Annotated in this window: 50 protein-coding genes and 3 pseudogenes (1 of these 53 running past the window's edge); 29 read left to right on the top strand and 24 right to left on the bottom strand. The window is 61.6% G+C overall.

Features of this window, described 5'->3' with window-relative positions:
- From ABRP87_RS06500 to purT, 3 genes and pseudogenes are all read left to right on the top strand, one after another.
- A pseudogene (locus tag ABRP87_RS06500) lies at positions 1-567 on the top strand (VaFE repeat-containing surface-anchored protein); the annotation flags it as partial.
- 136 nt (positions 568-703) lie between these two features.
- Positions 704-1,441: a class F sortase gene (locus ABRP87_RS06505; RefSeq protein WP_349868115.1), complete on the top strand. Its 738-nt coding sequence runs from the start codon at positions 704-706 to the stop codon at positions 1,439-1,441.
- A 157-nt stretch (positions 1,442-1,598) separates the two neighbouring features.
- A complete protein-coding gene (purT, locus tag ABRP87_RS06510; protein ID WP_349868116.1) occupies positions 1,599-2,951 on the top strand; it encodes a formate-dependent phosphoribosylglycinamide formyltransferase in 1,353 nt (450 codons plus the stop codon).
- On the opposite strand, the gene ABRP87_RS06515 is transcribed toward purT, so the two are convergent.
- Positions 2,948-4,309: an FAD-dependent oxidoreductase gene (locus tag ABRP87_RS06515; protein WP_349868117.1), complete on the bottom strand. Its 1,362-nt coding sequence runs from the start codon at positions 4,307-4,309 to the stop codon at positions 2,948-2,950. The genes purT and ABRP87_RS06515 overlap by 4 nt on opposite strands.
- 234 nt (positions 4,310-4,543) lie before the next feature.
- On the opposite strand from ABRP87_RS06515, the gene pta reads away from it, so the two are divergent.
- Together pta and ABRP87_RS06525 are read left to right on the top strand one after the other, a co-directional pair.
- Positions 4,544-5,911 carry a phosphate acetyltransferase gene (gene pta / locus ABRP87_RS06520; RefSeq protein ID WP_349868118.1) on the top strand — a complete coding sequence of 456 codons (1,368 nt, stop codon included), beginning with the start codon at positions 4,544-4,546 and terminating at the stop codon, positions 5,909-5,911.
- Entirely contained in the window at positions 5,912-7,135 is a 1,224-nt protein-coding gene (locus ABRP87_RS06525) for an acetate kinase (RefSeq protein ID WP_349868119.1), read from the top strand. It begins immediately after the preceding gene.
- A gap of 137 nt (positions 7,136-7,272) precedes the next feature.
- Here ABRP87_RS06525 and ABRP87_RS06530 read toward each other — a convergent pair whose 3' ends face one another.
- Genes ABRP87_RS06530 through ABRP87_RS06540 form a run of 3 tightly spaced genes read right to left on the bottom strand, consistent with a single transcriptional unit; the run spans position 7,273 to position 12,649 of the window.
- Positions 7,273-10,188, bottom strand: a complete 2,916-nt coding sequence (locus ABRP87_RS06530) for a serine/threonine protein kinase (protein ID WP_349868120.1) — start codon at positions 10,186-10,188, stop codon at positions 7,273-7,275.
- The gene (locus ABRP87_RS06535) at positions 10,185-11,204 is read right to left on the bottom strand and encodes a glutamate ABC transporter substrate-binding protein (protein ID WP_349868121.1); all 1,020 of its coding nucleotides are present in this window, start codon (positions 11,202-11,204) and stop codon (positions 10,185-10,187) included. Before ABRP87_RS06535 ends, ABRP87_RS06530 begins: the two co-directional genes overlap by 4 nt.
- Positions 11,204-12,649, bottom strand: a complete 1,446-nt coding sequence (locus tag ABRP87_RS06540) for a GlnX family signal transduction membrane protein (RefSeq protein WP_023024033.1) — start codon at positions 12,647-12,649, stop codon at positions 11,204-11,206. The genes ABRP87_RS06535 and ABRP87_RS06540 overlap by 1 nt, the downstream gene beginning before the upstream one ends.
- 70 nt (positions 12,650-12,719) lie before the next feature.
- Between ABRP87_RS06540 and ABRP87_RS06545 the strand changes: the two genes are divergently transcribed.
- From ABRP87_RS06545 to ABRP87_RS06560, 4 genes are all read left to right on the top strand, one after another.
- A complete protein-coding gene (locus ABRP87_RS06545) occupies positions 12,720-13,214 on the top strand; it encodes an NUDIX domain-containing protein (RefSeq protein WP_349868122.1) in 495 nt (164 codons plus the stop codon).
- Positions 13,215-13,244: 30 nt separating this feature from the next.
- Positions 13,245-14,246: an ABC transporter ATP-binding protein gene (locus ABRP87_RS06550; RefSeq protein ID WP_349868123.1), complete on the top strand. Its 1,002-nt coding sequence runs from the start codon at positions 13,245-13,247 to the stop codon at positions 14,244-14,246.
- A 6-nt stretch (positions 14,247-14,252) separates the two neighbouring features.
- Positions 14,253-15,029 carry an ABC-2 transporter permease family protein gene (locus tag ABRP87_RS06555; RefSeq protein WP_349868124.1) on the top strand — a complete coding sequence of 259 codons (777 nt, stop codon included), beginning with the start codon at positions 14,253-14,255 and terminating at the stop codon, positions 15,027-15,029.
- A gap of 317 nt (positions 15,030-15,346) precedes the next feature.
- Positions 15,347-15,874, top strand: coding sequence for a CAP domain-containing protein (locus ABRP87_RS06560; protein WP_349868125.1), 528 nt, complete (start codon positions 15,347-15,349; stop codon positions 15,872-15,874).
- 346 nt (positions 15,875-16,220) lie between these two features.
- Here the strand turns inward: ABRP87_RS06560 and ABRP87_RS06565 are convergent, their stop codons facing one another.
- The 4 genes from ABRP87_RS06565 to ABRP87_RS06580 form a co-directional block, all read right to left on the bottom strand.
- Positions 16,221-17,684, bottom strand: coding sequence for a phospholipase D-like domain-containing protein (locus tag ABRP87_RS06565; RefSeq protein ID WP_349868126.1), 1,464 nt, complete (start codon positions 17,682-17,684; stop codon positions 16,221-16,223).
- Entirely contained in the window at positions 17,685-18,494 is an 810-nt protein-coding gene (locus tag ABRP87_RS06570) for an exodeoxyribonuclease III (protein WP_349868127.1), read from the bottom strand.
- Between the two features lie 83 nt (positions 18,495-18,577).
- Entirely contained in the window at positions 18,578-19,579 is a 1,002-nt protein-coding gene (locus ABRP87_RS06575; RefSeq protein ID WP_349868128.1) for an N-acetylglutamate synthase, CG3035 family, read from the bottom strand.
- A 2-nt stretch (positions 19,580-19,581) separates the two neighbouring features.
- Positions 19,582-20,205: a peptide deformylase gene (locus ABRP87_RS06580; protein ID WP_349868129.1), complete on the bottom strand. Its 624-nt coding sequence runs from the start codon at positions 20,203-20,205 to the stop codon at positions 19,582-19,584.
- Between ABRP87_RS06580 and ABRP87_RS06585 the strand changes: the two genes are divergently transcribed.
- From ABRP87_RS06585 to ABRP87_RS06595, 3 genes are read left to right on the top strand one after another with little or no spacing between them, the layout of a single operon-like run.
- On the top strand, positions 20,204-20,479 hold the full coding sequence (locus tag ABRP87_RS06585; protein WP_084529689.1) for a DUF3263 domain-containing protein: 276 nt from the start codon (positions 20,204-20,206) through the stop codon (positions 20,477-20,479). The genes ABRP87_RS06580 and ABRP87_RS06585 overlap by 2 nt on opposite strands.
- A 23-nt stretch (positions 20,480-20,502) precedes the next feature.
- Entirely contained in the window at positions 20,503-21,447 is a 945-nt protein-coding gene (locus ABRP87_RS06590; RefSeq protein WP_349868130.1) for a LytR C-terminal domain-containing protein, read from the top strand.
- A gap of 44 nt (positions 21,448-21,491) precedes the next feature.
- Positions 21,492-22,631 (top strand): glutamate--cysteine ligase, encoded by a 1,140-nt coding sequence (locus tag ABRP87_RS06595; protein ID WP_284869428.1) that lies wholly within the window; start codon positions 21,492-21,494, stop codon positions 22,629-22,631.
- A 126-nt stretch (positions 22,632-22,757) separates the two neighbouring features.
- Here ABRP87_RS06595 and ABRP87_RS06600 read toward each other — a convergent pair whose 3' ends face one another.
- The 9 genes from ABRP87_RS06600 to ABRP87_RS06640 all read right to left on the bottom strand — a co-directional run bounded on the left by ABRP87_RS06600 (position 22,758) and on the right by ABRP87_RS06640 (position 32,777).
- On the bottom strand, positions 22,758-24,263 hold the full coding sequence (locus tag ABRP87_RS06600; RefSeq protein WP_349868131.1) for a glycosyltransferase 87 family protein: 1,506 nt from the start codon (positions 24,261-24,263) through the stop codon (positions 22,758-22,760).
- 15 nt (positions 24,264-24,278) lie between these two features.
- On the bottom strand, positions 24,279-24,659 hold the full coding sequence (locus ABRP87_RS06605) for a monovalent cation/H(+) antiporter subunit G (protein ID WP_005279458.1): 381 nt from the start codon (positions 24,657-24,659) through the stop codon (positions 24,279-24,281).
- Positions 24,656-24,931, bottom strand: coding sequence for a monovalent cation/H+ antiporter complex subunit F (locus ABRP87_RS06610; RefSeq protein ID WP_023018012.1), 276 nt, complete (start codon positions 24,929-24,931; stop codon positions 24,656-24,658). The genes ABRP87_RS06605 and ABRP87_RS06610 overlap by 4 nt, the downstream gene beginning before the upstream one ends.
- Positions 24,931-25,458 carry a Na+/H+ antiporter subunit E gene (locus ABRP87_RS06615; protein ID WP_239268492.1) on the bottom strand — a complete coding sequence of 176 codons (528 nt, stop codon included), beginning with the start codon at positions 25,456-25,458 and terminating at the stop codon, positions 24,931-24,933. The genes ABRP87_RS06610 and ABRP87_RS06615 overlap by 1 nt, the downstream gene beginning before the upstream one ends.
- Positions 25,451-27,286: a Na+/H+ antiporter subunit D gene (locus ABRP87_RS06620; protein ID WP_349868132.1), complete on the bottom strand. Its 1,836-nt coding sequence runs from the start codon at positions 27,284-27,286 to the stop codon at positions 25,451-25,453. The genes ABRP87_RS06615 and ABRP87_RS06620 overlap by 8 nt, the downstream gene beginning before the upstream one ends.
- The gene (locus ABRP87_RS06625) at positions 27,279-27,779 is read right to left on the bottom strand and encodes a Na(+)/H(+) antiporter subunit C (RefSeq protein ID WP_023024001.1); all 501 of its coding nucleotides are present in this window, start codon (positions 27,777-27,779) and stop codon (positions 27,279-27,281) included. Before ABRP87_RS06625 ends, ABRP87_RS06620 begins: the two co-directional genes overlap by 8 nt.
- Positions 27,780-30,788, bottom strand: a complete 3,009-nt coding sequence (locus ABRP87_RS06630) for a Na+/H+ antiporter subunit A (RefSeq protein WP_349868133.1) — start codon at positions 30,786-30,788, stop codon at positions 27,780-27,782.
- Between the two features lie 247 nt (positions 30,789-31,035).
- Complete coding sequence (locus ABRP87_RS06635) at positions 31,036-32,403, bottom strand: dipeptidase (RefSeq protein WP_349868134.1); 1,368 nt, start codon at positions 32,401-32,403, stop codon at positions 31,036-31,038.
- Positions 32,404-32,633: 230 nt separating this feature from the next.
- The gene (locus ABRP87_RS06640; protein ID WP_349868135.1) at positions 32,634-32,777 is read right to left on the bottom strand and encodes a hypothetical protein; all 144 of its coding nucleotides are present in this window, start codon (positions 32,775-32,777) and stop codon (positions 32,634-32,636) included.
- Between the two features lies 1 nt (position 32,778).
- On the opposite strand from ABRP87_RS06640, the gene groL reads away from it, so the two are divergent.
- The 6 genes from groL to ABRP87_RS06670 all read left to right on the top strand — a co-directional run bounded on the left by groL (position 32,779) and on the right by ABRP87_RS06670 (position 39,630).
- A complete protein-coding gene (groL, locus tag ABRP87_RS06645) occupies positions 32,779-34,422 on the top strand; it encodes a chaperonin GroEL (protein ID WP_023023995.1) in 1,644 nt (547 codons plus the stop codon).
- 631 nt (positions 34,423-35,053) lie between these two features.
- Entirely contained in the window at positions 35,054-35,233 is a 180-nt protein-coding gene (locus ABRP87_RS06650) for a hypothetical protein (protein ID WP_023023993.1), read from the top strand.
- Between the two features lie 45 nt (positions 35,234-35,278).
- Complete coding sequence (locus tag ABRP87_RS06655; RefSeq protein ID WP_023023991.1) at positions 35,279-35,410, top strand: hypothetical protein; 132 nt, start codon at positions 35,279-35,281, stop codon at positions 35,408-35,410.
- Positions 35,411-35,560: 150 nt separating this feature from the next.
- Positions 35,561-36,460, top strand: a complete 900-nt coding sequence (gene ppk2 / locus ABRP87_RS06660; protein ID WP_023023989.1) for a polyphosphate kinase 2 — start codon at positions 35,561-35,563, stop codon at positions 36,458-36,460.
- A gap of 253 nt (positions 36,461-36,713) precedes the next feature.
- Complete coding sequence (locus tag ABRP87_RS06665) at positions 36,714-37,862, top strand: alpha/beta hydrolase (protein WP_349868136.1); 1,149 nt, start codon at positions 36,714-36,716, stop codon at positions 37,860-37,862.
- Between the two features lie 247 nt (positions 37,863-38,109).
- Positions 38,110-39,630 carry a metallophosphoesterase family protein gene (locus ABRP87_RS06670; protein ID WP_349868137.1) on the top strand — a complete coding sequence of 507 codons (1,521 nt, stop codon included), beginning with the start codon at positions 38,110-38,112 and terminating at the stop codon, positions 39,628-39,630.
- A gap of 1 nt (position 39,631) precedes the next feature.
- Here ABRP87_RS06670 and ABRP87_RS06675 read toward each other — a convergent pair whose 3' ends face one another.
- The 5 genes and pseudogenes from ABRP87_RS06675 to ABRP87_RS06695 all read right to left on the bottom strand — a co-directional run bounded on the left by ABRP87_RS06675 (position 39,632) and on the right by ABRP87_RS06695 (position 45,838).
- A complete protein-coding gene (locus tag ABRP87_RS06675; protein WP_349868138.1) occupies positions 39,632-43,555 on the bottom strand; it encodes a Pls/PosA family non-ribosomal peptide synthetase in 3,924 nt (1,307 codons plus the stop codon).
- A gap of 2 nt (positions 43,556-43,557) precedes the next feature.
- On the bottom strand, positions 43,558-44,016 hold the full coding sequence (locus ABRP87_RS06680; protein WP_284869436.1) for a MarR family winged helix-turn-helix transcriptional regulator: 459 nt from the start codon (positions 44,014-44,016) through the stop codon (positions 43,558-43,560).
- A 37-nt stretch (positions 44,017-44,053) separates the two neighbouring features.
- The gene (locus ABRP87_RS06685) at positions 44,054-44,350 is read right to left on the bottom strand and encodes a rhodanese-like domain-containing protein (RefSeq protein WP_349868139.1); all 297 of its coding nucleotides are present in this window, start codon (positions 44,348-44,350) and stop codon (positions 44,054-44,056) included.
- 24 nt (positions 44,351-44,374) lie between these two features.
- Positions 44,375-45,043, bottom strand: coding sequence for a response regulator transcription factor (locus ABRP87_RS06690; RefSeq protein ID WP_349868140.1), 669 nt, complete (start codon positions 45,041-45,043; stop codon positions 44,375-44,377).
- Positions 45,040-45,838: pseudogene (locus ABRP87_RS06695) on the bottom strand (sensor histidine kinase). Before ABRP87_RS06695 ends, ABRP87_RS06690 begins: the two are co-directional and overlap by 4 nt.
- On the opposite strand from ABRP87_RS06695, the gene ABRP87_RS06700 reads away from it, so the two are divergent.
- Both ABRP87_RS06700 and ABRP87_RS06705 read left to right on the top strand, forming a co-directional pair.
- Positions 45,837-46,523 (top strand): ABC transporter ATP-binding protein, encoded by a 687-nt coding sequence (locus tag ABRP87_RS06700; protein WP_349837727.1) that lies wholly within the window; start codon positions 45,837-45,839, stop codon positions 46,521-46,523. The pseudogene ABRP87_RS06695 and the gene ABRP87_RS06700 sit on opposite strands and share 2 nt — an antisense overlap.
- Positions 46,520-47,920: an FtsX-like permease family protein gene (locus tag ABRP87_RS06705; protein ID WP_349868141.1), complete on the top strand. Its 1,401-nt coding sequence runs from the start codon at positions 46,520-46,522 to the stop codon at positions 47,918-47,920. The genes ABRP87_RS06700 and ABRP87_RS06705 overlap by 4 nt, the downstream gene beginning before the upstream one ends.
- A gap of 177 nt (positions 47,921-48,097) precedes the next feature.
- Here ABRP87_RS06705 and ABRP87_RS06710 read toward each other — a convergent pair whose 3' ends face one another.
- Together ABRP87_RS06710 and ABRP87_RS06715 are read right to left on the bottom strand one after the other, a co-directional pair.
- On the bottom strand, positions 48,098-48,928 hold the full coding sequence (locus ABRP87_RS06710) for an endonuclease domain-containing protein (RefSeq protein WP_284869441.1): 831 nt from the start codon (positions 48,926-48,928) through the stop codon (positions 48,098-48,100).
- Positions 48,929-49,196: 268 nt separating this feature from the next.
- Complete coding sequence (locus ABRP87_RS06715; RefSeq protein WP_035108560.1) at positions 49,197-49,670, bottom strand: inorganic diphosphatase; 474 nt, start codon at positions 49,668-49,670, stop codon at positions 49,197-49,199.
- 82 nt (positions 49,671-49,752) lie between these two features.
- On the opposite strand from ABRP87_RS06715, the gene dacB reads away from it, so the two are divergent.
- The 9 genes and pseudogenes from dacB to ABRP87_RS06760 all read left to right on the top strand — a co-directional run.
- Positions 49,753-51,039: a D-alanyl-D-alanine carboxypeptidase/D-alanyl-D-alanine endopeptidase gene (gene dacB, locus ABRP87_RS06720; protein ID WP_349868142.1), complete on the top strand. Its 1,287-nt coding sequence runs from the start codon at positions 49,753-49,755 to the stop codon at positions 51,037-51,039.
- Positions 51,040-52,020 carry a tRNA lysidine(34) synthetase TilS gene (gene tilS, locus ABRP87_RS06725; protein WP_349868143.1) on the top strand — a complete coding sequence of 327 codons (981 nt, stop codon included), beginning with the start codon at positions 51,040-51,042 and terminating at the stop codon, positions 52,018-52,020.
- A gap of 12 nt (positions 52,021-52,032) precedes the next feature.
- On the top strand, positions 52,033-52,620 hold the full coding sequence (gene hpt / locus ABRP87_RS06730; RefSeq protein ID WP_349868144.1) for a hypoxanthine phosphoribosyltransferase: 588 nt from the start codon (positions 52,033-52,035) through the stop codon (positions 52,618-52,620).
- Between the two features lie 12 nt (positions 52,621-52,632).
- Complete coding sequence (gene ftsH / locus ABRP87_RS06735; RefSeq protein WP_349868145.1) at positions 52,633-55,002, top strand: ATP-dependent zinc metalloprotease FtsH; 2,370 nt, start codon at positions 52,633-52,635, stop codon at positions 55,000-55,002.
- An 11-nt stretch (positions 55,003-55,013) separates the two neighbouring features.
- Positions 55,014-55,622 carry a GTP cyclohydrolase I FolE gene (gene folE, locus ABRP87_RS06740; protein WP_349868146.1) on the top strand — a complete coding sequence of 203 codons (609 nt, stop codon included), beginning with the start codon at positions 55,014-55,016 and terminating at the stop codon, positions 55,620-55,622.
- 95 nt (positions 55,623-55,717) lie between these two features.
- The gene (gene folP / locus ABRP87_RS06745; protein WP_051138413.1) at positions 55,718-56,623 is read left to right on the top strand and encodes a dihydropteroate synthase; all 906 of its coding nucleotides are present in this window, start codon (positions 55,718-55,720) and stop codon (positions 56,621-56,623) included.
- 2 nt (positions 56,624-56,625) lie between these two features.
- A pseudogene (gene folB, locus ABRP87_RS06750) lies at positions 56,626-57,000 on the top strand (dihydroneopterin aldolase); the annotation flags it as partial.
- A 95-nt stretch (positions 57,001-57,095) separates the two neighbouring features.
- Entirely contained in the window at positions 57,096-57,581 is a 486-nt protein-coding gene (gene folK, locus ABRP87_RS06755) for a 2-amino-4-hydroxy-6-hydroxymethyldihydropteridine diphosphokinase (protein ID WP_349868147.1), read from the top strand.
- Positions 57,578-57,671, top strand: the 5' portion of a protein-coding gene (locus tag ABRP87_RS06760) for a DUF3180 domain-containing protein (RefSeq protein WP_023023950.1). Its footprint extends 380 nt past the window's final position; 94 of the gene's 474 nt are visible here — the first part of the coding sequence; its start codon is at positions 57,578-57,580; its stop codon lies beyond the right edge, outside the window. The genes folK and ABRP87_RS06760 overlap by 4 nt, the downstream gene beginning before the upstream one ends.

Below are 57,671 nucleotides of genomic sequence, written 5' to 3' on the forward strand. Positions count from 1 at the left end.
TCTACTGAGGTTGACGCTGAGGGTGAGGACACTCCGGATGCTGAGAAGCCGAATGAGGTTGCTGAGCACAAGGACATTGATGATAAGGATCAGACCGTAACCTCTGATGACTCCGATGCCCCAGGCAAGCCGTCCAAGGGCAAGATTCCTAAGTGGGCCATCCTGATTCCGGGCATTGGCTTGGGTATCGGCTTGGGCAAGATTATCTTCGGCCACCACGATCACGACCACGGTCACCATAATCACGACAATCCACAGGATCGTCCTGAGAAGGAGACCGAGGGCCACGGTGAGCACCCAAGCACCGAGGTGAAGGGTCAGGATACGCCGGATAAGGTTGACCAGAACTCCAGCGAAGAGCCTCGCCCCACCGAGGTGAAGGGCCAGGATACGCCAGATAAGGTTGACCAGGGCACTGACAAGGATGACCGTCCTGTCGAGGTTATGGGCCAAGAGCCTGGAAAGACTGGTAAACCGCTACCGTCCGACGCAGGGCGTACGAAGATCAAGTCCGTACCGTCCGGTGCTACCGAGCTTGACCCAGGTATGCAGGACTACATTCAGTAGTGTGAGCGTACTGGTCAGGTAACAGGCCATAGCGCCTGGGCACAACATGTCCCCCCTTCAGGGTGTCACCGCACACGCTGGAGGGGGCAACCCATCTGATGAACCATCGAGAAGACCACAATGAGGAGATTGGGCAATGTCTGAGGAGACAGGCCGCGAGGAACCCGTAAGCCGGGGTAAGAAGATCGGCTTTATCGTGCTGGTAGTGGCCGTAATTCTGATGTTGATCCAGCTGGCTCTCTACCTCACCACCGGTGGGGAGGATGATGAGGCTAGTGAGGGGGCATCGGAAAGCGTCTCGGCCGTTGGCACCCCGGACGATAAGGGCGATGCCTACGTCGATGATTCCGGCGCACAGGAGCACGAATTCGAGCCGGCCCCGGGCCAATTCCAGGGCTTTGACGGCATGTCCGTGGGCATCGACGGTGAGTACGCCGCCGTGGACCCGGTGCAGGTAACTGACCAGGGCGTGCTGCTGCCGCCACACGATGTCTCCCGCCTGGGCTGGTACTCCGCCTCGGCCGTGCCTGGCGATGCCGGCAATGTCGGCTCCAGTGTCATCACCGGCCACGTGAATTACCAGGGCCAGGGCACCGGTTACGCCGAGAAATTCACTCGGTTGCAGGAAAACCAGGAATTCACCGTGGTCATCGATGGTGAGGAGCGCACCTTCCGCGTGACGGAAAAGCCGTACCGCCTGCCCAAGGGCGGGGATTTCCCGGACGTGGTTAATGACACGGACGGTACCAACCGCCTGGTCCTTATCACCTGCGGCGGCAAGTTCGTCGGCGGTGCGCTGGGGTATGAGGACAACATCATTACCGTGGCAGAGCCAGTCGATGCCCCGGTTCCACCAGAGGCACCCCAGGCCTAGCATAAGAACCCGCAAGCGCCCGGTCCGAGGAAGAAGATCCTTGGCCGGGCGCTCGCGTTTGTGCACTTCACGCATGTGTGTCCGGGATGCGGCGAGCATCTATGAAATAATTTGGGGAAGTATCTGCTGCTCGGAGCGGAATCAAAGGAGCAAAGTCATGGATATTCCAGGCAAAATCGCCGGTCATATCGGCACGCCGCTGACGGGCAATGCCACGAAGGTATTGCTGCTCGGCGCGGGCGAGTTGGGAAAGCAGCTGGCTATTTCCTTCCAGTCCCTGGGCCTTGAGGTGCACGCGGTGGATAAGTACCAGGGGGCGCCGGCGCACCAAGTGGCGCACTATAGCTATATCGCGGATATTACTGACTCCGCGCAGGTATCAGAATTGGTGCAGCAGATTCAGCCGCACTACGTGGTGCCGGAGGTGGAAACCGTCGCGGTAGCGGCCCTCGAGCAGGTTGAGCAGTCCACCGATGCCGTCGTCGTGCCCACGGCGCGCGCCTGCGCGCTCACCCAGGACCGCGAGCGGGTGCGCGCGGTGGCAGAAGATATTGGGCTGCCGACCTCCGCCTACCGCTTTGCTTCCTCTGTGGAAGAACTGGAGGAAGCGGCGACGGAGCTGGGATTTCCGTGCATCGTGAAGCCGGACGTGTCCACCTCGGGCAAGGGCCACATGCTGGCGGGGGATGTGGAAGACGTGCGCGAGGCGTGGGAGACGGTGCGCCGCGTGTCCTCGGATTCGCAGCGCGTGGTGGCGGAGCGCTTCGTGGATTTCGACCTGGAGGTAACGCTCTTGGCCATCCGGTCCATCGATCCGGCCACGGGCAAGCTGGCCACCTGGTTTAGCGAGCCCATTGGTCACCGCCACGAAAAGGGCGATTTGGTTGAGGAGTGGCAGCCTACCGGCATGAGCGAGATTGCGCTGGAGAACGCGCGGTCGGTTGCGGCGCGCATTTCCAATGAGCTGGGCGGGCGCGGCGTGTATGGCGTAGAGCTTTTCGTCGCCGGCGATGATGTTTACTTTTCTTCGGTTTCCCCGCGGCCTTCGGATACGGCGATGCTTACCACCTATACGCAGCGCTTTTCCCAGTTCGATCTGCACGCCCGCGCCATTTTGGGCTACCCCATCGACGCCACGTTGATAACCCCGGGCGCCAGCGTTTTCTTACACGCGCCAGAGCCGCTTGCCGATGTCGCCTTTACCGGCATCGCCTCCGCTCTCCACTATGCCGAGACGGACGTCAAGCTCTTTGGCAAGCCCGATGCCTATAAGGGCCGGCGCATGGGGCTTGTGACCACGACGGCGGAAACGGTGGAAGAGGCCCGCGACCGCGCCGCGTTGGCGGCGCATAAGGTGAGCGTGACCTCTACGCCTGGCCTGCTCGCGCAGGGCGGTGCGCGCGGCATCGACCCGCAGTCAGAAAACGTGCCTGATATCGAGGTCGTTGAATACGAGGGTGGGGTCGAACTCGACCCCAAGCTGACCTCAGGGGTGGACGATACCGACTAGTCCTGCGGGCCGGCGTGCTTGACCATCTCGTCCCACTCGACGATCTTGATGCGCTCGCGGCCGTGCGGCTCGCCGGCGGCTTGCTCGGCGGCGTTGAGGCGGTGCCAGCCGTCCCAGGTGGTGACGGCGATATCGCGGCTGCTGAGCAGGTCGAGGATATCCTGCGGATCCCGCTTGGTGGCGGAGTCGAGCTTGTCCGCCTTGTAATCCTCAAGCAGCATGCCGGTGGTGTCCTTGGCATCGGATTTAGTATTGCCAATCAAGCCCACCGGGCCGCGCTTGATCCAGCCGGTGGTGTAGAGGCCGGGAAGCTTTTCGCCGTCCACATCGGTCAGGACGTGGCCGCCGTCGTTGGGCATGGTGGCCGTGTCGTCGTTGAAGGGAATTCCCTCGACGGACTGTGGGTGGTAGCCCACCGCGCGGTAGACGGACTGGACCGGCCACTCGGTGAACTTGCCGGTGCCGCTCACGGAGCCATCGCCGTTGAGCTGGGTGCGCTCGGTTTTGATGGCGGTGACGTGGCCGGCATCGCCAAGCACCTCTACTGGGGACTCGAAGAAGTGGATGTAGAGCTTGTGCGGGGCATCGCCAGGCTCGCGCATGGCGTAGGACTCTAGGGTCTGGCAGACCAAGTCGGTGGACTTGGCGGAGCGGCGGGCTTCCTCGGAAGCCTCGTCGTACTCGATGTCCTCTGGGTTGACGATGACCTCGATGGTGGGTGACTCATCGAGCTCCTTCAGCTCTTTCGGCGTGTACTTTGCCTGCGCCGGGCCGCGGCGGCCAAAGACGTGGACCTCCTTGGCGCGGTTTTCCTTCAGGGAAGTGTAGACGTTATCCGGGATCTCGGTGACCAGCAGCTCATCTGCGGTCTTGGCCAAGATGCGGGACACGTCGAGCGAGACATTGCCCACGCCTACGACGGCGACGGACTCAGCGGATAGGTCCCAGTCGCGCTCGAAGTTGGGGTTGCCGTCATAAAAGCCCACGAATTCGCCGGCGCCGTAGTTGCCCTCGAGGTCCTCGCCGGGGATGCCCATTTCCTTATCGGCGGTGGCGCCGGTGGCGAAGATGATGGCGTCGTAGTACTCGCGCATCTCTTCGACGGTGATGTCCTTGCCCACTTCGATATTGCCCAGGAAGCGGATGTCTTCCTTCTCCATGATGTTGTGCAGCGACTGCACGATGCCCTTAATGCGCGGGTGATCCGGGGCGACGCCGTAGCGAATCAAGCCAAAGGGCGCAGGCATCTTTTCAAAGAGATCGATCTGCACGTCCACATCGGACTTTACGAGGAGGTCAGAGGCGTAAATGCCGGCCGGTCCGGAGCCGACCACGGCGACACGCATGGGGCTAGTCATCTGTTTAGGGTGTCCTTTCTTTAGGTTTTTCTCACATTCTACGCGGTGGCAGTGCGATAAATGCCACACTGCTCTGAGCTATCTACCCCCAGTTTAGGAGGTTGCGGAAGGGCGGGGGAGGGGGTGATTCACGTACAGTGGAGTCGTCACCACGTGCTAGTAACTGTGATGTACGGCATAATGTTACGGCGCGTGTTCCCAGTGTTCCCGTGACGGCAAAGGAAGGTAATCCGCATGTCTGCATCCCAGTCCACAGTGTTAAGCTCCATCGGCCGCGGCTTCGATGGCCTCGATATTCCCGCCTTGGCGGAAAGTCTTGGCGCTGAACTGCTCCGCTTAGAAGATTTCGACCCCACCGTGGCGGATGTCTTGGCCAACGCGCCCACCGCTACTGCCGGTGCCCTCTTGGTCCAAGGCACCGGCGAGATCTCCTTCGATGCGGAGGTCGCCGCCGCGCTGGGCCTGCCGCTGGTCATTATCTCCGGCGCCCCAGAGCGCGCCGCGGAGCTGGCACGGCGCAAGGCAGAGTCCCTCGGCGCCACCGTGGCAGGCGTCTTCACTGACCTGGAGGCCGTGCCCGGTGCGTTAAGCGCGGCAGAGGAAACCGCGCCCGTCATGTCCGCAGACCTCTTCCAGAAGCAGCTCATTGACCAAGCCAAGACGACTGGATCCCACATCGTCCTGCCAGAGGGCGATGATGACCGCATCCTTGAAGCCGCCGATGCCCTGCTGCGCGATGAGGTCGCCCGGCTGACCATCCTGGGCAAAGAAGCCGATGTTCAGGCCCGCGCCAAGGAGTTGGGGCTGGATATTTCGGGCGCTGAAATCATCGACCACCTGGAATCGCCGCTTGCAGAGGAGTTCGCTGCCGATTTCGCGGAACTGCGCAAGAAGAAGGGCCTGACTCTGGAACAGGCCCGCGAGGCCATGCAGGACATCTCCTACTTTGGCACCATGATGGTGCACAAGGGGCTTGCTGATGGCATGGTGTCCGGCGCCGCCCACACCACCGCGCACACTATTAAGCCGTCCTTCCAGATCATCAAGACCAAGCCGAATGCCTCGGTGGTCTCTTCCATCTTCCTGATGATCATGCGCGGGCGCCTGTGGGCCTTCGGCGACTGTGCCGTAAACCCGAACCCCACCGCGGAACAGCTGGGCGAAATCGCCGTGGTGTCCGCGCAGACCGCGTCCCAGTTTGGTATCGACCCGCGCGTAGCCATGCTGTCCTACTCCACCGGCGCTTCCGGCACCGGCCCGGATGTCGAGCGCGCGATCGCGGCCGTCGAGGCCGCCAAGAAGCTGGACTCTTCGGTGAAAGTGGATGGCCCGCTGCAGTTCGACGCCGCCTGCGATCCCGGCGTTGCCGCAAAGAAGATGCCGGATTCCGATGTCGCGGGTAAGGCCAATGTCTTCGTCTTCCCCGATCTGGATGCCGGCAATATCGGCTATAAGACCGCGCAGCGCACCGGCGGCGCCTTGGCCGTGGGCCCCATCCTGCAGGGACTGAACAAGCCGGTCAACGATCTATCCCGCGGCGCTACCGTTCCGGACATCATCAATACCGTTGCCATTACCGCTATCCAGGCTGGAGAGAAATAAATGTCATACGTACTGGTCCTCAACTCGGGTTCCTCATCCATCAAGTTTCAGCTAGTGGACCCAACCGCTAGTGCCACGGATGATCCACTCGTATCTGGCCTGGTGGAACAGGTTGGTGAGCCAAGCGGCGCCATTACCCTCAAGGTCGGTGGGGAAAAGTTCACCGAAAAATTAGAAGTTCCCGATCACTCCTTTGGCCTGCAGCGCGCCTTTGAATTGATGGATGATCATCAGGTGGGCACAAAGGATGTCGATATCATCGCCGTGGGGCACCGCGTGGTGCACGGCGGCCGTCTCTTTTCGCAGCCGCAGCTCATCGAGGATCAAATTGAATCGATGATCGAGGACCTCATCCCGTTGGCCCCGCTGCACAACCCGGCCAACCTGGACGGCATCCGCGTGGCGCGCAAGATCTTGCCGGATATTCCGCACGTGGCGGTCTTCGATACCGCGTTCTTTAATACCTTGCCGCCGGCAGCAGCGCTCTATGCCATCAATAGTGAGGTCGCCTCCAAATACGATATCCGCCGCTACGGTTTCCACGGCACCTCCCACGAGTTCGTCTCCCAGCAGGTACCGAAGATCTTGGACCGCGATCCGGAGCATACCCACCAGATCACGCTGCACCTGGGCAATGGCGCCTCCGCGGCCGCCATCCGCAATGGCCGTGCCATCGATACCTCGATGGGCCTTACCCCGCTGGCCGGCCTCGCCATGGGCACGCGTACCGGTGATATCGATCCAGGTATCATCTTCCACTTGGTGCGCCAGGCGGGCATGAGCATCGACGAGATCGATAAGCTGCTCAATAAGCAATCCGGTGTCAAGGGCATCGCGGGCGTTAATGACTTCCGTACGCTGCGCGAGCACATCGATAATGGCGATGAAGACGCATGGTTGGCGTATAACATTTACATCCACCAGCTGCGTCGCTTCATCGGCTCCTACATGATTGCCCTGGGCCGCGTGGACGCCATCACCTTCACCGCCGGTGTGGGCGAAAACGACACCGAGGTGCGCCAAGATGCCCTGTACAACTTGGATATGTACGGCATCGACTTTGATAAAGAACGCAACCTCGTCCGCTCCGATGAACCGCGGGTCATCTCCACCGATGATTCCCCGGTCAAGGTCTTGGTGGTTCCCACCAATGAGGAATTGGCAATTGCGCAGAAGTCTGCGGAGGTCGCCGCCCAGGCGCGCGAGGAAGGGCTATTTAAGTAAGCCTTTACCAGGTGGCTTGGTCCTAGGGCACGTGCTGCGGGAGAAACCTCGCGGTACGTGCTCTTTTTTCTGCGCCCACTTGCGCTGCGCCGGGGCCGAAGCCTTTAGCTTGCGCTGATGGTGCAGCGGCTGGGGCGTTAGAAAGTGGTGATGGGGCGGACCTGGTTGGCCAAGTCCACCAGTGCATAGCGGTGGCGGCTAAACGGGGCTTGGCGGGCGAGTGCCCGTAGGGTCTCAGCAAGGCCGGTGCGCAGGCCGCGCTGGGTAAAGGCATACTCGAAGAGATCATTCGGCGAGGATGCCCGCGCGAGATCGGCGTTGCGCAGGAAGTTAAGGCCCGCGGAGATGACGGCGATCTTGATTTGGAGGAAGCGCGGCTCGTTGGTGGGGACTTCTTCGAGGCGTCGGGCAGCGCGGCGAATGCGCGACTCCGATAAGTCGTGCACGATGAGCTGCAGCACGGTGGTCAGAAGCGCCATGCGGAAGTGCCGCGAGGCATTGGGCACCTTATCCAAGGTGGCTACGGACAGCTCCACCTGCCCTTCCGCGCGCAATTGGCGGGCAAGCCCAAAGGCGGAGGACACCGTCGTGGGGTTGGTGGCCCAAACGATGCCGTATAGGCGCATGGAATTAAACCGCAGCGCGCCCGGGTCTTGGGTGACGTGCGACCAAATCTCCGGCTGGCCCTCAAAGGCGGAAGAGGGAAGATCCGCCAGGGTGGTGTAGAGGTTGGAGCAGGCGCGGGCTACGGTGGCATCGATAAGCGATGTTTCACTGTAATCAATCTGTTGCAGGATGAGCTCATTGATGGCCGCGATGGCGAGCTTGGGGGCGGCCTCACCGGGCAATAAATCGAGGACTGTGGCGAAGTACTCCTGCGCATCGATGTAATCATCGTGCAAGAGCTCGGTGATGCCGGCGTACCACTGGTAGCGCCAGTCTTGGCCCAGCCGGTCCTCGATGGAGCCTAACCACTGGCGGGCCTCGTCGGTATAGCCCAAATCAATCATGGAGCGCACCACGCCGAGGGGAATCTCGGCGGAATGCTCGTATTCCGGGGTGCGCATGGCCTGACGCAGGGTCTCGAGGGCTTCCTGCGGCTCGGCGTACGAGGTACCTTGCAGCAGGCTGGCGCCGACGTCATCGCGGTCTACCAGGGGCGTCGGCAAGGCGGAGACGACCTCGGGGGCGGTGATTTGGATGGTGCGGTCGATGCCATCGATAAGCTGATCCGTGCGGAAGACCAGGTGCTTGGTTCCAAACGTGGTACGTTGCGGCGAGAAGAGCGAGTGCTGGGAGGGGTACTGGCGGCCGTCGCGGATGGCAAGCACCTCGCGCAGCACGCCGTAGAGCTGGGTGCGCAGCTCCTTGATGGAGCTAAACCGGCGCTGGGGATCGCGGTGAGTAGCGCGCAACAGCAGGCGGTAGAGGGAGAGGAAGCGGCGCAGCTCCGGTTCCTTGGAGGGGTTGGGGATACCGGGGAGAAAGACGCCATCCTCGCTAGGCAGCTTGAGGCATAGCGCGGCCAGGGTGCGGCCGATGGTGTAGATATCGCTGGCGATGGACGGCCCCTTGGAGGCGACTTCCGGGGCCTGAAATCCCTGGGTACCGTAGATAAACCCGAATGCCCCGATGCCGGAAACCGCGCCCAAGTCGATGAGCTTGACTTGGTCCTCGGTGACGATGATGTTATCCGGCTTCAGGTCGTTATAGACCACGCCGCGCGAGTGCAGATACTCCAGCGCCGGCAGGATTTCCAGGATATAGCCAATGGCGATATCGACGGGCAGAAGCTCGTTGGGCTGCTTATTGCGCCTGCTTCTTAATGATGGCCCGCCCACGTACTCCATGACTATGAAGCCACCTGGCACGCGGTCATCGTCGATGAAGTTAAAAATCTTGACGATGCCCGGGTGGGTAATGTCTGCCAGAAACTCCCGCTCGGCCTCGGCAGCGGCCGTCTCATCGGCGGACTTTTGGGCCTGCATACCCTTGAGCACCACCACGCGCCCGGAGACATAGTGGTCATTGGCCAGGTAAATCCAGCCCATGCCGCCGTGGGCGATGACGCCGAGGATTTCGTATTGCTCCGCGACCATATCGCCCGGTTCTAGCTGCGGTGGCGGGACCTTTTTGCCCTTGATCTTCTCTTTCGGATCGATGAGGGCGGCGGTGGGATCGGCCGGGGTAATAAACGGCAGGCGCACCATGCCATCAGCAACCGGCCGCTCGGTGCGCTGCGTGCCGCGGCGCTCGCGGAAGGTATCGATCGCCTGCTGGCGCGAACGTTCCGAGGACTTTTCCTGCGCCGTTTTCTCATCGCGTTCGCTCTCGCGCTGAGCACGGATATTCTCTAAGTCCGCGAGCAGGCTGGAGAGGTGATCCGGGTCGATGGAACCGTCGTCGTCTTCATCGTCATCGGCAAACGGATCGAAGGCCACCGCAGAGGTTCCCGGATCCTCGCGGTGCTCGATGGGTTCGCTGGCGAACGGATCATACGCCACGGCTGCCGTGCCCACTCCGCCGGTGTCGCCGGTATCGCCCGTATCGCCGTCGTCGCTGCGGCCGCCGGGTCCGCCAGTGGTGCCGGTGGTGACTTGATCGTCGCTCGCATTGGCGTCGTTGCCGTTCCGCGCGCCCTGGGCTGCGGTGTCCTGGCCAGCAGCGTTTTGGCCAGCCGTGCTGCCGGGCGCTGCGCGCCTGCCCGTGGCCTCCGTACTCGGGAAGGCAGCGGCGGGGGCCGTGCCGGGAACCTGCGCCGCGGCAGTATCAACATCAGCTTCGCTAGTGCCCTTATCGCTATGGTCAGCGTTGGGGCGAGCAGCGGCGGTATCCGGACCAGCGGGGTCGGCGGCGTCGCCTGTGTTAGCTGCGTCAGGGGAGTCGGCAGCGCCGAGACCTCGGTCCTGGCTGCGGTCTTGGTCAGGGTCTTGGCCGTGGTCAGCGTCGTGGTAAGAAGACGTAGTTGGCTTTCGGAATTGGCGCTGGGTATCGAGGTTCTCGGGCTCTAGGTATTCGAGCTCGTCTTCGCTGAAATTCGGGTTATGCTTCATGACTTATCTTCCTCGATGTATGTACCCGACGGCAGGGTGGGCTCGTCTAGATAAGCGCCGAGCCACCTATCAAAGATGTCGGACCATGTCCCGTCGCGGCGGATACGTTCCAAGGTGGAATTAACCTGGCGCAGCAGCGGGCGGGTGTCATGATCTTTGCTGGGGCGGCGCGCGGCAACGCCGTAGTTCTCGGTCTTTAGGGGCTCGCCCACGATGGAGGTATAGGAATCCTGCGCGGCCATGCCGGAAAGCAGGGCATCATCAACCACCACGCCATCGGCCTGGTTGAGCTGCAGCGCCATGAGGCAATCGCCCCAGGAGCGGGTGATGAGGATATCGGACTTGGAGGCCCGCTCGCGGATGGTATCCAGCGCGGTGGAACCGCGCACCCCGCACAGCCTTTTGTCTTCCGCATCATCGATGGAATTCATCCCAGAGCTGGTAAGGACCAGCATGCGGGTCTGCGTGGTCATATAGGGGATGGAAAAGGCCACTTCCTTCTCGCGTTCGGGGCTAATGGTCATGGTGCGCACGATGATATCGACGGTGCCATTATCTAGCACGGCGGCGCGGTCGGAGGATTCGACGAAGCGGAAATCCACCTTATTGGGATCGCCGAAGATATCGCGGGCAATCTCGTGGGCGATATCGACCTCGAAGCCGCGGACATCGCCGGAGGCAGCATCGCGGTAGCTCAGCAGGTTATTGGAGCGGTCCACGCCCACGATAAGGCGCCCGCGCTTGACGATGTCCGGCACCCGCTCCTTCGCCGTTTTATCATCCGGCCGGTAGGTGCCTTTGAGTTCGGTATCGTCTTCCTTCGTGGGCGCGGTGCTGCCGGCTTCTTCTATGGTGGAACCCTCCGGCAGCGGCGGGCCGGGGCTGGCATCGAGCGCCTGCTGTTCGGGCGATTCCAGCGGCGGGACGGAGCGAATATCGCAGCCGGCCAGCGCGAGGACACTGCAGGTGGCAACGATGGCGGTCAGCGGTGCGGTAAGCCGTGCTCGGTAGCGCATTAGAGGTACTCCTGCAGTCGGGGACGAATGCCCAGCCACACCGCGAAGATGGCGCACAGGGTGAGCAGGAAGACAGCGGAGGAGACCGCGGTCATGGCGGTCAGCCCGCGCTCTAAGTAGGTGCGCATGGCGATGCGCGCCTGGCCGATGAGCTCCGAAAGCTCGCTATCGAGCTCATTAAAGGACTGCGCGGCGGTGGTCTCGCCATCCTCAGGATCCGTGATGGTGGCCTGGTAGACGGCCTCATCGTAGTCGCCCTCGCTCAGCGCCTCCATGAGTTTTTCGTGCGAGTCTTGCCACTTTTCGGTGGCGGCGCGGGCGCTGTGGATGAGCTCGGGATCGTTGACCTCGACGTCATCATCATGCAGCGCGCTTTCATAATCTCCCAGCGCCTTTTCAATGGAATCTACCGATCCGGAAAAGCGCTCGAGCGTATCTTCCTCAGAGGAACGCAGCACCAGCGCGAGGGTTTCTGAGGTGCGCGCCTGCTGCGCCTCAATGCGCGAGGCTGTCAGCGAATCCCACGGGCGCGAGGCGGTTTCAAAACCTTGGTGGCCGGTGGACCAGGTGGCCAAATTAGACAGCGCGACCCAGAAAACGGCCAAGAAAAGCAGCACCGTAGCGGTTAAAAAGCCGCGGTTAAACCGGCGGCGCGTCTGGCGCCACAGCCACCATTGCGCGACGATGAGGAAGAAAACCGCGGCCAAAAGGCCAGATAGCGGCACCCATTGCGGCGATGTGAGCTTTTGCTGCTGCTGGTTGACCTTTGCAGTGGTCAGCTGGAATAGCTCGGATGCCGCCGGCAGAATGTGCTCGCGCATGAGCGAGGAGGCATTGGACATATAGGAATTAGCCACGGCATTGCCGGCGCGGTGGTTCGAGCGCGCCTTTTCAATCATCGCGGTATAAATGGGCAGCTCGCGCTGGATGAAGGTGACGAGGTCGCGCACGCGGGCATCGTCAGGCGTGGTGCCCAGCACAGATTCGGTCGCGGCGATGGAGGCGGCATCGATGGCATCGTTATAGCGTTCGCGATTGCCCTCTGATTCCACGCCGGCCTGCACGAATCCAGTGGTGGCGATGGTATCTGCCACCGACAGGGAGCTATAGAGGTGGTGGGCCGCATTGGACATCGGCTCGGTTGTATTAAGCAGCTCGTCGAGGTCGGAGTGGCGGGCGGCGGAAGATTGGGACATCGATAAGCCGGCGGCACCCAATGCCACCGTGAGGATCAGGGTGACGGTAAAAAGCTTGCCCGGGGTGGTGGAGGCGAAGTAATAAAACCGCCGCAGCAGGCGCGCCGGGCCTGCAAACCATTCCATGGCGCGGTGGGTGAGCCCGCTTAGGGCCGGGCGAGAGGGCGCGGTAACCTCATCCAGCCAGTGATCGCTGGGGTGAGCGTCCTCTTCGCGCTCTGACTCTACCCGCACTGCCTGCTCAGTCATTTACTTAGAATAACGCCCCCAGTGTGCTAGGCGCCACCATTTACCCGCGTGTGTGGCTAGGATAGAAAATATGCATAACCCTCACAGTGGAGACGGCTGGGCGGCGGGCCCCAGTGGCATTCGCGTATGGGGAAAATTCGGTGCCGCCGGCCTCTTCCTCGTCGCCGGGCGCGAGGTGCTGCTGCAACACCGCGCCGCGTGGACCAATAACGGAAATACCTGGGGGATTCCCGGCGGGGCGCGGGACCTACAAGAAAGCCCCACCCAGGCTGCGCTGCGGGAAACGCACGAGGAATGCGCCATCGTACCTGCCGATGTCGAGGTGCTCGACACCCAAGTGACGGCCGGGCCCTATCCTCCGGCGGGGGATTTGCCGGGGGAATGGACCTATACCACCGTGCTGGCGCGCACCCGCAGCGGCCTGCGCTTGCCCACCACCGCCAACGAGGAATCGCATGAGCTGCGCTGGGTGGGGCTGGATGAAGTGGAAAACCTGCCGCTTATCGCGCCATTCCGCCATGCCTTTCCCGCCCTGCGGCAGCGGGTGGAAAAACTATACCGGTAAAGTATCCAAAATTATGGCACTGTAGTGCTCATGATTGAAGTACAGGGACTGACTAAGGATTACGGGTCTGTCCGCGCCGTTGAGGATCTCACCTTCCAGGTAAAGCCCGGTGTGGTCACCGGCTTCTTGGGGCCCAATGGTGCCGGCAAATCCACCACCATGCGGATGATCGTGGGCTTGGACGAGCCCACGGCGGGCCAGATTCGCGTTAACGGTAAACCCTATCGCGACTTGGAGCACCCGCTGCGCGAGGTGGGCGCGCTTTTGGATGCGAAGGCGGTACACCCCAACCGCACGGCCGCGAATCACCTGAAGTGGATGGCGGCGTCCAATGGCATTCCCGCCTCCCGCGTCGATGAGGTGCTGGGGCTGGTGGGGCTTTCCGATGTCGCCGGTAAGAAAGCCGGCGGCTTTTCCCTCGGCATGGGCCAGCGCTTGGGCCTTGCTGGTGCTCTATTGGGTGATCCCGGAATCCTCATCCTGGATGAGCCGGTCAATGGCCTGGATCCGGAGGGTATCCGCTGGGTGCGCCAGCTCGTGCGCGCGCTGGCTGCAGAAGGCCGCACCATTTTGATCTCTTCCCACCTCTTGTCCGAGATGGCCCAGACGGCCGATCACCTCGTGGTCATTGGCAAGGGGAAGATGGTTGCGGATAAGCCCACCCACGAGTTCGTCCGCGGCCACTCGCAGTCCTTGGTGTATGTGCGCTCGAACCACCTCCCGGAATTCGGCGAAGCCCTCAAGAAGGAGGGCGTTTCCTTTACCGAATCCAAGGATGAGGAGGGCCGCCCGCGGCTAGAGGTCATCAACCAGACCCCCGAGTTCGTAGGAGAGCTGGCCTATTCCACCGGGGTGCCGCTGCACGAGCTCACCCTGAAAAGCGCTTCGCTGGAGGATGCCTTCATGGATCTCACTGGCGATGCCGTGCAGTACCACGCAGGCACGCCCGGTGTCTCGGGCGCGCAGGCAGGTCAGTCGGGCCAGCCAGGTCAGTCCGGTGGGTTCGCCCGCCCCAACGAGCAGGAGGTTTAATCCGCCATGTTGAATATCTTCAAATCCGAGTGGATTAAGCTGCGCACCACCCGCTCCTTTTGGTGGACCACCGCGCTATTCCTCCTATTTTCCTGGGGTTGGGCCGGTGTCACCGCTGCGTTTACGGAGCCGCTCGATCCGCAAGCCGTTGATATGGGCTTTCAGCCTATTGGGGCCGAGTTCACCGTCGTATTCCTGGTAACCCTGGGCCTGCCGGTGTTGATGATTCAGGCCATCATGCTGGTGACCACCGAATATCGCTTCGGCACCCAAGCCATTACCTTCATGGCCTCCCCGCGGCGCTGGAGCGTGGCCGTGTCCAAGCTGGTCTTATACGCGGTCATCGCGGCCGTACTGACCTTCATCGGTGTGGTGGGCGCGTACCTGCTTACGGATCTGCTTGCCGATAGCTCCATTTCCGCCACCTTCGATCCCTGGAACGATGAAGTCGGCCGCGAGCAGCTGTGGAAGTACCCACTGGCCGCGGTCCTCGTGGTGGCCTTTGCCCAAGGCATCGGCATGCTCATTCGCCAGACTGCGGGCTCTGTGGCGCTAGGCCTTATTTTGTACTTGGGCGTGGATCAAATCGTCAGCATGATGCCCGTGGTAGGCGATAAGATCGGTAGCTTCATGCCCTTTACTGCTTTCCAGAACTGGCTATTCAATGTCCCAGTGGATAACGCACTGTGGACGGAATCCGCAGGCAGCGGCATCGTATTCTTCATCTGGGCCGCAGTGCTGTGGGCCCTTGGCGTGCTGGTGCTGCACAAGCGCGATGCTTAGGCGAGGGTAGGTCTGTTGTTTGAGACATGACTGGTAACCGGCTGATTGTGATCAGCCGGTTACTTTTATTGGTGGTGATTAATGGCTGCCTCAGAAAACAGCCTTTCCAGGTGGGAGAATATTTGAGAACCCTATGGATGGGCGCATATCGCAAATTAAACTCTAAACGTCTTTAAATATAATTCTATTTTATCGGAAATGCAGTTTAAATATTATTTATGTACTGACAATATTGTTCTTTTGCGTTAGGGTTGGGGGTGAAGAAAAAGAAATTGTGTAGAGTAATGTAGTCAAGTTTATCCGAGGGAGTGGTAAGTGTGTCCAATGAAATGCTTCCAGATTCTGTTGAAAAGTTTGTAGCCCCGACTATCGCGGGTGCCGCATTAGTGGGAGGAGGGGTAGCCGCAACTACCCCTCCAGCTAAGGCACAAGGACCTATCGGTAACGCTGCTGAAGTAGTTAGCCACATGAAGCCCGATGGGGTCCGTGCGCACTCTATTGTTAACGAAGTCAATGCAGCAAGGGCGGATCATGGTTTAAATCCCGTGACAGAAAACCCTGCGTTAAACAATATCGCTCAAGACTGGGCCGACCATTTGGTGGGAACAGGGGATTTGCAGCATCGGCCAAATCATTGGGAAACCTATCCGGATAGCATTCCTGCCGGTGGCGAAAACGTCCTTCAAGCATGGGACGATTTCGCAGATGCGAAGTTGGTGAACATGTGGCTGAATTCTCCCAGCCACAGGAAGATTTTGCTGGACCCAGAGGCGAAAACGGTTGGCACGGGCATCGCTGTTGGGGCGAATGGTGAGCTTTTTGCCGTACAGAATTTTGGACGTTAAAGAAGCGCTTTTTAATATTCCTCTTCGGGGTAGGCGCGATTTTATCCCCCCTTGTATTCCTTAAGCTTTTCGTACGCCTTCGTACATAGGCAATGTCAAAAGCCGGGATTAAGCTTTACGGTAAAAAGCAATAGACAAGAGGGTAATCTGCGGAGGATTCGGCGTATCTTTCGCAATTAGTTCCAATAATTAACGCCGAGCCGGAGTCAATTAAGTGGACTACAAACTCATCTCTGCGGTAACACCGTGCACGGTTCAACGCGGGATGTTCTACTCTGGCTCTGCAAAAGAAAGCTTGTGTTTAGATAGCCTATGAGCGGACTATTGGGACATCGGCAAGCAAAGCTTATTGCAGGGCCGAGGTCAGCCGCATGACGTTATCGACGTAGCGGCGGACAAAGCCGCGCTGGTTCCACTCCTCGAGGGTGAGCTCGTGGCAGACCGCGCGGTAATTGGCGGCGAGCTGGTTGAACTGGGCGAGGAGATCGCCTTTGGCCACGAGCATGGTGGTCTCATAGTTGAGGCCGAAGGACCGCGGGTCCATATTGGACGAGCCGAACATGCACAGCGGATTGAACTCTTGGTTATCCGGATCCGTGATGATGAACTTGGAGTGCAAAACATACGGGTAGGGGAACTGGTAGATATGCACCCCGGCCTCGAGCAGCGCCTGGTAATACGAGGACTGGGCGTGGTTGACCATGAATTGGTCCGCGGTATCGGAGACATAAAGCTCCACGTCCACCCCGCGGTAGCAGGCGGTGGTTACGGCCTCTAAGAGGGATTCATCCGGCACGAAATACGGCGAGCACAGCACGAGGCGCTGCTTGGCGTGGTGCGCCAGGGAGTTAAACATGCGCAGGTTGGGCTCGGTCGTATATCCGGGACCGGATGGGATCATCTGCAGGTAATTGGCGTCGACGGTTTGGGCATCGTCATAGGGCAGCTCATCTAGCGGGAGGTTTTCGCCGGATTCGGTGTACCAATCCACCGCGAAAACCGCGGTCATGGCGGTGACGATGGGGCCAGACAGTTCCACCATGTAATCGATCCAGAAGCGGTCATTGGTTTTATATTGGCGCTTGATCAGGTTGATGGAACCTATAAAACCTACCTCGCCATCGATGATGACGAGCTTGCGGTGGTTGCGCAGATCCGGGCGGCGGAAGCGGCCCTTGTGCAGCTGGATGGGTAGCATGAGGCGCCAGTCCACGCCGATTTCTGTCAGTTTGTCCCCCAGCGAGGAATAGCCCTTGTACTTAAAACTGCCAATCTGATCCAGCAAAAGGCGTACCTTGACGCCGCGGGCGGTGGCGCGGGCGAGGGCCTGGAAAAATACATCCGTGGTCTCGTCCCAGGATTGGATATAGACCTCGATGGAGACGTACTTTTCGGCGCGGTCCACGGCCGCGGCGATGGCGCGAATGCATTCATCATAATCCGCATGCAGGCCCAGGTTGTGGCCAATGAGTGCCGGAAAACCGGTCAGCTCGCGGTTGAGCTTGATGACGGATTCCACCTCCGCCGACAGGATGCCGCTGGGATGATCTGGGGTGCGGGCGGAAATATCCTCGAGGCGCTCATTGGCCTCTTGCTGGATGCGGTGGCGGCGCCGGTTGATATACGGCGAGCCCATGAGCAAAAACAGCGGCAGGCCAATGACGGGCAGCACCAGAATGGCCAGCAACCACGCCGTGGAATTGGAGGGCCGGCGGCCTTCTGGCACGAAGCCGACGGCAATGATCTTGATGGAATAATCAATGATGAGGAAGATCAGCTGCCAGAAGCTGAGATCGAGCGACCAGGTCATTTAACGCACGGAATCGAAATCGGGCAGATCGAAATCTGCACTGAGCGGGCAGTGATCGGAGGTCTTTTCGCCAGCGCGTTCTTCCATGTCTACGCGGGCGCCGGTGACGTGCTTGGCCAGCGGCGGCGAGGCCAGCTGGAAATCGATGCGCATGCCCTCGTTCTTGTGAAAGCGCATCCCCTTGTAATCAAAGTAGGTATAGCGCTGGTCTTCGGTAAACCGGCGCGTGACCTCTTCCAGGCCGGCCTCTTCGAGCATCTGGAAGGCGGCGCGCTCGGGTTCGGTGACGTGTGTCTTGCCACGGAAGGCCTCGATATCCCACACGTCCTCATCGCGCGGGGCGATATTGAAATCGCCGGTTAGAAGCAGCTTGGATTGGGCGCGCCCCGCGGCGTAGCGGGAGAGCTGGTAGAGAAAATCCAGCTTGTAGTCATAGTGGCGGTCCGTGATCTCGCGACCGTTGGGGATATACAGCGACCAGATTTCTACCCCGCGGATGCGCGCACCAAGGGCCCGGGCCTCGCGATCCTGTGGCTTTTCAGGGTCCTTGGCAAATCCGGGCTGGTGGGGGAATCCGGTAAAGACTTCTTCCGGTTCCTCCTTGGAAATGATGGCCACACCATTCCATTGGTTAAGCCCATGGCAGATGACGTGGTACCCGGCATCCTCGAAGGCCTCGCGGGGGAATTTATCGTCCCTGACCTTGGTCTCTTGTAGGCACAGCACGTCAATATCGTGCGTGTGGAGAAGATCCAGCGCCCGCTGGCTGCGGGTGCGAACGGAGTTGATATTCCACGTGGTGATGCGCATGGATAATACAGTACCGCGCGGGCAATGGCCCGGACTAGTCCAGGCCGCGGCCGGCGGGCTAGGCGGGCCAGCGCAGCGAGGAGCTAGTCGCGCAGCTGGGCGTAGATCTGGCGGTGCTGCTCGATGAAGCCTAGCTTTTCGTACAGGCGAATGCCGGCGGTATTGGAAGCCAGGACATCGAGGTAGGCGTGCTTTGCGCCCTGGTCGCGCCCCCAGCGCAGCATGTGTTGGCCCAACAGGGCACCGAGGCCCTGGCGGCGGTGCGCGGGTGCTACCTCCACGGCGGAGTATCCCAGCCAGGCGGTGCCATCGCCGGATTCGGTGATGGTGCCGCGGGTGATAGCAACGGTTTCGCCGTCAATAATGAGCCGCCCAAAGCCCATCGTGCCCTCGATGCGGGCGCGCAGGTACTCCAGGGCCTGGGCAGGTAGCGCCTGGCCGCGGAAGTGGTACATTTGCAGCCACGCCTCATCGGGTTGGGCATCGATGCGGAACTCCGCGCCGCTGGGGTGCGAACCCGGGACCTCGGCGGATAGAGCCGCGAGATCGCGCAGGACCATGACGAGGATTTCGGGTTCGGTCTCCCAGGTGGCATCGGCAAGCAGGCGCTCTGCGGGCTTGCCAATACGCTCCGGGATGAGCAGGCGCACCGGGAGATCGTGGCGGCGGTAGAACTCCGTGATTTCCTCCAGCGGGACCGGGTTAAAGCCCGCAGAAGGCCCGAGCGGGACGGCCGAATTAGACCGGCCCGTCACGCCATCGCTGGCGCGCATGAGCCAGGAGCCGTCCGCGGTCCACGTGTGCTCCTTGCCAGGAAAAGCCTGGGCAGTGGCGTATTCGACGGCGCGAATATCGGAATTGCGCACCATGCGCGGCGAAAGCCGCTTTATAATCTTCAGCTGCTCGGGCGCGATCTCCACGGCCTCGAGGTCAGAGGGGTAGCCGCCGACCTGCTGCGGGCGGATGACCAGCGGCTCGAGGCTGAGGACGTGGCCAATGACATCGCTGTGCACATCGCCAAAATCGCGCCGGGCCACGACGCGATCGCCTACCTGCACGTCATCGGAACGAAAGATGCGAGACATGATTAATCGTCGTGCCCGAAGGGATCTTCGTCTTCACCCGGCATCCAGGTGTAGCCCGGCTCGGTCCAACCATGGCGCTTAATGGCCTTCTTTGCCTGGCGCTTGTAGCGGCCGATGAGGGTATCGGTGTACACGTAACCATCGAGGTGGCCGGTCTCGTGCTGCAGGCAGCGGGCGAAAAAGCCGTAGCCTTCCACGGTGATGTCGTTGCCGTGCTCGTCCTTGCCGGTCACGCGCGCCCAATCGGCGCGGCCAGTGGGAAAGCCCTCGCCCGGCACGGAGAGGCAGCCTTCGTCATCGGAGCCGTCATCGGCAGGCATGGTCTCTGGAATCTCGGAGGTTTCCAGCACCGGGTTGATAACGCACCCCTTGCGCATGCCGGCCTTATCGGCGGGCAGCTCGGTGCCATCCGGGCCTTCGGTGTCGGGACAGTGGTAGACGAAGAGCCGCTTGCCGATGCCCACCTGGTTCGCAGCCAGGCCCACGCCATGGGCAACGTCCATGGTCTCGTACATGTCCGCGATGAGCTGTTGCATCTCTGGGCTGGAAATCTCGGATTCTTCCACCGGAGTGGTGGGCTGATGAAGCACGGGGTCGCCGTGGATAACGATGGGGCGAATAGTCATGCTCTACAGTTTAGGCATGAACCCCTTGTCTGACCTAGACGCCGCCATCTTAGATTTTGAGGAAACCGCCCCGCGCAGCATTGGCCGCAAGGAAGAGGCCATTCGTGCGCAGCTGGATATCTCGCCGGTGCGCTATCACCAACGCCTCAACCTGCTTCTTGATGCCCCCGCTGCCGCCGAATCCCATCCCCTCTTGGTGGCCCGGCTAAAACGCCTGCGGGAGGAGCGCGAAAACACGCGGCGCGCCGCGCGGGGAAATACCCCACCGCGTTAGAACTGGCTACTAATGTTACTGAAGTGACTAAAGAGAATCCGGATAATCTATACGACCAGCAATTCGACGACGCCGCAGACGGTGCCGCCGCGGAGGATGCCGCCGCGACCGATTATGGCGATGCTTATTATGACGACGCCTACGACGGCGCTTATGACGATGAGGTAGGCGGCGAGGACGCTGCCGCTGCCGCTACCGCTGGCGCTGCAGGTGCCGGAGCGGGAGCCGCTGCGGCTGAAACTGGCGGTGGGGGAGGCGCCCACGCCAAGAAGGGCGGTTTACCGCTGCGCGGGCTTGCCATGGTGCTTATCGCCGTAGCTGTGATGCTCGGCCTGTGGGGCCTTTATGCCATGACCTCGGAGGACGATGACTCGACCGTCGCTTCCGATTCCGAGCAGTCGAAGTCAGACGGCTCCGCCAATGGTGGCCAGGAGGGCAACGGCGCCGGCGGGCCTGCCGCGGATGGCGCGCGCGGCGATGGCTCCCGCGACGGGGCTAATAACCAGCCGCCTCGCGAAGGCGAGGGCGATAACGCGCACCCGAATGCCGAGGGCGAGGCTAACCGCGATGCCGGCCGCGATGCCGGTGCACGCGGCGGAGGTAACGATCGCGCCGGGGATGAAGCCCGGGCCGGCGGCAACGATGCGCCGTCCGCTGCGCGCGACCGCAATGACATTAAGGTCAGCGTTCTTAATAACTCCGGTGAATCCGATAAGGCCAAGAACGAAGCCGACGTGTTGAAGGACGGCGGCTTCAAGGTGGGCTATGTGGGCAACCTGCCAGGCGACGTCCTGACCGTGCCCAAGACCACCGTCTTCTACCCAGAAGGCGATACCTCCGCGGAGTCCTTGGCTAAGGAAGTCGCCGCGCGCTACCAGGCGGAAATCAAGCCCATGAATAAGGACCTGCCCAAGGAAGCTACCGAGGACGGCGCCGTTGTGGTCGCCCTCGCCGTCCCACAGGCCTAAATAAAATTCATGGAATATTACCTGCCACCCGTTAAGCTGGACCAGTGAAGATTCCGGCAGAAGTATTCGCCCGTTCCCCCGAGCCCACGCTCGGGGTGGAATGGGAAGTCGCGCTCGTGGACCGCGACTCGCGCGATCTCGTCCCGCGCGGGGCTGAGCTTATTGATCTCGCCACTGCCGCCCACCCAGATATTCACGTGGAAAAGGAATTCCTCCAGAATACGGTGGAACTAGTCACGGGCATTTGCACCACGGTGCCAGAAGCCATTGCGGAGCTAGAAACCTCGCTGGCGGCCGTGGAAGAAGCAGCTGCCAAGCTCGGCATCGATGTGTGGGCCTCTGGCGGGCACCCGTTTACGGATTTCCGGGAAAACCCGCTATCGGATAAACCCAGTTATCAAGAGATCATCGCCCGCACCCAGTATTGGGGAAAGCAGATGCTGCTGTGGGGCACACACGTCCACGTTGGCATCAGCCACGAGGATCGCGTCTGGCCCATCATCAATGCGTTGATGACGAAGTACCCCCACCTCTTGGCCATTTCTGCGTGCTCGCCCGGGTGGGAAGGCCTCGATACGGGCTACGCCTCCAACCGCACGATGCTCTATCAACAGCTGCCTACCGCTGGCATGCCGTATCAATTCTTCACGTGGGACGAGTGGCAGTCCTATATGCGGGATCAGGCCATCTCCGGGGTCATCAACCACACCGGCTCGATGCACTTTGATATCCGCCCAGCCTCGAAGTGGGGCACCGTAGAGGTCCGCGTATCCGACGCCACCTCGAACCTGCGGGAGCTATCCGCCGTCGTCGCGCTCACGCACTGCTTGGTCGTGCACTATGACCGCATGATTGATGCGGGCGAGGAGCTACCCGTCTTGCAGCCATGGCACGTGGCGGAAAATAAGTGGCGCGGTGCGCGCTACGGCATGGATGCCCTCGTTATTACCTCGCGCGATACGGACGAGGCTTGGGTCAAAGATGAATTGGCCCAGATGGTAGAAGAACTCACGCCCTTAGCCCGCGAGTTGGGCTGCGCGGAAGAGCTGGCCTTGGTGCACGAAATCATCGACGGCGGCGCCGGATACGAACGCCAACGCCGCCTCTTCCAAGAAACCGGCAGCTGGCGCGATGTCGTCGAAGAAACCTGCCGCGAGCTCCACACCTTCCGGCCGGTGCGCTAATTAGCTAAGCGATGATCGGCTAGCCGTGCGCTCAGTGATCGCACGCCTAGAGCCACACCGGCAGTCGCTGGGCGCGGCCGCCGCGGGGTGCACAGATGGCTGCCGCGCCCCGCTGCTGCGTACCGCTTAGTCGTTATCTAGGGCGTGGCGGCCGCCGTGGGACGGGGGAGCAGGAATATCGGTATAGCCCTCGGTGGACGGAAACTCGCGGGTCTCAGGGTTAAATACTGGGAACTCTGCGGTTTCGTCGGTAGTGGCAGAACCCCGTGCGGTAGCGCCAGACGCGTGAGCTCCGGCTGTCTGAGTGCGTTGCGGCTGGGCGTGCTGCGGCTGGGCGTGCTGGGGCTGCTGGGCGCGGTGCTGTTGGGCGTGCTGCGGCTGAGCAGCACGCTGTGCCGCGTGCCGGCCCCTGGGGGCATCTTCCTCGCTGGGTTGGGTGCCGGGGATAAATCCCCACAGGGCATAAAAGGCGATGTAGAGGATGCCGGAGGCGGTGAAAAGGAGCATGGCCCAGGGCTGGAAGTCCAACTGGTTCAAAGAGCGGTTGGAGCCCTCGAGCCAGAAGGCTGCGGAGACAAAGGGCAGCAGTACGACGCACATGGCCGCGAAGGAAATGAGTGCTGCTACTTGCGCACCGATGACGCCGTGCAGGCGCTTGCCCAGTGCCTGGTTGACGGAGATGAGGACCACGATGGCCAGCGGGAAGACCCAAACCCAGTGGTGGTACCAGGAAAAGGGAGAGACCAAGCACGCGCAAATGCCGGCAAGGGACATGGCGGCGGAGTTATTCTTGTGCTTCATCGCGGTGCGCAGGGCCAGGCAGGTCAATACGAAGACGACCGCGACGGCGGCGAGCCACATCCAACCGCCGTCGATGCCCCACGCGCGCACCATGACCGAGCGGATGGATTGCGCACCCGGGTTGGTGTGTTCACCCACGCGGGAGGAATTGAAGATGGCATCGGTCCAGAACACCCCGGCATCCGGAATGGTGACGAAACCAATCGCAACGGTCACCGCGAAGGTAAGGACGGAGATAACCGCCTGCCACCAGCGCTTCTGGAATAGGAGTACCAAGCCCATAAAGGCCGGGGTGAGTTTCAAGCCTGCGGCGAGGCCGATGCCAATTCCGGGCAGTGCCCTCTTTTTTGGAATGACGTCGAGGGCGACCAAAAACATCAAAAAGACGTTGATCTGGCCGTAGAACAAGGTGCCGTACATCGGCTCTACAGTCGGGGCGCACAGCACCAGTAGGATGGCAACAACCCAGGTCAGCGGAGAAAGTTTAAGGCCGCGCTCGTGGAAGACCATGAGGATGACGGCCAATAAGGCAAGGATGGTGCCGCCTTGCCAGAGGATGATAAGGGGGTCATCGGCAAGCGCGGAAATCCACTTGAACAGCGTGCCGGCAAAGGGCGGGTAGGTAAAAGGAAGGTTGCCAATATAAGCGTTGTCATAAAGGTTGGCGCCGTTAGCCACCTCGCCGCCGGCGAGCCAGTAAATCTTCAGATCCAGCGGCACGCGCCAGATAAAGGCATTGGGGCCGTCGTATTGGCTATAGCGGGAGATGCTGAAAATAAAGAAGGCAACCAATAGAGCGGCCAGAGTAGGCAGTCCGTAGAGCTTTTTCACGGTTAAAGGTGCCTCCTATTTGCGGCGCAGCGAACGGCCGGCGGGGCGGTCATTGCGCGACATCGATTCCTCGGAACCATACAGGCCTTCACGGCGTGCAATGCGTGAGGTGCGCTGCGCGGTCACCGGGCTGGTAAACATCGCAAACAGTACCAGCAAAATAAGCATACCCAAATCACCACGCTCGGCCATACTGAATGATTCCGCGCCAGTAATGCGGATGAACGCACCCATGATGGTGAGGATGAGCCCGGTGGTCTGCGGCTTGCTCACGGCGTGGACGCGGGACATCGTGTCCTTAAAGCGGGCCAGGCCAATGGCGGCGGCGAGGATGAGCAGGCTGCCGCTGATGACGAGGATGAGCGAGAGGATATCTGCGATTAGAGACCAACTCATTGGTTATCCCTCTTCCTAAACCTGGTAACGGACACGGTGGAGATGAAGCCGAGCAGCGCGATGACCAGCATGGCCGAGACCACGGAGGTATCTAGTGACCAGCACATGTAGGTCGCCAGCGCGCATTGGAACATGGCGGTAAAACCGTCCATTCCCACCAGCCGGTCGAGGGAGTTGGGCCCGGTGATAATGCGCCAGACGGTGATTAATACGGAGACCCACAGCAGGAATGCGGGAACCAGCAGGATGGCGTGATAGATCTGCGGATCCATTATGGGTGGCTCCTTTCAAAGATCTCGATCATGGAAGATTCTAGGCGGGACACGGCATCGATTTCGCGCTGGATCTGCGCCTCATCCCGGGCATCCAGGATGTGGATGGTGATCATGCGATTGGCGATGTCAATGTCTGTCACCGTTCCTCCCGGCTGCAGGTTGTATAGGGTCACCGCGAGGGAGAGGATGAACTCATTTTCCAGGCGCATCGGCAATTCCAGGATGGCGGTTTTAGGCAGCGGCTGCGGCCGGGAGGCCAGCCAGCCCACCTTGAGGGAGGCATAAAACAGCTCCCAGAACCAGCGCAGCATGTAGCGGAAGAATTTGCCCCACGCGACCTCGACGCCGGCAATGGGCATCGCCGGCAGTGGCAGGGCGAAGACGATGACCAGGGCGACGAGGAGGCCGCCGACCACATTGCCCACCGTGATTTCGCCCATGAGCATGCACCACATGACCGTGATCCAGACGGTAAACCACGGCCGGAAGCGGTAGCGCAGACCGGCAAAGCGGCTCTTAGTAATCGCGGGCCTCCTTCTTTACTGGCGTAGGGCTTTCTGGTGCCCTCGATTTCGTCGACGCGTCCGAGCTTGGTGTCTCCGAGCTCGACGTCTCCTTGGCAGCAGATTCCGGATCGTGGGCCGGGCCGGGGTCCGGCAGCAGGTGGCTGCGCTCTTTGTAGGAGTCCGCGCCGCCTTCGTAGCGGTCCTTCTGGTCAAGGTGCCGGGTGGGGTTATCGGCATTTTCGCCCAATACGGCGTACTGATAAATGGAGGTATCCTGCGCGGATTCGGCCGCGCGGGAGGTGACACCGGAAATCGGGCCGGCTAGGAAGGTGATCGAGGTCGAGGCGATGACCAGCAGCGCGGTGGCGCCCACCATGCCGAACGGCACGCGGCCGACATCCTGGCGGGAGGAGAACTCGACCTCATCGGTGATATCAGAAAGCGGGGCGGGGCGTGCTAGGGCGACGTTGCCCTCGGGGGCATCGGCGCGGTCACGCTGGAAGCCCTTGGCCCAGACCAGCATCATGACGTACAGGGTCAGCAGCGAGGTCACCAGCGCGCCGCCGATGAGCACCCACGCCAGCCAGGAGCCTTCATTGGCGCCCGCCTGAATGAGGATGATCTTGCCCAGGAAGCCAGAGAACGGCGGCACGCCGCCCAGGTTGATGGCTGGGATGAAATACAGCACGGCGATAAGCGGGGCGGAATACATCAGCGAGCCCAGGCGCCGCAGTGAGGAGGTACCGGCCTGGCGCTCGATGAGGCCGACGACCAAGAAGAGCGCGGTTTGTACCAAAATGTGGTGGATGGCGTAGAAAATGGCGCCGGATAGCCCCTGGGCGGTGCCCAAGGAGACGCCGAAGATCATATAGCCGATGTGGCTGACCAGGGTAAAGGACAGTAGACGCTTAATATCGGTCTGCGCGATGGCGCCCAAGATACCCACCAGCATGGTGGCCAGCGCCACCCACATCAGCACGGTATCGAGGCCACCATTGGTAAAGATGGACGTGCGCGCGCGGATGATCGCGTACACACCAACCTTGGTGAGCAGGCCGGCGAACACGGCCGTGACCAGCGAAGGCGCGGTGGGGTAGGAGTCTGGCAGCCAGGCGGCCAGCGGCACCACCGCGGCCTTGATGCCAAAGGCCACGAGCAAGGTGGCGAAGATGGCGGTGCGGGTGCCCTCCGGGATGTCCTGCATGCGCTGGCCAATCTGGGCCATGTTCATGGTGCCGACGGAGGCATAGACATACGCTAGCGCCAGCAAGAAGATCATGGATGAGGCCATCGAGACCATCACATAACCCACGCCGGCGCGCACGCGGCCTGCCGATGCTCCCAAGGTCAACAGCACATACGAGGCCACGAGGAAGACCTCGAAGCCGACGTAGAGGTTAAAGAGGTCGCCGGCCAAGAACGAGATATTCACGCCCATGGTCAGCAGCATGTAGGTGGGCAAAAAGACCGCGACCGGTTCATCCTTGGTGCCATCGCGCACACCCTGGGAAATGGCGTACCAGATGACGGAGAACAGCACTACGGAGGAGGTAAAGAGGATCATCGTGGAGAGCCGGTCCGCCACCAAGGTAATGCCCACCGGCGCGTCCCAGCCGCCTATCTGCAGGGTCTGTATGCCATGGAAATCCACTATTATGATCAGGCTCGCGTTCACCGCAGCCGTAATCAGTAGGGAGAAAAAGGCGATCTGGCGCTGCACATTAGGCATGCGGGCAAACAGCAGCGAGAGCGCCGCGGCCACAGCCGGGATGATGACGGGCAGCGGGATGAGGGCGCCGACGTACGGGTACATTGTTTCGGCCGCCTGGTGGAATGGCTCAGTCATCTTCGGCTCCCTTCACCGGCTCCTCGAAGGACTCGGGGCCGAAATTATCGCCTTCCTTGGTGGCCCGTCCGGTGGCGGGGTCATTGGAGGCATCATGATCCGCGCTCGCCGCGGCGTTGCCGGGCTTGGAGGCCTTAGCGGCAATCGCGGTATCTTCGGCGTCATCTTCAATGACGTCGGCGGTGCGGTAGCGGTACTGGCGGTAGGCCAAGGTGAGAATAAAGGCCGTCAGCGCCATGGAAATGACGATGGCGGTAAGGATCATCGCTTGGGTGAGAGGATCCGCAATATCGCTGCCATAAGGCTGGGCCTCGCGGCCATCGATGGGCGGCGAGCCCGCCGGGCCACCGGCCTGCAGCATAAAGAGGTTGGCGCCATTGCCCAGCAAGAGCAGCCCGAGCATCATCTTGGTCATGGCGCGGTCGAGCAAGAGGTAGATGCCCGCAGAAACCATCACTCCGGCGGCGAGCAGGAGGAAGAGGTTGGCTTGCATTTATTTCTCCTTTCCTGCGTTGTCCCCGGAACCTGTGCCGGAGGAGCTCGTTGCGGCTGGTATCTTTTCTTTTTTCTTCTCTTGTTTTTGCGCCCGTTGGGCCTTTTGCTTGGTGCTGCGCTCGCGGTTCTTTCGCGCCAGCGAGCGGGCGCGGTCGCGGGCGCGCTGCTTACGCATCTCTTCTTCTTCATCCAGCTTGGCGCCGAGCGAGCTGAGCACGTAGAGCGTGAGCCCCACGACGATGAGGTAGACGCCCAAGTCAAAGACCAACGCCGAAGGCAGCGAGACCGCGCCGATAAGAGGGATCTCGGGCGAGCTATATCCGCTGGTAAGCGGCGGATGGCCAAAGAACATCGGCACTACCACCGCCAAGGCAGAGAGGGAGAGGCCTGCGCCCATGGTGCGCCCGGCATCGATGGGCAGGGCCTCATCGAGCTCCGCGCGGCCACCGGCCAGGTAGCGCAGGATGAGCGCGAGTGCGGCCACAAGGCCACCGGCGAAGCCGCCGCCTGGCGCGTTGTGCCCGGCAAAGAAGAAGTAGAAGGACAGCGCCATCATGGAGGGGAAGAGCACGCGGGTGGAGACATCGATCATCAGCGAGCGGTTGAGCGCCTGCTCCGATTCCGATCCTGCGGCCAGCCAGCGCCGGCCCGTGACCTGCAGGGTAGGCCGGCGGCTGTCCCTAGAGAAGGATTGGGTGCGATAAATCAGGGAGGCCACGCCGAGCGCGGCGATGATAATCACTGTGATCTCGCCAAAGGTATCCCAGGCGCGCAGGTCCACCAGCAAGACGTTGACGGCATTGGCGCCGTGGCCTATCTCCTTAGCCAGCTCCGGCATGTACTGCGAGATAGGTTCGGCAGACCGCGCGTTGATGGCAAACATCGCCACGATGGTGACGGTCAGGCCGGTGCCAACGGAGAGCCAGGCGCGCAGGCGTCCCATCTTCGGGTCCTGCTTCCACTCGGTAGACGCCGGAATGCGGCGCAGCACCAGCATGAATAGCACCATGATGATGGTTTCTGTCAGCAGCTGGGTTAGCGCCAAATCCGGGGCACCGTGGATGGCAAAGACAAAGGACAACGAGTAGCCGGTGATGCCGACGATGATGACGGCGGAGAGACGGTTATCGGTGACCGTGGCTGCGATGGCGGCCACCATCATGATGATGGCGGCGACGACCTGCCAGGGGTTTTCTGCAACCACCATGCGGATATCCGTGAGATCACCGGTAATCAGCATGGTCAGCGGCAGCACCATGAGGGTGGCGAAGATGACGGTCAGGTTGAGCTGCAGCGAACCGCGCTGGGTGACGGCCGTGGTGCGCAGGGAGAGCTTGCGCAGGGTGGAGATGACCTTGTCGTAGACGGCGTCGGCATCGCCAAGCGCGGGGTACGCAAACTGCCATTGCTCCAGCACCTGGCGGCGCCAGTGCACGATGATTCCGGACACGATGATGATGGCGGATACGCCCAAGGTCACCGACCACCCGTGCCAGAGGGCCAGGCCGTGGTGCTCGCCTGCCCCAAAGGTGGAATCGAGGTGCTGATCGATGGCCGCCGAGAGCGCCTGCGGCGCGAGGCCGAGCGCGATGGTCAGCGCGGTGAGCACGGCGGGGGCGAGCCACAGGCCCACGTTGACCTTGTGCATCGTGGCCACGGCCTTAGAGACGCCGTCTTTATCGTCCGGGAGGTTTTTGGTGGCAAAGGCACCCCATAAAAAGCGCAGGGCATAGGCCATGGTGAGGATGGAACCTGCCACATAGGCGACCAGGATCATATTGCGCGGCATGCCAATAAGCAGCTCTTCGTGCATGGTGGATTCCAGCACGGCCTCCTTGGAAACGAAGCCAAAGAGCGGGGGAACGCCCGCCATGGATAGGGCGGAGATAATGGCGATGCCGTAGAGGAAGGGCTGCTTGCGGCCGAGGCCGGATAGCTTCGTAATATCGCGCGTTCCGGAGCAGTGGAGGATGGCGCCGACCACCATGAAGAGTGCGGCCTTAAAGAGCGAGTGGGCAAAGGTCAGCGCCAGGCCCGCCTGCATGGCCTCCCGGGAGCCAACCGCCACGATGGAGGTGATAAAGCCCAGCTGGGAGACCGTGCCATAGGCCAAAATGAGCTTGAGGTCTTTTTGTTTCAGCGCCATCCAGCCGCCGAGCAGCATGGTAAATACGCCTAAGGAAATGACCACGAGGTGCCAGGTGGCGACCTCGTACATATCCGGTGCCAGGCGCGCGATCAGGTAGATTCCGGCCTTGACCATGGCCGCGGAGTGCAGGTACGCCGAGACAGGCGTTGGCGCTGCCATAGCACCCGGCAGCCAGAAGTGCGCCGGCACGATGGCGGACTTGGTGAGCGCGCCGACCAGGATGAGCACGATGGCGACGGTGACGTATGGGGTTTGGGGGAAGTGATCGTAGGCGTGGATTTCGCTAAACGTCCACGCCCCGGTCTGCCGGCCGAGCAGGCAGATGCCCATCAGCATGGACAACCCACCCAAGACGGTGACCATCAGGGCCTGCTGCGCGGCGCGGCGCGAAGAGGCGCGCTCGGCATAGTAGCTGACCAACAGGTACGACAAGAGGGAGGTGATCTCCCAGAAGACGTACATGAGCAGCAGGCTATCGGAGGTCACAAGCCCAAACATGGCGGTGGCAAAACCCACCATTTGGCCGGCGAACATGGCAAGGCGTCGGCGCGTGGAATCGAAATAACCCCAGCAATACAGCAGGACCAACGCGCCCATCCCTAAGATGATGAGGCTAAAGAGCCCGCCCAGGGCATCCATGCGCAGATCCACGGCGAGGTGCGCGGCCGGCATCCACTCGATGGTGTAATTCAGCGCGCCGCCATCGTGGAAGGTACCCCGGGCAAAGTGCGCGAGGGTCCACACGAAACCGACACCGGGAACTATTGCCAATAAACCAAAGGCTGGGCGGCCCACATTCATAATGAGCAGCGGTGCAACCACGGTGGCAACGATGAGGGCACCCAGAAGTATTAGCACGTTGGAATCTGCGCTCCTTAGGTTGTGTCAAGTTCTCAGACCCTCATTGCCGCGGGGCGTGGCGATATGCGCCATAGTCATATACACACCAAGACAGTTCGTACTCGGCCGAGTACGAACTGTCCTACTTGTGCAAGCAGCGTGGCCGGAAACGGGGTCAACTCGTCGAAAGTTTACCGGTTTTTCCACAACTTCGAAAGATTATTTTTAGCGCACAGTATTATATGTCGCCGTTGCGCGCATGTTCCTACGCGTAGCGCTGCAAGAAAAGCGCCTCCGCAGCGGCGACGTGCTCGATCTCGGTGGGATCGACGGACTCATTGGCGGAGTGGATGGTGCACTTGGGCTCCTCTACGCCGTAGAGCGCGATTTCCGCGTTGGGGTGTGCCTCCTGCAGCTCGGTGGTCAGCGGGATGGAACCGCCCATGCCCTGGGCTGCGGTCTCTTTGCCATAGGCCTCGGAAAGGCACTGGCCCAACAGCGCCACGGCGGGTTTTTCCGGGTCGGTGGAAAAACCGGCATTAGCCTCCACGACCTCCGCCTTGACGTGCGCGCCCCAAGGAACGTGGTTTTTCACGTGCTCGCAGACGGCCTCGCCAATGGCGCGGGCATCCGTTCCCGCCGGAACGCGCAGGTTCAGCTTGGCCGCCGCGGTAGCGGGAACGGCGTTGACGGCCTCAGCCACCGGGGTAGAGGTAAACCCGGTCACGGAAATGGCCGGGCGGGACCACACCATGTCTGCCACCGGGGTAGCACCCTCCGGATCCTTGGAGCCCATGATCTCGGTGCCCTCGAGCAGCTGCGCATCGCCGCGGAAGGCCTCGGCCGGGTATTCCTGGCCCTGCCAATGGGCGCTGGTATCCACGCCATCGATGGTGGTGCGGCCGTACTCATCCGTGAGCGAATCCAGCGTGCGCATCAGTGCCTTCACCGCATCCGGGGCCGCGCCGCCGAATTGGCCGGAGTGCACGGGTGCGGCCAGGGTATTGACCTCGACCTCAATCTGCGCGCCGCCGCGCAGGGAGGTGGTCAAGGTGGGCTGGCCCACCGCGGCATTGCCGGCGTCCGCGATCAGGATGGCATCGGCAGCGAAAAGCTCTGGGCGGTCCTTGATGAGCTGGGACAGGCCCTCGCCGCCGCGCTCCTCGGAGCCTTCGATGAGGTACTTCAAGTTTACCTTCGTGCCGCCATTGGCCTCGAGGGCGCGCAGGGCCGCCAGGTGCATGGCCACATTGCCTTTGCAGTCTGCCGCGCCGCGGCCGTACCAGCGGGTGGTGCCCTCGGCATCGGCGCGCTCGGTCAGGGTGAACGGATCGGATTCCCACGCCGCGCGGTCTCCTGCGGGCACGACATCGTAGTGCGAGTACAACAGGACGGTTTTGGCGCCTTCTTCACCCTTGCGCTCGCCCAGAATGGCGGTGGAACCATCCGCGGTGGTGATGGTTTCTACCGTTGCCCCTGCTTCTTCCAGCGCGGCCTTCACCCACTGGCTTGCGCCCTGGGCCTGGTCCTCCAAGCCCGGCTCATTGTGCACGGAGTTGAATCCAACGAGCTCGCTGAGCTGGCGGAAGATGGTGTCACGGTCGCTGCGTATGCTGTCAATCATATCTGTCATGCAATCCACGGTACCTTGAGCGCTTGGGCCGCAAGACAGATCCGCACGACAATTCCTATGCATTCCTGCCCCGCGCTTGCCGATGCCCCCACCTTCCCCACCGCGCCACCTTCCGCCTCAGCCGTCCTTCCGAGGGGAAGTGCCACAGCGCGGTGTGCGGCGGGCAAAAGATCGCTACAGGCAAGCGCGTTGTTTCTTGCAGTAGGGGTAGGAGAGTGCCAGAATGGGCGTTAGCACTCGGACAGGATGAGTGCTAGATAAATCTCCATCGTTGTGGTTGAGGTTGGTCCACACTCACCAGCCAGGCCGTCGCGGGCGTCCGCAGCGAGAAAGACGTGAGTGTCGTCCTCAATAAATCCAAGGAGCACAAACACTATGGCAAAGATTATCGCTTTTGATGAAGAGGCCCGCCGCGGCCTTGAGCGCGGCCTGAATACTCTGGCTGACGCAGTCAAGGTCACCCTCGGACCCAAGGGCCGCAACGTCGTCCTAGAAAAGTCCTGGGGCGCACCGACCATTACTAATGACGGCGTTTCCATCGCTCGCGAAATCGAGCTCGAGGATGCTTACGAAAAGATCGGCGCCGAGCTGGTCAAGGAAGTTGCCAAGAAGACCGATGACGTCGCCGGCGACGGCACCACCACCGCAACCGTTCTGGCACAGGCACTCGTCCGCGAAGGCCTGCGCAATGTGGCCGCTGGTTCCAACCCAATGGGCATCAAGCGCGGCATCGAGACCGCAACCAAGAAGGTTGTGGACTCCCTGCTGTCTTCCGCCAAGGAAGTAGAAACCCAGGAGCAGATCGCTACCACCGCTGGCATTTCCGCCGCAGACCCGGCAATTGGTGAAAAGATTGCCGAGGCTATGTACACCGTGGGCAACGGTTCCGTAAATAAGGACTCCGTTATTACCGTGGAAGAGTCCAATACCTTCGGCGTGGACCTCGAGGTTACTGAGGGTATGCGCTTTGATAAGGGCTACATCTCCGGCTACTTCGCTACCGATATGGAGCGCCAGGAGGCGGTGCTGGAGGATCCGTACATCCTGCTGGTCTCCTCCAAGATCTCCAATATCAAGGACCTCGTCCCGCTGCTGGAGAAGGTCATGCAGTCCGGCAAGCCGCTGCTGATCATTGCTGAGGACGTTGAAGGCGAAGCCCTGTCCACCCTCGTGGTGAACAAGATCCGCGGCACCTTCAAGTCCGTTGCCGTGAAGGCCCCGGGCTTCGGTGACCGTCGCAAGGCCACCCTGCAGGACATGGCCATCCTGACCGGCGGCCAGGTCATCTCCGAAGAGGTTGGCCTTTCCCTAGAGACCGCCGAGCTGGAGTACTTGGGCCAGGCACGCAAGGTCGTTGTCACCAAGGATGAGACCACCATCGTCCAGGGTGCTGGCACCCAGGAGCAGATCGATGGCCGCATCAAGCAGATCCGCGCCGAGATCGAGAACTCCGATTCCGATTATGACCGCGAGAAGCTGCAGGAGCGCCTGGCTAAGCTCTCTGGTGGCGTGGCCGTGCTCAAGGTCGGTGCAGCCACCGAGGTTGAGCTCAAGGAGCGCAAGCACCGCATCGAGGACGCTGTCCGCAACGCCAAGGCAGCCGTGGAAGAAGGCATCGTTGCCGGCGGTGGCGTTGCCCTGCTGCAGGCCGCTACCGTTCTTGACTCCATCGAGGCCGAAGGCGATGAAGCCACCGGTGTAAAGATCGTCCGCGAGGCACTGTCTGCACCGCTGAAGCAGATCGCTCACAACGCTGGCCTGGAGCCTGGCGTCGTCGCAGATAAGGTCTCTGGCCTGCCCGCAGGCGAGGGCCTCAACGCCGCTACCGGTGAGTACGTCAACCTCATGGAATCCGGCATCAATGACCCGGTGAAGGTCACCCGCTCTGCACTGCAGAACGCTGCGTCCATTGCAGCACTGTTCCTGACCACCGAGGCTGTTGTGGCCGATAAGCCAGAGCCTGCCGGCTCCAACAACGCTATGCCTGACGCTGACGCTATGGGCGGCATGGGCTTCTAAGAGCCCTCCACCACGCCTGGCGCATACTGAGCTCCCGCTCTTATATGCGCTTGAGTCTGGCGAAAGCTGCGCCCCTCACTGTGTGCTGAACGCACGCGGCGAGGGGCACAGCGGCGTTTTATGCCCCTTCTGTGAAGCGCTGGGGCGGATCCCCCTTTGAGGAACCAGAGGATACGAACGGATCCGTTTGTATAGCTTGGGATCTACTTTTCGTTACATCGGCAGCCGCTTCAATCGCCTTTAGTTACCGGAACTAACCCCGTATTAGGGTAAAAAGCGGGCAAAAACCGCAGTAATGAAAACTAATTCCATATAAATCTCCAGCACCGCATTGATAGGAAAATTCATCATCAATCCTTACGATGTTAATTTTTCCTTAACCTTGCGACGAAGGGGCTGTGCGGTAGCCCCAGTTCAGTGGCATACATTTGTAATTAAGGTAAACAGTTGAAGTAAAAATCCAGTGAAAATCTTTTATGAAAACTTAAGGAGCTGAGAAGGTTTCTGGAAATCTGGGGTTGCTTCGCTGAAGCCCTATGGCAAAATACTTCTCGTAGCGCCCACCGAGGGTGCCTGCACATTGCACAGCCCTTTCGGGGTACAAGCTTCGGACCTATTCGAGGAGAAAAACATGAACGTGGATCTCGCCACCATCCAGATGCACCTAGACAACTTCGTAAACACCCAGGAAGGCTGGTACAAGGTACTGTCCGGCGTTACCGAGATTCTTTCCTTTGGTAACTTGAAGAACGCAGCTGAGACTGCTACTGAGGCAGCTTTGCCGGACGCAATCACCGAACTGTCTTCCTAGTAATCTAAACCGGATTACTTTCCATCCCATTTTAAGGAGACCATAATGGAAATCATCACTTTTTCCTCCAAGGCAAACGGCGTAGCTAACACCATCGTAGAAGCTGGCCACGACATTGTTAGCCCGTTCATCGACATTGCTAACGGTGCATCCCAGCTGATCGGCATGTTCGTCTAAGAGCATCCTCGGGTGAGCCTTAAGGCTTACTAAACAAGGAAGACCTACCGGTTTCGGTAGGTCTTTTTTCGTTTTTCTTTCCTTTATTTTTGGGGTGCACCTGCGAAAAGTTAGCGCGCTAGATGTCTACATTCGGGTTACACTAAGTGCATGGCTGATATTAAAGACGACGACCTTCCTGAGATTGACCTTGCAAAAACCGACGGCTTCGTCGTTGACGGAACGGATGAGGATGACCCGTCGCTGATCATGCCGGATGGCTCTCCGGTGCAGACGTGGCGAGAGAATTACCCTTATGAAGAGCGTATGACTCGCAATGAATACGAGTCCATTAAGCGCGCACTTCAAATTGAGCTATTGAAGTGGCAGAACTGGACCAAGGAAACTGGCCAGCGCCACATCATTTTATTTGAGGGTCGCGATGCTGCCGGTAAGGGCGGAACCATCAAGCGCTTCAATGAGCACTTGAACCCGCGTGGTGCGCGCACCGTCGCGTTGGAAAAGCCATCCCCACGTGAGTCCACCTCCTGGTATTTCCAGCGCTATATCGAGCATTTCCCGGCTGCCGGCGAAATCGTCTTCTTTGACCGCTCGTGGTACAACCGCTCCGGTGTTGAGCGAGTGATGGGCTTTTGTACCGAGTCCCAGCACGCGGAGTTCCTGCGCGAGGTGCCCATGCTAGAAAACATGATCCTGGGATCGGGTATTTCGCTGACCAAGCTGTGGTTCTCCGTTACCCGGAAGGAACAGCGCACGCGCTTTGCTATCCGTCAGATTGACCCGGTGCGCCAGTGGAAGCTTTCGCCGATGGACTTGGCATCTCTGGATAAGTGGGATGACTACACGCGCGCGAAGGAAGAGCAGTTCCGTTATACGGATACTGAGGAATCGCCGTGGATTACTATCAAGTCCAATGACAAGAAGCGCGCCCGCGTCAACGCAATGCGGTATGTCTTGTCCAAGTTCGAATACACCAATAAAGATTATGACGTGGTGGGTGAGCCTGACGGGAACATCGTCAAGCGCGGCCGCGACCAGATTGGTGACTAGTAGCGTTAATCTCTAGCGCCGTTGAGCGGGAAGATCGAGGAGATCGGTCTTCCCGCTTTGCTATGTCTAAGGCCTCTGAGGAGGCTTAACCTTCTTTACGGTGGTGATGATGGTTTTCACGGATATTTCTTAGGAAATTGGCAACCATAAATAAAAAATACTTGAATTACGTTCCCTGGGAAACTATTATCAAAGTGACTTAAGAGTCATCCTATCAGTATGCGTGATACAAACCACTATAAGGAGTACGTACATGATGAGGAAGAAACTGTGCGTTTTGGCTACCGCAACCGCTGTATCCATGGCGCCCATCGCAGTATCGGGAACGCTCACCGCTACCGCCTTTGCTGGCGAAGGACAGCCAGTAGCAGAAGCAACGGCGGATAAGACCGACGTGCTCGGTCGCTCCACCGTTTCTGATAAGCAGATCGCCGATGAAGACGGCTATTTCGATAGCCACGACGGCGAGGGTGTGAAGATTTACTACCGCAAGCAGCTGGTAGAAAACCCACGCGGCAACGTTGTGTTGGCACACGGCGTTTCTGAGCACTCTGGCCGCTATGACTACGTGGCCAAGCGCCTGTTGGACGCTGGCTACAACGTCTACCGCCTGGACCACCGTGGACACGGCAAGTCTGCCTCCGGCAGCACGCCGCTGGGGCACATCGATAACTTCCAGTACATCCTCAATGACTTCGACCGCGTCGTCGACATGGCCAAGGGTGAGCACCCTGATGTAAAGACCTTCCTGCTGGGCCACTCCATGGGCGCCCTGACCGTCCAGGCGTACGGCATTCGTGAACCTGGCAAGGTCGACGGCATCATCACCAACGGCGGCGGTGCACCGTTGAACCTGTCCGGCAAGAAGGCAACCGGCCGGACCATCACCCCGGACGAGATTTCTGAGGTGCAAAAGCAGCTCGACCCCACCCTGTTCGAGCGCCTGCCGTTGGCGGATATCACCAGCTTCAACGCCCACTACGCGCAGAACCTAATCCCGCACCGCACCCACATTGGTGCGCAGTCGCCGGAGCTTTCTAAGAAGATCATGCTGTCCAACCCCTTCACGGAGGGCATTTCCACCAGCCAGGCCGTAAAGGACGAGTATGCGTCTAGCCCGCTCATCGCGCAAAAGACCAGCGCCGGTACCGCGCTGCAGCTGGGTGCCATCGCTACCTACGATGCTGTGAACGCGGACCTGTTCACCGCGCCGACGCTTATCATGCACGGCACCAAGGACGGCATCGTTCCGCCATACTTCTCCCAGGACTGGTACAACTCCATTTCCTCTGATGACGTGGAATACATCAACTGGGAGGGCCAGAAGCACGAAGTCTTCAACGAGCCAGCCGCTGACCAGGCCCTCGACACCGTGGTGGACTGGCTGGACCGCCACGTGTAGCACGGTTCTTGTGACGCGTTTCTAGCTGAAACTCTTGGCATATCCACAGTGATTGCCAAGAGTTTACGCATATGTAACCCCTTCGTTGCCCGGGTTGGATACAAAAATAGTTATGAAACGTCAACTCTGTGCTTTCTCATCTATCTTGGCCCTTTCAACAATTGCATGCGCACCGTATGCGGCGGCGCAGTCGTCGCTGAATGCGCTGTCCTCTGGCTCTTCACTTTCCTCACAAGACCCCTCAGACATGTCTTCGCGGTCGCCTCAGATGGAGGGCTCGGCCGCAGATGATGACAGTGGTGAGGAAGAGGAACACCTAGCATCGCCATCGCGAGTCTTGTGGCAGGAAAGTTTTGACGAGATTGACACCCCAGCGTGGTTTACACACCGCGCACCGGATGGATGGAAGGCGAATGTCGAGGGTGTAGATTCGGGTGAGGCTCGGTGGAAAGGCTGGACTTTTGGGGATATGCGCCACTGGACTTGGGCCTCAGGAACCGATATGCGCCACTATTTTACCCAGGCGCATGACAAATTTGCCATCATCGACAATAAACAGCAGCGCCTGGCAGAGGGCGATTCGATGAATGCGGAGCTGACCAGCCCGGAGATTGCAGTTGCTGGTCAAGACCGCGTAAATGTGGAATTTGATCACCACTACCGCCAAGGCAAGGACGGGCAAAACGCTACGGTGCAAGTCTCCTTCGATGGTGGAAAGCCGCAGGAGATCGCAACATTTAATCAAGACGTCTTTTCCAAACACGAATCTATTGGGGTAGACGTACCTGCCGGGACGAAGAACATGCAGGTGAGCTTTAAGTACAACCACGGCAACGATGATTGGTGGTGGGCGGTAGATAACGTAGGCGTTATTAAACCGCTAAGCCAGGAGATCGGAGCACCGCAAGCTGTTGTGGACGTACTCAGCGATATTCAGGGTGACCCGGAAGATTATAAAGATGCGGTGCGCCAACTCAACGGCATGGAGGATAAGGCGGGGGCGCTGGTCCTCAATGGCGACCTAGTAGACGATGGCTCACAGGAACAGTGGGATGCCTTCCTGGCTGCGCATAAAAAAGTACCTCATCAGTCGGGGAAGGAATTGTGGACCATCGGTAACCATGAAATGTATGGCAAAGAAGGATCCAAGGCGTACATGGACCGCTTCCTTAAATACTCTGGGCAGGACAAGCCATGGAAAGAAGAAATTGTTGATGGGGTACCGATGATTTCCATCAATACCGAGTTCTATTCTGATCTTCTGCGCCACGGCAAGGAGCCGTTCCAGCGTATTAGCAAAGAACAGCTCAACTGGTTGGATGAGCGCCTAGCCTACTGGGATGCCAAAGGGATCCCGGCACTGGTATTTAGCCACCCGCTGTTGCCACAGACAGTGTCCATGTCTCACTCGGCGTGGTACCAGAATGACTTTGAAGATCTTGAGGCATTGTCCAATGTGGTCAATAAGTACAACAACATCGTCTGGTTTAGTAGCCATAGCCATTCTTCGCTGAACCAGAATAACTGGTGGGGTACCCGCCGCTACGACGGTACCGGTGAGTCCGGCCGCACTGGTTTCCCAGTGGTTAACACCGGCGCCATCCTCAATGAGTACATGCCGGACGGCGATAATGACGAAAAGATCGTTAAAGAAAAGGAAGAAGCCTCTACTGGACTGCGGGTCAAGGTCTTTGCTGACCGCGTCCGAGTAGAGGCTTGGGATTTTAAGTCCGGCGAAATGATTAAATATCAGGATTTCGCGCGGTAGGTTATCCCCACGGTTCGATGGGGTTGCCCTGCCAGGTGGCGTTGGCGGGGACGCGGTCACCGCGCATGACCAGCGAACCGGGCCCGACGGTGCTGGATTCACCAATGAGCGAGGCAGGCAGCGCCACCGAGTGGGAGGCGAGCGTGGAGCCGGCCTCGATGGTGACGGTATCCAGGCTCATCACGCGGTCCTGGAATAGGTGGGTCTGCACCACGGTGCCAGGCCCCACGGAGGCACCGGCGCCGACGTGGCAGAGATCGGTTTCTGGGAACCAGTAGGAATCGATCCAGGCGCCCTTGCCGATGTCCACGCCCAGCCCCCGCAGGCCCAGGTTGATCTCTCCTGTGCCGTAGGTGTGCTGGAAGAACCACGGGGCGGCGACGACCTCCACGAAGGTATCTTGGAGCTCGTTGAGCCACACGAATACGCTCCACAGCGGGTGGTCGGCCGCGCTGTGCCTGCCCACGCAGATCCATTTCACGGCGATGGTCACGGCCATGGCGATGGCACCCATTGCCATGAGCACGAGGCCGGAAAGGGCCCAGGTGGCGAGGAAGCCGACATCGGCAAGCAGGTGATACAGCGTCCCCAGGGTGGCGGCGAGCAGCATAGCCGAGAACATCGGCGCGAGCAGGCGCATGGTCTCCACCACGCCGCGGGCGGCCTTGAGCTTGAAGCCCGGGTTGTAGGTCAGCGCCTCGGCGGACTCGGCGGGGGCATCGATCTGCGCGGTAACGCGCCGCATGCGCTCTGGCGGGGAACCCCACCAGTTGGCCCCGGACTTCGTCTTCTTCGGGGTGGAGGACAGCACCGCGACCAGGGAGTTCTTGGAAAGTTTGCGCCCAGGTGCGGTAATGCCGGAGTTGCCCACGAAGGAGCGCTTGCCCACCTTGGCCTCGCCGGAGTGAATCCAGCCGCCGCCGAGCTCGTAGCCGCCGATCATGGTGTCATCGGCAAGGAAGGCGCCGTCTTTGACGTCCGTGAATGCGGGGATCATCACGGCGGTGGAAATCTCCACGTCCTTGCCAATGCGCGCGCCCAGAGCGCGCAGCCACCGCGGGGTCAGCTGCGAGGCATAGAGCGGGAAGAGCTGCGTGCGGGCCTCATCCATGAGGCGCTCGATGGCCCACAGGCGCCAGCCGGCGGCAGAGCGCACCGGGTTCACGCCGGGCGAGATGCCGATGGACAATATGCGCACGCCCAGCCAGGTCTGCAGCATGTAGGTGGCAAAGGCCGCAAGCGCCGCGAGGGGAGCGAAGAGCACCGCGCCGATGAAGCGGTTGCCGGCCGTGGAATGCACCAGCGCCAAATCCACGATGGCCCCGATAAGCAGCGCGATGAGCGGCTGCGCGGCCAAAAGCAGGGAGGTCGCGCCGTAAATGGCTACCCACCAGGGGCGGCGCTTCGGCGGCTTGGAGGGGAAGCGGTGCTTGGAACGGCCCACCTTTTTGGCGGGCGAGCCGGACCAGCGCTGGCCGTCCTTGATCTTCTTGCGGCCGGTGACGGTGGAACCCGCCTCCACGTGGGCGTACTTGCCCACCACGGTGCCAGGCAGCAGGGTAGAGCGCGCGCCCACGCGGGCGCCTTCCTTGATGTCGATGGCGCCGACGTGGAGCACGTCGCCGTCGAGCCAGTAGCCGGTGAGATCGACCTCCGGCTCCACCGCGGCGTGCTTGCCCAGGGTAAGCAGGCCCGTCACCGGTGGCAGCGAGTGCAGGTCCACGCCGCGTTTTATCTTCACGCCCAGGGCGCGCGCGTAGTTATTGACCCAGGTGGCACCGGCAATCGAGCGCGAACCGGAGGCATCGGCCCACCGCTCCGCGGCCCAGATACGCAGGTGGGTCGAGCCACCGCGCGGGTAATCGCCGGGCGTGATGCCTGCGGTAATCAGGCGCGCGCCAAAGCCGCCGATGGGGATGCGCCCCAGCGGCGTGGCAAAGATGAGCACTAGGGCGATGACCAGCCACCACGGGAAGGGCTGCGCCCACTCGACGCCCAAGGCGGAGGCCACGGTCGAGCCCAGCATGAGCCAGGCCAGCCAGGTGGTCGCCGCCAGCGTCATGGCGGGGATCTGCAGCAGCGTTTGCGCCACGTGGGTCTTCGCGCCAACCGGAGTGACCTCGCGCAGCGGTTTCTGTTGTTCCGCTTCGGGGCGCGGTTCGGCGCCGGCGATGAGCTCCGCCAGCGAACCTAGCCGCGGGTGGTCATAGAGATCGCGCACGGCCACGGTGGGGTAGCGATCGCGGATGTGGCCCACCAGCGTCGCCGCGGCCAGGGAGGTACCGCCAAGGTCGAAGAAATCGGCGTTCTCATCCTCCACGGATACGCCGAGGGTCTCGACCCAGAGCTCGGCTAGCCACTTCTCGGTCTCCGTCAGCGTGGTCGATTCCACGCCAACGCCGGGCAGCGGCCACGGCAGCGCCTTCTTATCCACCTTGCCGGAGGTGCGCACCGGCAGCTCATCCATCACGCAGATGCGCGGGACCAGCGCCGCAGGCATGGTTTCCGCCAGCCGTTCGTGGGCCACGCCGTGGTTAAAACCGCGCGCCTCATCTTCCAGCGAGACGTATCCCACCAGCACGGATTCACCGCCCGGGGTCTTTTGCACGGCCACGGCGGAGTTGTAGACGTTATCCAGCGCGGCGACGTTCGCATCGACCTCACCCAGCTCGATGCGGCGCCCGCCAATCTTTACCTGGTCATCCACGCGGCCCACAAAATACAGGCCGTCTTCTTCCAGGCGCACGTGGTCGCCGGTGCGGTAGGCGCGCTGCCAGCCCATGGATTCCAGCGGCGCGTACTTCTCCGCATCCTTCTGCGGGTCCAGGTAGCTGGCCAGGCCCACGCCACCGATGACCAATTCGCCGGTTTCACCCAGGCCAACGGGTTGCCCCTGCTTATCGATGACCACCAGGTCCCACCCATTCAGCGGCAAACCGATCGAAACCGCGCGCCCTGGAATCATCCGTTGCGCGCAGGCGACGACCGTGGCCTCAGTGGGGCCGTAGGTATTCCACATCTCGCGGTCCTCGGTGGCTAGCCGGTCCACCAATTCCTGGGAGCAGGCCTCGCCGCCGACGATGAGCAGGCGGATATTATCCAGTGCTTCCGCTGGCCACAGGCCCGCCAGGGTGGGAACCGTGGAGACGACGGTGATATCGCGGCGAATCAGCCACGGACCAAGGTCCATGCCGGACCGCACCAAGGAACGCGGTGCCGGGACCAGGCAGCCGCCGTGGCCCCAGGCCAGCCACATCTCCTCACAGGATGCGTCGAAGGCAACCGAAAGCCCGGCCAGCACGCGGTCTTCCGGGCCGAGCGGGCCGTGGGGGTGATCGACGAGGAAGAGGCTGGCCTCCGCGTCCACAAAGGCGGCCGCCGAGCGGTGGCTGACGGCAACGCCCTTCGGCTTGCCCGTGGAACCGGAGGTAAAGATGATCCACGCAGTGTCTTCGGGCCGCGGGGCTTCGACGCCTTTGGCCGCGTGGCGCGGTTTTTCGCGCAGGAAGCGGAAGCCGTCATCGCTAAACAAGCCATCGATATCGGCCTCACCAAAGACCATCTCCGCGCGTTCATCCGGATCGTCCGCATCCACCGGCACGTAGGCCGCGCCGGCGGCCAGAGTGGACAGGATGGCGAGGTAGAGATCGCGCTTGCCAGACGTCATCCGGATGCCGATGCGATCGCCGCGGCGCACGCCATTGACGTGCAGCTCTGTGGCCCACAGCTGGACCTCGTGGATGAGTTCGGCGTAGGTGATGATCTCGCCATCATCAAGCGCGGCGGCTTCTGGATGAATCTCAGCGGTGGTCGTGATGATGTCCCACAGCGTGCGCGGGCGCGGGGCCAGATCGCGCAGGAGGTACTGCTGCGGGACGCTGGGAAGTTCTGTATTAGGCCTACTACATTCTTCGGGCTCGTCCATGCTTATGCCTCGTCCTCGTCCGCAGCGATGATGGCCTTGGCCAGCTTGCGCAGGTGCTTGAGCTGCTTATTGGTGGATACGTCGAGCGCGTCATCCTCGGCGTTGGTGACGAGCTCCGCCAAGTCCTTGTGGGTCTTGGTGCCCTTCTTGGTGCACGCCACGATCTGGCGGCGGCGGTCCTTGGGATCGCGCTCGCGCTTGGCCCAGCCGCGCTCCTCGAGGGCATCAATAAGCCGCACCATATCGGAGGCGTCGATGGCCAATGTGTCAGACAGGTAGGACTGGGAGGCGGCATCCGCCTCGACGAGGCAGGTAAGCACCCAGAACTCGCGGATGGTCGTCTGCTTCGTCTGCAGAGCCACCTCGACGCCATCGCGGGTGCGACGGCGCAGGCGCTCTAGCTGAAAGGACGGGGATTCGAGCAGGGAGGTTGGTATGCCAGAATTATTAGTGGAAGCCATACCATCATCATAATCTCAAAAGATGGGTAAAGGCCAATTAATTGCGAACGACGGGCAGGCCATCCGCTTCCCACTTATCGGTGCCGCCCTCGACATTAATAACGTCCCAGCCCAGGGAGTTCTCCAAATACTGGCACACCTGCGCGCTGCGTCCGCCTAGGTGGCAAATCACATAAATATCTCGGTCCGGATCAATTTCCTGGATGCGACCCGTTATCTCGCTCATGGGAATATGGGTGGCGCCCTCCGCATGCACGGTGGCCCATTCGTCGTTTTCGCGCACATCGATAAGCTGCGCGCCTGCTGGAACTTCGATTGGCTGTACGTTTTGCATACCCCGCAGTCTACGTGCCGCGCGCTAGCCGCCGTAGGTGGCCGCGGACAGATACTGCAAGATTGCCTTCACGCGGCGGTTATCCTCGCTGGGGTCCAGGCGCAGCTTGGTAAAGATATTGGAGACGTGCTTGGCCACCGCAGCGCCCGAGAGCACCAGCTCGGCGGCGATGTCCTTATTGGACTTCCCGCGCGACATCAGCTCTAGGACCTCGCGCTCGCGCGGGCTCAGCTCGCCCAACCCGCTGCGCCCAGAGCGCATCAGCGCCTGCGCCACCGTCGGATCAATGACCGTGCCACCCTGGGCCACCACCTCGAGGCTGGCCAGGAAGTCGCGCACCTCAGAGACGCGATCCTTGAGCAGGTACCCGGTGCCCGCATCCGGGGAATCAAACAGCGCTACCGCATACGCCGGCGCCACGTACTGCGATAACACCATCACCGGCAGGCCCGGATAGGCGCGGCGCAGCGCCACCGCCGCCTTCAGCCCATCATCGCCCATCTCCGGTGGCATGCGCACATCCGTTATCACCACATCCGGCAACTGGGCACTCAGCTTGCCGATGACCCCCTCCAGCTCCACCGCCGTTCCCGCCCTGCCCACAACCTCGTGGCCACGGCGCTCCAACAGCCCGGCAAGGCCCTCGCGCAGGATCGCGGAGTCATCCGCAATCACAATCCTCAATCCACTCATGCTGATACTCCCGTCTGCCCGCGCTCCAAGAGGAGCGGAATCGTGCACCTTACCCGCGTTGGGCCGCCTTCCGGCGAGGACAGCGACATCTCCCCGCCAAAGGCCGCCAGCCGCTCGGCCATGCCGGAAAGCCCGCGCCCCGGCTCCACCCGGGCCCTCATCCACCACCGAGATATGCAGCGCCGCATCCGAGGTGATGAGCACCGAGACCGGCGCGCCCGGCGCGTGTTTCGCGGCATTGGTCAGCGCCTCGGTACCGAAGAAATAACCGCAGGCCAGTACGCTGGCGGAAAGCTGCGGCAACGGGTGTGGGGCGTAGACGCTGACGTGGGGGCCGTGGGCGGAGGCGGCATCGGCAAGCGCGGCGACCAAACCGTGATCCTGGAGGACCTGCGGGTGAATGCCGTGCACCGTCGCGCGCAGCGAGCGCAGGCCGCGATCCACGTCCCGCTTCGCGGCCTCCAGCAGCTCGGCCTCGGCGCCGGTGGCATCGAGAAGGGCCTCGCCCAGCTTCATGCTTGCCGCCACCAAATATTGCTGCGCGCCATCGTGCAGATCCCGCTCGATGCGGGCGCGCTCCACCTCGTAGGCATCCGCAATCGCGCGGCGCGAGGCCGTCAGCTCCGCGATGACCCGCGCCTGCCGCTCCTCATTGCTGGTGGCCTGCTTCTTGCTGAAAAACACGCCCCCAAGCCTAATCGCGCGCGCCCCGGGCAGGGGTAAAGCTAGCACTACCCGGAAAGTATCCTTAGCGCTGTAGGAATAGCGCGCCCGGCACGGTGAAATGAACAGCATGACACAGACACTTTCCCTCCACGACATCACGAAGGATTTCGGCGGCGGCCCCGTGCTGGCCGGCATCACCCTGGACATCACCCCAGGCGAGCTCGTCGCCATCATGGGGCCCTCCGGCTCCGGCAAATCCACGCTGCTGCACTGCATGTCCGGCGTGCTCACGCCCACCGACGGCAGCGTCCGCTTTGGCGACGAAGTCATCTCCACGCTTTCCGATGCCGCCCGCTCCCGCACCCGCCTCCGCCACTTCGGCTTCGTCTTCCAAGACGGCCAGCTGCTGCCGGAGCTGACCAACTTGGACAACGTCGCGCTGCCCGCGATGCTCAACGGTCTGGGCCGGCGCGCGGCCCGTTCGAAGGCCATGTCCCTGCTCGACCAGCTCGGGCTCGGCGACCTCGCGGACCGCCGCCCCGCCCAAGTCTCCGGCGGCCAAGCCCAGCGCGTGACCATCGCCCGCGCTCTCGTGGCCAACCCCGGCGTCATCTTTGCCGATGAACCCACCGGCGCCCTCGACCAAGCCACCGGCCACGAGGTCATGCAGATGCTGACCACTACCGTGCGCCAATCCGGCGCCAGCCTGGTCATGGTCACCCATGACCCCAAAGTGGCGGACTGGATGCAGCGCCGCGTGGAAATCCGCGACGGCATCATTCACGATGACCGCCGCCTGGGGGTGCAGCCATGAATACCGCGACCCTAGTCCTCGGCCTCCAGCGCGAATCCATCCGCGCCCGCTCCGGTGCGGGCATCGTCAGCGTGCTCGCCATCGTGAGCCTGACGCTGGGCTCCGCCGTCGCCTTCCTCGTCGCCGGCGGCACCTGGATGTTCTGGCAGCGCGCCCACCACCCAGAAGACGCCGTGCCCGCCCTGCGCGCCGCTGCCGGCGACACCCCGGAAGATTACTTCCTGCCCTGGTTTGTCCTCGCGCTCATGGCCTGCGCCTTCATCGTTCCCGCACTCTTCAACCTGACCGCACAGGCCGCCGTCCTCGGCGCCTCCGGCAGGGAACAGCGCCTGTCTACCCTCCGCCTGCTGGGCCTAAGCTCCCACCAGGTCGAGCGCATGGCCGCGGTGGAGACCGGCATCCAAGCGCTTATCGGCATCGTGCTGGGCTGGCTCATCAGCGTACTTATCGCCCCCGTCTTCACGCACGTGAAATTCCAAGACCGCCCCGTTGCCTTCGAGGAAATCATCCTGCCCTGGTGGGGATACCTCGCGGTGGCCGCAGTCCTCTTCCTCCTCGCCCTCGCCGCGGCGCTTGCCGGCATGCGGCGTGTGCGCGTTAGCCCTCTCGGCGTGGCTAAACGCCAGATGCCCGCCGCTTTCCGATGGTGGCGCCTCATCGCCTTCCTCCTTATCGTCGCCATCGGCGGTGCCCTGCTCAAAGGCCAATCCGGCCCGCCCGAAATCTCCGTGGCCGTCGTACTCTTCGCGGTGGTCATGAGTATCAACCTGGTCGCGCCCTACCTTTTGCAAATAGGTGCGCGCCTTTTGGCTTTGCTCCCCGGCACCGCACACCTCGTGGCCTGCCAGCGCGTGGGCGCCAACGCCCGCCGCGCCTGGCGGCAAAGCGCGACAATCGGCTTCTTCGGTTTCCTCGCCGGCTTCCTCATGGGCGCGCCCATGGGCACCGATGCATTGACTACGGCGATCAAGGAAGAACAAGAAACGGGCATCATGTTCCGGGACGTCTCCACCGGCGTCATCCTGACCTTGCTCTTCGGCTTCGCGCTGACCAGCATGTCCATCTTCCTCGGCCAAGTATCGTCCGCCTTCGAGGACAAGGATCTCATCCGCTCCCTCGACCTGATGGGCGTGCCGCGCCGCTTCCAATTCCGCACGAACACCCTCGCTGTGATGGGGCCTATCGTCGCGCTCAGCGTCTTCGGCTTCCTCTTCGGTGGCAGCATCGCGGCGCTGATGTTCTTTAGCGCTCTCGAGGGCGAAGATATTGACCTCGCCGGGCGGTTCCTGATGTCCTTCGGTTTCCTCGCCCTGGGTTGGGCGGTAACCTTCCTCGCCATCGCGCTCGTCGAGCCCCTGCGCGGCCACGTTCTCCACAGCAGCCGCCGCAAGGAATAGGCGTTTCCTCGGGCGCGCCGGGCTGTGGTTCTGGGGTTTGGGCCTTGGCCCTGGCCCAGACTCTGGCCCGGCTGACCCGCCTCCTGGCCCGGCTGCGCCTGTTCTGAGCTTTGCGCTGGTCAGCTGTCTCGCCAGCCTTTGTTTCGCCGCTGCGCGACTGTTGCGCTGGGCCTTGCTCTAGCCCCGCGCGCCTTCATGCCGCCACAAGCGGTGCCACTGCCAGGGAGGACGCGCAAAGGGCCGCTTATTCTTGGCGGTGGCCTTTACCTGCTGCACCACGAAATCCGGGTAGTGGTCAATCGTCGTCGCGGTGAAGTGGAGGGGCTTCCAGCCGCGATGCACGGCATCGTTAAGCTTGTGCCGGTCCAACTCAAACTGGCGGCGGTTTTCTCCCCGGTGGTAGGCGTAGCCATCGACCTCGATGGCAATCTTGTGCTCCTTAATCACCAGATCCCAGTGGTAGGGGCCTATTTTTATATTGTTCTGGACCGCGAAATGCGGCGCGAGGGCGCGCGTTAACTGGCGTTCCGGCACGCTATCCGTGCCGATGATCGCCCTGTCCAAGGCGCGCTTTACCGGCCGCGGAAACCGCTGGTAATCCAGCTTATTCAGCTCCAGGCGGCTGACCCCGTCCTTGCCGGAATAAAAGTCCTCGAGGAAGGCGACCGCATCATCCTCCGGCATCGCCTCGACCGCCTGTAGTGGATTGCACACGGTGACGCCGTCCCAGGTCAACGCGCCCTTCGGCCGGGCGCGGCGCGAAGTGAAGTACTTACTCGACGGCAGCGATGAGCTGCGCAGGAACTCCAGCGGAAAGCGCAGCGGCTTCTCCACGTGCTTGAGCGCGGCCGAGTAGCCATCCAGCGCGCAATCCGGCCATTCCTCGCTCATGATGCGCGCCAGTTGGTTCGGCGTCGGCTCCTCTGACAAGCAGAAGCCGTTGGCGATCCGGACGGCACCGTGGCGTACCGCTTGCTGAGCGGCACTTTTCCCCCGAAAAATTTCCATTCGTATCCCTCGATCCCCCGAAGCGAAGGTTGTGTGGCGCGGTTGGGCGGTTGGTTAGCGCGGCTGGGTGCTTGTTGATGCGTTCTTGAAGCGTTCTTGATGCGTTTTAACAAATAGTGGCCTAAAACCCCGCGGTTTCCGCGGCCTATTTGTCAAAACGCATCAGCTGGGCCTCAAAACAGACTTCATGGCCCTAAAACGCCGAGCTCGGCCCCTGCAAACGCACGGGCCCAGCCCTAAAGCGGCAGCCCCCGGCAAGCCCCGAAGCCTACTTCAGGCGAGCCTTGGCCTCTTCCAGAATCTTCTCGGCCTCGGCCTTATCGCCCCAGCCGGAACCGGAAACTTCCTTGTTGGGCTCGAGGTCCTTGTAGTGGACGAAGAAGTGCTCGATTTCGTCCTTGATGTGCTGTTCCACATCGTCGATGTCCTGGTAGCGCTCCCAACGCGGGTCATCGATGACGGCGAGCAGCTTGTCGTCGCCGCCGGCCTCATCGGTCATCTTGAACACGCCGACGATGCGGGCTTCAACGATCACGCCGGGGAAAACGGGCTCAGGGAGGATGACGAGGGCATCGAGGGGATCGCCGTCTTCGCCAAGCGTGTGGTCGATGAAGCCGTAGTCGGCGGGGTAGGCCATTGGGGTGAACAGGTAGCGGTCCAGGTAGACCTTGCCGGACTCGTGGTCCACCTCGTACTTATTGCGGGAGCCCTTTGGGATTTCAATGGTTACTTCAACGCTCACAGTGGTGTCCTCCATGTGGGATTGGGTATTAATTACTGTCAATAGTCTAGCGCGTCGCACATCCGCGCTAGGGTTAGTGGCGATGAAAGCAAAGAAGGTTTGGTGGTCAGTAACCGCGCTGGTGGTCACGGCGGCGGTCGGGGGCACGGCTGCGCTGGGGGTTACCATCCAGCGCGAGTACGGCGATCTTTCGCATGGCGAGGCCGAAACGGTCCAGGCTCCGGAAAATCCCCTGCAGCCGGCTAAGGCGCAGGACGTGGATTTTGCGGCGCTCAGCGCGAAGCTCGATGAGCTGGGCAAGAGCGAGGATTTGGCCAACTTTGGCGGGCAGGTCATCGATAGTGAGACCGGCTCGGTGGTCTGGGAGCGCGATGCGGATAAGGCGCTGACCCCGGCTTCCTCGACGAAGGTGTTGACCACCGCCGCGGCAACACTAGCCCTGGATGAGTCCAAGCGCATTACCACCAAGGTCTACCGCGGCAAGGACCCGAACAATGTGGTGGTCAAGGCGGCTGGCGATGTCTGGATGACCAATGAGCAGCTCGATGACCTCGCGGAACAGATTGAAAAGACCGGCACCCAGGTGGCGGACGTGTACATCGATACCTCCGCGTGGGCCGGTGAGCCGCAGGCGCCGGGCTGGGATCCGGAGAACGTGGATGAGGGCTTCGTCGCGCCCATGGAGCCGGCCATGCTGTACGGTGGTCGCATCGGCGCTACGGAGGGCGATGTCCCGCGCAGCCACACCCCGGCCCTCGACGTCGCGGGAGAGCTGGCCAAGCGCTTGGGCACGGATAAATTCGCCGCGGGCACGATGGCTGACGGTGCGGAGGAGCTGGCCAGCGTCGAGTCGGCGCCCCTGAGCGAGCGCGCGCTGGAGATGGTGCGGCATTCCGATAACGTCATGGCGGAGGCCATTGCCCGCGAGCTTGCCGATGCCCGCGGCAAACAGCCCAGCTTCCAGGTCGACACCCAAGCCACGCTGGATGTGCTGCGCGAGCACGGGTTCGACGTCAGCGGCGTGGATATCAAGGACAACTCGGGCCTTTCGGTAGATAACCGGTTGAGCGCGAGCGTGTTGGCGGAGATTGTCAACGGCGCGGTCGAGGAACCGCAGTTGCGCCCCTTGGCGGCGTATTTGCCGGTTGCAGGTGGCGACGGCACGCTGCACGAGCGCTACGGGGAGTCTGCGGCGCGGGGGTTTGTCCGCGCGAAGACCGGCACCTTGACGGGTGTTTCCGCGCTGGCGGGCACCGCGCAAGGCCAATCCGGGCGCTTATATTCCTTTGCCTTCTTGGTCAATGATGGCGAGATTATGGCGGCGCGCGCTGCCCAAGATGACCTCGCCGCGGCGCTGCACGAGTTTTAAATGAGCCCACAGCCTGGAGTAACGCTATTTTGGCCGCGGGTCTCGCCGCATTTTTTGGCCTGCCGGCGCGCGGTCCGCGCGGCGAAGATGGATCACACCGTGGCGGTAGGGCTATCCGGCGGCGCCGATTCTCTGGCGCTGTGCGCGGCGATGATAGCTGAGGGTCATGACGTGATCGCGCTGTGCGTCGACCACGGCTTACAAGACGGTTCGCGTGAGCAGGCCGAAAGGGCCGCTCGGCAAGCAGAAAGCTTGGGTGCGCGGGCACGAGTGCTCGAAGTGCAAGTGCCGGACGAAGCGGGGAATTCGCTGGAAGCGGTGGCTCGGCAAGAGCGCTACCGAGCGATGTCCGCGGCCGCGCGCGAAGACGGAGCTTCGCGCAGAGGAGGAAGGTCGTTGGAGATTGCCGTGGCGCATACGGCCGATGACCAGGCGGAAACGCTCCTTCTTGGCGCCCTGCGCGGCCGGGTGGCCGGCATGCCGGAGCAGTCAGTAGTGGAAGGCGCGCGGATTGTGCGGCCATTCCTGCAGGTGCGCCGTTCCGATACGGAGGGCGCGTGCGCGGAGCTGGGGCTAGAGGTGTGGCAGGACCCGCAGAATGCGGATACGGATTTTCGGCGGGTAGCGCTGCGCCGAGAAATCATCCCGGAGTTATCGCGGGTCATCGGCGGTGATGCAGTGCCGGCGTTGGCGCAAGCGGCGATGGATACCGCGCGCGATGAAGAATACCTCGCCACGCCGGCCACCGCGGACTGTGCGGAATTAGTTGCGCTGCCGGAGCCGCGACGCCGGCGCGCTATTGCGGCCTGGCTCATCGAGCGGGGAGTGAAGGTGACAAGGGAGGGGATTGGGGGCATCGGCAAGCTGTGTACCAACTGGCACGGACAAGGGCCGGTGGCTGTGAGTTCGGCGCGGCAAGCGGGGCAGAGGTTGGAAGTAGCACGTATAGGTGGCAAACTGGCACTATTGTCTGGTCATTAAAGGAGCGCACACGTGCACGACAAGAAAGACTTCGCCGTCCCCGCAAACCGCTACGGAGACGATGTAGAAGCAATCCTCATCACGGAAGAGGAAATCAAAGACCGCGTCCAGCAGCTGGCGGATGCGGTGTCTGAAAAATATGCCGACGCCGAGCAAGACCTGCTTTTGGTCTGCGTATTAAAGGGTGCGGCCTTTTTCCTGACGGACTTCGCACGCAAGCTATCTATTCCCTCGGAGCTGGAGTTTATGGCCGTCTCCTCGTACGGCGCCTCCGCGTCTTCTTCTGGGGTGGTGCGCATCTTGAAGGACTTGGACCGCGATATCGCCGAGCGCGATGTGGTCATCGTGGAAGACATCATCGACTCGGGCCTGACGCTATCCTGGCTCATTCGCAACCTGCGGGGGCGCAACCCGAAGTCGCTCAACGTGGTGACCTTGTTGCGCAAGCCGGAAGTGGTAAAAGCGCAGATCGATCTGCTCGATGTGGGCTTTGATATCCCCAATGAATTCGTCATTGGCTATGGCCTTGACTACGCGGAACGCTACCGCGACCTGCCCTTTGTGGGCACCCTTCACCCTGATGTCTATACCACCAACTAAAATCGCGCAGTAATGAAAAACAATAAACTCCTTCGCTACGGCGGCATTGCGGCGCTGATCCTCGTAGCGCTGTACGCCTTTACGTTCTTTAGCAACGAGACCCGCGGATACGTGGACACGGATACCTCCGTGGCCTTGAAACAGCTGCAGGATAAAAACGTTGACGAGGTAGAAATTGATGACCGCGAGCAGCGCCTGCGCATCAAGCTCAAGGACGAAATCACGGTAGAAGAGCGCGAGGGCGTACAAGAGATCGTGTCTCAGTACCCCGCGCGCGCCTCCGAGCAGGTCTTTGATGCGGTCAAGGATTCGGGTGCGGAGAAGTATCAGACCAACGTCACCCAGGATTCCTTCTTGGGCTCCATGCTCAGCTTCCTGCTGCCGATGGTCATCCTCTTCGGCCTGCTGTTCTGGCTCATGTCCCGCATGCAGCAGGGTGCTGGCGGCATGTTCGGCATCGGCAGCTCCAAGGCCAAGGAGCTGACCAAGGATATGCCGACCAATACCTTCGAGGATGTTGCCGGCGCCGATGAGGCCGTGGATGAGCTGCAGGAAATCAAGGACTTCCTTGATGATCCTTCCCGTTATTACGAGCTCGGCGCGAAGATTCCGCGTGGCGTGCTGCTTTATGGCCCTCCGGGTACCGGTAAGACCCTGTTGGCCCGCGCCGTTGCGGGCGAGGCCGGCGTGCCTTTTTATTCCATCTCCGGTTCGGACTTCGTGGAGATGTTCGTCGGTGTGGGTGCCTCCCGCGTGCGTGACCTGTTCAAACAGGCAAAAGAGCACAGCCCGTGCATCATCTTCGTGGACGAGATCGACGCCGTGGGCCGCCAGCGCGGATCCGGTACCGGCGGTGGACACGATGAGCGCGAGCAGACCCTGAACCAGCTGCTGGTGGAGATGGACGGCTTTGGCGATCGCGAGGGCGTTATCCTCATCGCGGCCACCAACCGCCCAGATATTTTGGACCCCGCATTGCTGCGCCCGGGCCGTTTCGACCGTCAGATTCCGGTCACCAACCCGGATCTGGCCGGCCGCGAGCAGATCCTGCGCGTCCACGCCAAGGACAAGCCTTTGGCGGAAGAGGTCGATGTGGCGCAGCTGGCCAAGCGCACCGCCGGCATGTCCGGTGCGGACCTTGCCAATGTGCTTAACGAGGCCGCGCTTCTCACCGCCCGCATCGGCGGCAACGTCATTACTTATGACGCGCTGGAAGAAGCCACCGACCGCGTGGTGGGCGGTCCACGGCGCCAGGGCAAGATCATCTCCGAGCACGAGAAGAAGGTCACCGCCTACCACGAGGGCGGCCACACCCTGTCCGCGTGGGCACTGAAGGACATCGAGCGCGTGTACAAGGTCACCATCCTGGCCCGCGGCCGCACCGGTGGCCACGCCATGACCTCGCAGGAAGACGACAAGGGCATGTACACCCGCGACGAGCTGTTTTCCCGCTTGGTCTTTGCCATGGGTGGCCGCGCCGCCGAGGAATTGGTCTTCGGCGCTCCCACCACGGGCGCGTCCTCCGATATCGAGAACGCCACCAAGATCGCCCGCGCGATGCTGACGGAATACGGCTTTTCTCCTGACCTGGGCACCGTCAAGTACGGCCAGGAGCAGGGCGATCCGTTCAGCCAGATGGGCGGGGGTGGCGGCTCCATCGATTACTCGGATGACCTTGCCTCCAAGATCGATGAGCAGATGCGCTACCTCCTCGAGCGCGCGCACGAGCAGGCCTACGACATCCTGCGCACCAACCGCGAGTTCTTGGACAAGCTGGCCGAGGCCCTCCTGGAGAAGGAGACCCTGCGCCGACCGGATCTGGAGAGCATCTTCGACGGCATTGAGCCGCGCGATGCCTACGATGTCTTCCCCGGCGAAGACGATCGCTTCCCGCGCCAGATTGGTTACGCGCCGGTCAAGACCCCGGTTGAGCTGGCCAAGGAGCGCGGCGAGGAACTTCCCAAACGCATGACGCTTCTCGATGCCTCCCGGGCCGCCCGCAAGCGCCGCCTCGCCGGCGAAGAGATCAAGGGCGAGGTTGGCTTTAACTTTGGCCAGCACGCTGGCGACTACGTGAACCCCGAAACGGTGCGCGAGCTGCACGGCGGTGGCAGCAGCCACCGCGAAGACCGAACTGACCAGAGCGGCCGCAGCGATGGACGCAGCGGCCGAAACGACCAGAACGACCGCGCGGACCAGAGCGACCGCGGCAGCAGCGACGGTGGGGAAGGGCGATCGGATTCGGCATCGGAAAGCAGGGGCAAGCACCACAAGCCAGAGGGAGAAACCAGCCAATGGTTCACCCCAGGCTGGAATGAGTCTTCCCGCCGCGATAACCCCTACGCGCGCGATGCGGAAAAACCGCGCGATGATAAAGAGTAAGAAGTACGTGCATGTCTGAAAATCACACTGATAACCAGCAGGTGCCCGCCCGCGCACCGTATGACCAGGAGCGGGCGGAGGCGGCCGTCCGCGAGCTACTCTTTGCCGTGGGCGAGGACCCTGATCGCGAAGGAATGCGCGAAACCCCGGCCCGTGTGGCCCGCGCTTACCGTGAGGTCTTCGCCGGCCTGCACGAGGACCCGACGGAGGTGCTGCACAAGACCTTCGCCGAGGACCACCAGGAACTGGTCTTGGTGCGCGATATTCCTATCTATTCCACCTGCGAGCACCACCTCGTGCCGTTTTATGGGGTGGCGCATATTGGCTATATCCCCGGCAAGGACGGTCACGTCACCGGGCTGAGCAAGCTGGCGCGCCTGGCGGATATGTACGCCAAGCGTCCGCAGGTCCAGGAACGCCTGACCCAGCAGATTGCCGATGCACTCGTGGATGTCCTCGAGGCCCAATCCGTCATCGTGGTCATCGAGTGTGAGCACCTGTGCATGGCCATGCGGGGCATCCGCAAGCCGGGCGCGACCACAACGACTTCCGCGGTGCGCGGCGGGTTTAAAAATAACGCCGCCTCCCGCGCGGAAGTGCTCAGCTTCATTCGTACGTAGCGCGTACGCAGTCGAGTTTGTCGAGCGAAAAGGAGAACGCAGTGCACCCGGCTTCCTCAGTTGGAGAATTGACCATCCCGAAACGCACGCTCGTCATGGGCATCGTGAATGTTACGAAGGATTCCTTTTCCGATGGCGGGCGGTGGCTCGACTTCGACGCCGCCACCACTCATGCCCGTGAGCTGGTGGAACAGGGTGCGGACATGATCGATGTGGGCGGCGAATCCACCCGCCCGGGTGCGGTGCGCGTGGAGGCGCAGGAAGAGGCCGACCGCGTGGTCCCGGTCATCCAGGCGCTGCACGAGCAGGGCATTCGCACCTCGGTGGATACGATGCGCGCCTCGGTTGCCGCCGCGGCGGCTGCGGCCGGGGTGGACATGATTAACGATGTCTCCGGCGGCCTCGCCGATCCTGAAATGTATGCCGCCATGGCTGATGCCGGCGTGCCCGTCTGCCTCATGCACTGGCGCACGCTGCAGGAAGGCGCGTTCGGATCCGCGGCGGGCACGGCCGATCACGGCGGCGACGTGGTCCGCGACGTGCACGAGACCCTCGCCCAGCTGAGCCAAAACGCCCTGGATGCAGGCGTGAAAAAGGACAATATCGTGCTGGACCCGGGCCTCGGCTTTGCCAAGAGCCCACAGGATAACTGGGCGCTGCTTAAGGCCCTGCCCGAGTTCCTGGACGGCGAGTTCCCCATCCTGGTGGGCGCCTCGCGCAAGCGCTTCCTCGCCGCTATCCGGGAAGACCGCGGGGTAGAGGCGAGCCCTTTGCTTGCCGATCCCGCCACCGCCGCCGTGACCGCCATTTCCGCCCAGATGGGCGCGTGGGGCGTGCGCGTGCACGAGGTGGGCGTATCCCGCGATGCCGTCGACGTGGCCGCCGCGTGGAACGCCGGCGAGTCCTATGTAGGCGGCGCCAATGCCACCGGCAGCTACCGCAATGCCGCCACCGGCACGGGCACAGTGACCTCTACCGCGATGGGTACGGAAAGGAATTAACCATGGCAGATCGCATCGAATTAACCGGCCTGGAGTGCTTTGGCTACCACGGCGTCTTTGATGAGGAAAAGCGCACCGGCCAGCCCTTCATCGTCGATATCACCTGCTGGTCCGAGTTTGCCGAGGCCGCTGCTCACGATGATCTGACCAAGACCATCAATTACGCAGAGCTTGCCGATGTCACCGCCAGCATCGTCGAAGGCCCCTCCCGCGACCTCATTGAGACCGTCGCCAGCGAGGTGGCCGATACCATCATGGAATCCTTCGCCGACCTGCACGCGGTGGAAGTGACCGTGCACAAGCCCAAGGCGCCGATCCCGCGCACTTTTGCCGATGTCGCCGTCGTCGCCCGCCGCTCCCGCAAGCACGCGCGTACCGGAGCCCCACGGTCCGCCTCGCAGGCAGGCACTTCGCAGGCCGAGGCACAGCGAGCCGACGCGCAGTGCCCCGACACGAACCCCGGGAGTAAGTAATGCGCGCGGTACTATCCATCGGCTCCAATATGGATGACCGCGTGGAGCTTTTGCGCACGGTATTTACCGAGTTCCGCGAGGACATCGTGGCGGCCTCGCCCGTCTATGCCACCCCGCCGTGGGGAGTAACGGACCAGGATGAATTCTTGAATGCGGTGCTCATCGTGGACGTCGAGGAGAGCCCGCTGGAGCTCTTGCGGCGCGGCCAGAAGCTGGAAAAGGCGGCTGAGCGCGTGCGCGTGCGCCACTGGGGCCCGCGCACCCTGGACGTGGACATCGTCGATATCGAGGGCTATAGCTCCTCCGATGCGGAACTTATCGTTCCGCATCCCTATGCCCACGAGCGCGCATTCGTGCTTATACCCTGGTTGGCCGCTGATGCGGTTGCTAAGTTGAAGGGACAGGATGTCTCCGCGCTGGTTGCCGCGTTGGACCCGCAGGAAACCGTCAATATCCACCGCTTGGGCCTGATGGAGGAGTTATGAAACGAACCTCGCTCGGTGCGCTTATCGGTGTTGGGATATTCATGGCAGCCGCGGCGGCCATCCTCACCACGCGCTTTTATGGCTCCATGA

Source organism: Corynebacterium sp. KPL2830, assembly GCF_040225635.1.
GTDB lineage: Bacteria > Actinomycetota > Actinomycetes > Mycobacteriales > Mycobacteriaceae > Corynebacterium.

Coding starts and splice junctions, on each gene's coding strand:
- ABRP87_RS06505 (WP_349868115.1), top strand. CDS start 704: ATGTCTGAGGAGACAGGCCGCGAGGAACCCGTAAGCCGGGGTAAGAAG.
- purT (WP_349868116.1), top strand. CDS start 1,599: ATGGATATTCCAGGCAAAATCGCCGGTCATATCGGCACGCCGCTGACG.
- ABRP87_RS06515 (WP_349868117.1), bottom strand. CDS start 4,309: ATGACTAGCCCCATGCGTGTCGCCGTGGTCGGCTCCGGACCGGCCGGC.
- pta (WP_349868118.1), top strand. CDS start 4,544: ATGTCTGCATCCCAGTCCACAGTGTTAAGCTCCATCGGCCGCGGCTTC.
- ABRP87_RS06525 (WP_349868119.1), top strand. CDS start 5,912: ATGTCATACGTACTGGTCCTCAACTCGGGTTCCTCATCCATCAAGTTT.
- ABRP87_RS06530 (WP_349868120.1), bottom strand. CDS start 10,188: ATGAAGCATAACCCGAATTTCAGCGAAGACGAGCTCGAATACCTAGAG.
- ABRP87_RS06535 (WP_349868121.1), bottom strand. CDS start 11,204: ATGCGCTACCGAGCACGGCTTACCGCACCGCTGACCGCCATCGTTGCC.
- ABRP87_RS06540 (WP_023024033.1), bottom strand. CDS start 12,649: ATGACTGAGCAGGCAGTGCGGGTAGAGTCAGAGCGCGAAGAGGACGCT.
- ABRP87_RS06545 (WP_349868122.1), top strand. CDS start 12,720: ATGCATAACCCTCACAGTGGAGACGGCTGGGCGGCGGGCCCCAGTGGC.
- ABRP87_RS06550 (WP_349868123.1), top strand. CDS start 13,245: ATGATTGAAGTACAGGGACTGACTAAGGATTACGGGTCTGTCCGCGCC.
- ABRP87_RS06555 (WP_349868124.1), top strand. CDS start 14,253: ATGTTGAATATCTTCAAATCCGAGTGGATTAAGCTGCGCACCACCCGC.
- ABRP87_RS06565 (WP_349868126.1), bottom strand. CDS start 17,684: ATGACCTGGTCGCTCGATCTCAGCTTCTGGCAGCTGATCTTCCTCATC.
- ABRP87_RS06570 (WP_349868127.1), bottom strand. CDS start 18,494: ATGCGCATCACCACGTGGAATATCAACTCCGTTCGCACCCGCAGCCAG.
- ABRP87_RS06575 (WP_349868128.1), bottom strand. CDS start 19,579: ATGTCTCGCATCTTTCGTTCCGATGACGTGCAGGTAGGCGATCGCGTC.
- ABRP87_RS06585 (WP_084529689.1), top strand. CDS start 20,204: ATGCTCTACAGTTTAGGCATGAACCCCTTGTCTGACCTAGACGCCGCC.
- ABRP87_RS06580 (WP_349868129.1), bottom strand. CDS start 20,205: ATGACTATTCGCCCCATCGTTATCCACGGCGACCCCGTGCTTCATCAG.
- ABRP87_RS06605 (WP_005279458.1), bottom strand. CDS start 24,659: ATGAGTTGGTCTCTAATCGCAGATATCCTCTCGCTCATCCTCGTCATC.
- ABRP87_RS06610 (WP_023018012.1), bottom strand. CDS start 24,931: ATGGATCCGCAGATCTATCACGCCATCCTGCTGGTTCCCGCATTCCTG.
- ABRP87_RS06620 (WP_349868132.1), bottom strand. CDS start 27,286: ATGACTGAGCCATTCCACCAGGCGGCCGAAACAATGTACCCGTACGTC.
- ABRP87_RS06625 (WP_023024001.1), bottom strand. CDS start 27,779: ATGCAAGCCAACCTCTTCCTCCTGCTCGCCGCCGGAGTGATGGTTTCT.
- ABRP87_RS06635 (WP_349868134.1), bottom strand. CDS start 32,403: ATGACAGATATGATTGACAGCATACGCAGCGACCGTGACACCATCTTC.
- groL (WP_023023995.1), top strand. CDS start 32,779: ATGGCAAAGATTATCGCTTTTGATGAAGAGGCCCGCCGCGGCCTTGAG.
- ABRP87_RS06650 (WP_023023993.1), top strand. CDS start 35,054: ATGAACGTGGATCTCGCCACCATCCAGATGCACCTAGACAACTTCGTA.
- ABRP87_RS06655 (WP_023023991.1), top strand. CDS start 35,279: ATGGAAATCATCACTTTTTCCTCCAAGGCAAACGGCGTAGCTAACACC.
- ppk2 (WP_023023989.1), top strand. CDS start 35,561: ATGGCTGATATTAAAGACGACGACCTTCCTGAGATTGACCTTGCAAAA.
- ABRP87_RS06665 (WP_349868136.1), top strand. CDS start 36,714: ATGATGAGGAAGAAACTGTGCGTTTTGGCTACCGCAACCGCTGTATCC.
- ABRP87_RS06670 (WP_349868137.1), top strand. CDS start 38,110: ATGTCTTCGCGGTCGCCTCAGATGGAGGGCTCGGCCGCAGATGATGAC.
- ABRP87_RS06675 (WP_349868138.1), bottom strand. CDS start 43,555: ATGGACGAGCCCGAAGAATGTAGTAGGCCTAATACAGAACTTCCCAGC.
- ABRP87_RS06680 (WP_284869436.1), bottom strand. CDS start 44,016: ATGGCTTCCACTAATAATTCTGGCATACCAACCTCCCTGCTCGAATCC.
- ABRP87_RS06685 (WP_349868139.1), bottom strand. CDS start 44,350: ATGCAAAACGTACAGCCAATCGAAGTTCCAGCAGGCGCGCAGCTTATC.
- ABRP87_RS06690 (WP_349868140.1), bottom strand. CDS start 45,043: ATGAGTGGATTGAGGATTGTGATTGCGGATGACTCCGCGATCCTGCGC.
- ABRP87_RS06700 (WP_349837727.1), top strand. CDS start 45,837: ATGACACAGACACTTTCCCTCCACGACATCACGAAGGATTTCGGCGGC.
- ABRP87_RS06705 (WP_349868141.1), top strand. CDS start 46,520: ATGAATACCGCGACCCTAGTCCTCGGCCTCCAGCGCGAATCCATCCGC.
- ABRP87_RS06710 (WP_284869441.1), bottom strand. CDS start 48,928: ATGGAAATTTTTCGGGGGAAAAGTGCCGCTCAGCAAGCGGTACGCCAC.
- dacB (WP_349868142.1), top strand. CDS start 49,753: ATGAAAGCAAAGAAGGTTTGGTGGTCAGTAACCGCGCTGGTGGTCACG.
- tilS (WP_349868143.1), top strand. CDS start 51,040: ATGAGCCCACAGCCTGGAGTAACGCTATTTTGGCCGCGGGTCTCGCCG.
- ftsH (WP_349868145.1), top strand. CDS start 52,633: ATGAAAAACAATAAACTCCTTCGCTACGGCGGCATTGCGGCGCTGATC.
- folE (WP_349868146.1), top strand. CDS start 55,014: ATGTCTGAAAATCACACTGATAACCAGCAGGTGCCCGCCCGCGCACCG.
- folP (WP_051138413.1), top strand. CDS start 55,718: ATGGGCATCGTGAATGTTACGAAGGATTCCTTTTCCGATGGCGGGCGG.
- folK (WP_349868147.1), top strand. CDS start 57,096: ATGCGCGCGGTACTATCCATCGGCTCCAATATGGATGACCGCGTGGAG.